Raw genomic sequence first — 57,671 nt, 5'->3', positions numbered from 1 at the left:
TATTTGATTTCAGTCTCGGCAATCCGATGCTGGAGCCCCCCGCCGCCGTCATGGACAAGCTTGAAGAAGTGGTCCGCCAGCGCCAGGAAGGCAAGCACCGCTACATGAACAACGCCGGCCACGCCCAGGTTCGCGCCCGGCTGGCCGAAGCCGCCGCCAAGGAAACCGGTCTCCCGTTTGAAAGCCGGCATGTGATCATGACCGTCGGCGCGGCCGGCGGCCTGAACGTAACCATGAAGGCGCTGCTTAACCCCGGAGATGAAGTCATCGTATTCGCCCCTTATTTTGTGGAATACGACTTCTATATCGACAATCACGGCGGCGTGCCCGTTGTTGTGGAAACAAAACCGGATACGTTCGATCTCGACGTGGAGGCGCTCCGGGCCAAGCTTTCGCCCCGCACCAAAGCGGTCATCCTGAACTCGCCGAACAACCCGACCGGCGCCATCTACAGCAAGGAAACGCTCAACCGGGTGGCAGCGCTGCTTAAGGAAAAGGAAGACGAATACAAGTCGGCCATCTACGTCATTTCCGATGAACCGTATGCCAAAATCGTCTACGACGGCTACGAAGTGCCGAATGTGCTCGGCATTTTCCCCAACGCGATGGTGGTCAACTCCGTAAGCAAATCGCTTTCGCTGCCCGGCGAGCGGATCGGCTACATCCTCGTCAACCCGCAGGCGCAGGAAGCGGACCTGTTAACCCAGGCCTTGTCCTTCTGCAACCGCATCCTCGGCTTTGTCAACGCCCCAGCGCTGTTCCAGCAGGTGCTGGCGGACACCATCGGGGAAACGGTGGATGTGGAGGAATACAAAATCCGGCGCGACCGGATGTACGAGATTCTCCGGGATACGGGCTTTGAATGCTTTTTCCCGCACGGCGCTTTCTATTTGTTCCCCAAATCGCCGATTCCGGACGACGCGGAGTTCGCCCGTCTGGCGCTTGCGCAAAACATCATCGTCGTGCCCGGCAGCGGCTTTGGCGCACCCGGCTATTTCCGGCTTTCGTACTGCACCGCCCTGGAAACGATCGAAAATTCGCGGCCCGCATTTGAACGGCTGATGGCCGGTCTTCAGGGCTAGCGGCAGCCTTCCCACCGCTCCCCGTGCGCCTGCGTTCGCTTGCCTGCGGCCATCTCCTTCGGCCGTCTTCAGCGGGTGAGCCGCATGAATTCTTTGCGCTGAAAGCCGAACGACTCGTAAAGCCCGTGGGCGTCTTCGGTGGAAAGGGATATTTTGGGTACCGGCTTCAGCTCGGGATGCTCCAGAATGCAGGAAATCAGCCATTTCCCAAGCCCCTTTCCCCGGTGGGCGGGGGCGATGACGACGTCGGACACCCACGCGAACAGCGATTTATCCGTGATGACCCGGGCAAAGCCGATCATATTCACATTTTCATAGACGCCGAAGCAAACCGAATTGGCGATCGCCGTCGCCGTCGCGCTTCTCGGGCGGTCCGCCGCCCAGTAGGTTTCGGCAAGCAGCGCGCACACCACCTCGATGTCGATGCGGCGGATATCCGTGCTGATGGTATACGAATCCCGGTTCCATTCCATGGCCTCATCTCCTCGTGTGTTTCGTGTTCGTGTTTCGTGTTCCGCTCCCGGGAGCTCTTTACAGTTTACCTTATTTTGGGCAAAAAAAGGGCCACCTCTCTGCTTTACACGGGAAGCGTGCCTCTGAATCCGAAGCCATCGCTTTGTCCGTCCGCAATAAAAAAACCGTCCCCTTCCGGGAACGGTTTTTTTGTGTTTATGGGTCTGTCCTTCGATCGTGAGGCGGGCGACTGCCGGGACACGTTTATTGATGCAGCGCTTCAAGCAGTTTATAAACGGCGGCCGCCGTTTCGGCGCGGGTGACGGCGCCGTTCGGCCGGAAGGAGCCATCGCCGTAGCCGCTCAGAACGCCGGCGGCGATCAAGCGGTCCGCAAACGGAAGCGCCCAGTGGCCTTCCAGGTCGCCCAGCGCAAGAGGCGTATAACCGAAGACGGCGAAGGCGGCGTCCAAATGATTGACTTCCACCGTCACGGTGCCGGGTGCCGTGACGGTTCCGCCGATGTAAAGCCATTTCGCCCGGTCTTTGCTGTAATAATAGACGGCGGGCCGGCTTCCGCTATTCTCCAGCGCCTCCCGTTCGTACTGGAAACGGAGCGTTACCGGACGCTCAAACGTAGGGCCGGTTCCCGCGGCAAGCTCCGCCGCCGGGCTGATCCGCTGCCGGCCCGCGAAGGAAGTCGTTTCCCCGTCGGCGAGAACGGTCACCCTGAGCTCGTTATCCGCGTTCCAGACACCAGCGGGAATTTCAATCCCGACCACACCGGGGATCTCTTTGCTCACGGCCGAACCGGCCGGAACTCCGATAACGGCCGGTTGTCCGTCCGGGCCGCCCGCTTCTCCGCTCCCGTCATCGCTCCCGCTGTCGCTTCCGCCACCGGTGCCGCCCCCTGGCGTACCTGCGCCGGGTCCCGGCACGGGGTAGTAGCCGCCGCCGGACACAACCTGGACCGTCCGGGTCGCTTCCGCCGCCCGGTTTCCGGCCAGGTCGCTGACGTTGTAGCGCAGTGTGTATGTCCCCGGCGTCGAGGCATCCACCGAGCCGGTTACGGCTACATCGCCCGCAACGCCGACATTGTCGGAAGCGTCGGCTCCCGGATCAAGATAAACCGAGCCTGCCGTCAGGGTAACCGTCTCCGTCCCTTTTAGCGTGATCACGGGAGGCGTCCGGTCGATGCGGACCGGCACAAGAAGCTCCGATTGCCGCACCAGGTTATCGGTTGCCCGGAAACGGAGAACATGCTCCCCTTCCGCGCTGATGCTCCGCTTGTCGCGGGCCGTATAAGGGGCATAGCCCTCTTCTCCGCCGGCGGACGCTTCCAGTGCGACTTCGGTAATCGGGTCCGTATAAACCGCGGTATAAACGCTCACGGTAACGGTCTGATTGGTCCATTGACCGGCTGTGTAAGGCATGCCGTCAGCCGTCGCCAGTTCGCTGTGCAGCTTGACCGGCGTAATGCCCTCCAGCCCTTTTACCGTGACGGTGAACTCCTTCGAGGCGCTTGCGCCTCCCCGGGTAATGGTTGCCGTCAGCTGGACGGGCGTATCCAGAACCGGATACCGGAGCAGCAGCCGCCCGTCTGCGCCGAGCAGCGCCGGATTGGAGCTTTCCCATCGGATGGACGCTCCATGCTCTCCTGCGGCCGGAAGGTTCAGGTCGCCGGTTACGGCGCTCGTGTCTCCCAGGGTCAGAGCCGCCTTGGTATCGTCCACCGCCTGCTGATCGCTGTACGGAGCAACACGGACAAAGATCGGGTTGGAGTAGAACCAAAGGTCGTTATAATTGCGGGCATTGATTTGATCAAACCGCGTTTCGTTGTCTGCGGTCGTGTTTTTGACGTCCGGAAGAGGTTCGCCGTTTGCCGTCTCTCCGGGCACATCTGTGCCCAGATTGGTTCCCCGGAGGCGGAAATACTGATTCCGCTCGGCCGATCCCAATTTGTAAGTCATCACATAATAGCCTTCGGCGTCTTCCGTCCAGTCGGCGCTTGTGAACCGCTTCAGCACTTTGGCCGACTCGTTCGTGCTCTTCGTATAGGCCGCGGTTCCCGGCTGGGCCGGCCCGGTTATGTCGCCCGAAATCAGGTCGATGTGATCGACCTGCACGGGATCGCCGTTCCGGTTCGTTTCCGGGCTTTTGAACCGGATCGTCAGTTCCAGCCCGTCTCCTTCGGTCACCTGCAGGTCGCCGCCCATCTCTTCCGCTTGTCCGGCGCCGGCAATGCGGAAATCCAGTGCGTTGATCAGGTCGCCGTAAACGGAAAACGATTTGCCGGAACGCATGCCTTCGACAACCGCCTTCATGTCGGCCCCTTCGACCCAGGTGTGGTTTTTGGCGTAATCGCCCGGCCAGTAGCCGCTGGAATAGTTCCGGTCTTTGCTGATGTGGAAGTGAAAATCGGAGTTGGCAAAATTCCAGAACCGCCGCCCTTCGCCAAGCAGCGCGTCCCAAACGCCGCCAAGCTTGGCGACCATGACGTCCGTGCCGCCGTACACCTCGGGTACTTCCGCGCGGTCCGGCGCCATCTGGTTGCCGGGCATGCCTTCAAAGCCGAAGGCAATCTCCGGCGCGATATTGTTGAAATCGCGGATATCCTCGATTTTGAATTCGGAGCTTGTTCCTTTTTTGCGGGAGGGATGATTGATGATCATGTAGCTGTCGGGGTAGTTTTCTTTCAGCCAGGCCACCGCTGTGCGGGCGTCCTTCTTGGTGGAATAGGCCCGCGCGGCGGCTCCTCCCCATTCCGACACTTCCGCCGGATCGTAGAAGCTTTCGCTGCGGTTGGTGAACAGATATTCAAACGCGCGGATCGCCTTCAATTCTTCTTCCATACCCGGCTCATCCGGCAGGATGCCCACCCCGACATGGTCGTAAGCCGGCATGTCCCACTCAAACCCGGCGGTTATGATTTTATTCGGATACTTGGCCGCCAGCAGCTCTTGAATCCGGGGCAGCTGGTACAGTTCCATGCCCTTGGATAGCGGAACCGGCCCGCCCGGAAGGGGATTCCCCTCGTCATCCCGGCCCTCCATGCGCAGATGATCCGAGATGGCCAGCCAATCGAGACCGTTCTCGTCGAAGGCGTGCTCCAGCACGTTCGCCAGCGATTCCTGCGCATCGTCCGATTGATAGGTATGGGTGTGATATTCCCCCGTCATCCACCGGCCCGCCGTTTGCGGGGCCGGCTGCCCGTCCTCGGGCGCCGCCTGCGCAAACGGGGCGGGAAGGGATGCGGCCAGCAAACTTACGGTTAAAGCGATTGGAGAAAGCTTGTTCCATGCCGTTTTCTTCATGTTGACCCTGCCTCCACCCTGTACGAGATACGCTGCTCATCCCAGTAACATAGCAGCCGAGGATTAAAAGGGTGTAAGGAGAAGATGAAGATTTTGTTGAGACGGCCGGCTTAGGCGAAGCAATCAATCGATCTGCGTACTGCTCCGCCCGTTCCAGAAGCATTCCCGGCCGAAGCCGCTTATCCGTAGGAACGCGTGCCTGTGATGCGCCTGCTCACTTTTTGTCCCAGCCGGATCGTCGGCTGCTCCACGAAGCGGTAAAAGACAACCGCCGCGAGGACGGACATAAGCGGCACAGCCGCCAGGATGGCGCGAAGCGGCACATAGGCCTGCAGCAGATAAACAAAGGTTAGAAGAACCAGCGAATGCACCAGGTACAGGCTGTAGGAAATCGAGCCCAGCCGGACAAATGCTCGTCTGGACAGAACGCCGGCCACTTTGCGCGACGCGAGCGCCTGAAGGAGAAAAATCGCCACGCCCGCACCGATGCTGATATCGATGATTCCCCCGCTTAATTCCCGCACAAGGCCCGACTCCGCATACCGCAGCCGCCCCACCGCCGAAAACGTCCACTGCACCGTGTAAAGAAGCACGGCGGACGCCAGCAGCAGCAAGCGGGCGAGCATCGGCAGCCGCCGCATAAACGCGCAGCAGGCTTCCCTGTGTTTGGCCAAAAGCGCTCCGGCCAGAAAAAACGGCACGAAGTACAAGGTGGAGCCGACGGAATACAGCCATTCCGCCCCGGTCACCCGGACCATGACATCGCTGGCGATCCACCCCGCCCAAAAGACCGAAAACCCGCCGAGAAGCGTTGTTTTCCAGCTCAGCCTTTTGACCAGAACCATCAGCAGCGGAAAAAACAGCGAAATCCGCATCTCGTAAATCAGGCTCCAGGTGACCGTGTTCAGGCGGTGCGTATCGTAGCCGGTCATGAACAAATAGGAAACCAGATGCTCCCAGGTCGGCGGTCCCGCCCACATCCCCCGGAACCAGTCGCTGAAGAAATGCCCGTCCGTCCGCGCGACGGAGTAGAACAGCAGAACGGACAAGACTATGGAGGCGATATACGGGAGATAGATGCGGATAAACCTTTTGAGCAAATAGGGAAAATACGAAAACGGCCGGTCCTGCAAAAACGGCAGTGCCAGCACAAAGCCGCTCAGAACAAAAAACAGCATAACCGCTTCATGCCCCGCAAAAAAAAGATGCAGCGGCGAGTGCACGATGTTCGAGGTGAGCGAGCTGCTTTCGACGAGATACGATTTGGTCAGGTAAAAATACGGGATCACCAAAAAACAGTGATGCAGCACCACGGAAAAAGCGGCGATGCCCCGTACCGAATCCAGCACTTCGATTCTGCCCGAAGGGTTCATTGGCGCACGTCCTCCTTTTCCGAAGATCGTCGTTTGAGCAATATGCTCTATGAGGTTTTGGGGTACAGCTGGTCTTGCGTCCGGTGCACTGCTTATGGCCCCCATTATAGAGAATCTTTTCATCCGGCACAACCCGAAATATAAAGGAAGCCGCCTTCCGGCAGCTTCCTTTCCGTGTATGTACGCTCCGGTCACGGCTCCAAATCCTGAGCCAGCCGGATCATGTCGAGGCACGGAATTCCGTTCTCGACGATCTCTTCGTCATAGTGGCGGACAAAAAAATCGCGGTCCACCCCGGTGATGCGAAAGCCGCATTTTTGGTACAAGGCCAGCTGCCCGACGCCCGAATTGCCCGTTCCGATCTCCACCGTGCGATAGCCCTGCCGCCTGGCATTTTCCACGGCGTGCCGCACCATTTGCTTGCCCAGTCCCGCGCCCTGCCGGTTCTCCCGGACCGCCAGATTGACCAGCTCCGCCGTTTTGGGCCTCGTCGGCAGCAGCACATAAACGGCAGCGGCCGCCCCATCCTCCTCCGCCACCCAGCATTCGCCCCGCTTCAAATAATCCGCAACCATTTCCCTGGCCGGGTCCGCGAGCAGCAGCAGATCAAACGGCGCCTCTTCTTCCCGGCCCAGTTTGCGTATGTTCATCTTGATCTCCTTTTGGCAATAGAATTATAAAAGGTCCTCTAATTATAAAATCGCATCCCCGATGGAGGCTTCCAAAAGTCGGATATTCTTGTCCAGCGTGCAAGTATCCGCTGTTGCAGTCAACCCGACGAACGACCAGCGATCGGTAAACGGTCCCAATTTTTCTTTGATGGTAGGGGTGTTTTCGGGTTGCAGCTCCAAAAGGACCTCCACGATCCAGCAGCCCTCTATTTTCCAGTAGGGTTTTGCGCTTTCGAGTTGGAACGGAACGTTCCGACCGGAGAGCAAGGCGGCCAGAAGCGTTTTGGTTTCTTTTTTCCGATCCGCCTTTTATGTAAAATGAGCCGGTCAACCCTTTCGAGTCCGGAGCCAGCGTAACGAATGAAACCTCAAGGGTCTGTCCACTTATAGACGCGGAAAAAGGAGATGCGTGCAGCGATCCGTACTTCCACCGCCAGTCCTTTGCCACTTTGTCCAAAATCTCGCCTGCCTCCGCGCAAGTGACAGGCGACCGGAGGAGGTTCACCTGCAGGGTACTGATAAAGCCCGATTCCCCTTCCGTTCCTCGCCGTTCGTGTGCGACCATGTTCCCCGATACGATAGCTGGCGTCATTCCGGCCAAAAGAGCTTTTGCCTCCGCTTTGGATTGGTCTTTTTCCGTGTAAAATGATAAATACCGCAATATGATCAGGTTAACTCCCTCTCCTTTAGCCGCCTTATTTCCACTTTTCAAGCCTCGCCAGATCCTCCGCCGTAGCGTAGCCGAAAATCAGATAATCCCGTTTGTGCCGGACGAACGGAATGCCGTTGTTGCGCAGCACGGCCAGAAAGGCCTCTTCAATATCCTCCGTTTGCGGCGGCACCAGCCGTCCGGCGGGGCGCGCATACCGGGGCTTTACCCGGATCCACTCCACCTCGAAAAAGGGCGGCGGCCCATCGGCGGTATCGCCGAAGCTCCAATCCCCGTGATACCAGACATCGTCCTCAAACGTCGAAGGTTGCATTTCGGCAGACAATATGCTTTTCATCTGGTACGGAGGTAGAAAAGGCAGCTCGCGGAGAACCACCTGCCGAAGCTTTTCCCATTTGGTGTCGTTCATGACGGAGGTCAACCCGCGGACCTCGATCTCCGAAAGCACCCGCTTCCGATGGCTTTGCTTTGTCACGACTCCCTCTTTCCCCCTCTCTGGCCGGTTTGCCGATAAAAGCATTCGCTTTGCTTCGCTTCTCCCAGTTTAGCAAAAGACGCTTGGGCTGTCCCTGATCCTTGGCCAGTACCCCATCCATGAAGATTGATCGCTTCGAGTGGCTCCAGTTTGCTTCGCTCATCATTCCTTCTGCATGTGTTTCTTGCTGAGAAGGCGAGCGATGGGGAAAAGGGAGCTTGGAGCCGGTCCAACGTACGATAACCAGGGAAGGGCGAGGCAAATAGGTGCAAAAGGTTACTTATTTCCAATGCCTATCGGTGTCTATCGCGAAATAAGAACATATGCGCACTTATTTCTTCATAAAATGGCGATATCCAGAGAGAATGAAAGAAATAATTGCCTTTATGCACCTATTTGTTCGAATATAGCGGATGATAGGAGAATTAGTTGCTTTTTTGCACCTCCTGCCCAGCTTTACAAGCGGAAAGCCCCCTGGACATTGGAAATACGAGTCATGCCCTTTTACCGATAAACAGCCGCCACCTCGTCCCTTCTTTTCATAAGTCCACTATCACACGGGCACTGGTTGAACCAAACAAAAAAACCTCCCGGCAAGGAGGTTTTTCTTATATCCGGCCGGCCGAAGTCCGCCGGCTCTAGCCCCGCTTACGCCGGGTTGGAGACAAGCGCCCGCAGCTTCAGCTCCAGCTCCACGCCCTCGCCACTTTCCGTCTCGCCCGTTACTACCCAATTGGCCGCCAGGCGGTTTTTGATCCGCTCCGCCAGCTCCGGGCTTACCTTGAGGCCGCTTATCACGCCTTCCCCAACCGTGAAATCCTCGCCGGAGACGAGTCCGGTCGCTTTCTCCAGCCAGATTTTCAATCCGTTCCGGGTATTGAAGGTCATCCGGTAGCCGCTCAGGCCGCGCACCAAATCTTCCCCATGCTCTTCCGCATACGAGAAAAAGTCCGCGTACTCATAATGCTCTTCCTCCGCTTTCGCAAACGGGGCAAGGTCCTTGTCCCGAACGGCCCGCGCCAGTTCTTCTTCGGAGACGCCCCGCCTCCGGGCATGCTCCAGCAGGATGGCCGTATGCTGCGACAGCTTCGGCAGCGCCGCCGGTTCCATCGTTGAATTCGTCAAGGTTTCCGCTCTCCTTTTTGTCTGAAGATTCTCCTTCCATTATAGCAGGAGAAGGCGCTCTTGTCGGGTTAGCCCGCCTTCACCACCTGCGTGCCCGCCAGAAGGTCGTACAGGGCCTGCTTGCGTTTTGTTAGGAAGGGGGTTGCGATATAGGCGATCATCCGCGCATAAATCAGCCCGCCGATGACCCAGTACAGCGGCGGCGATTCCGCTTCGCCAAGCGAAACCAGCCGGTAAACAAGGAAATGGGACAGCTCCCACGGAATGAACTTCAGGACGGTCCGGCCCGCAAGCCGCCAAACGGACAGAGGCGCTCCATCCGTTCCGACCACGCGAAGCCGCGTCTTCCGCTTTCCGAACGATTGGCCGCCAAGCGCGGAATCGCTTAGAATAAAATAAACCGAAACGGGGAGCGTCACCATGACAAACCCCGCCGCCTGCGCAACCAGCAGGGAGCCTTGAAAAAGCTGCTGCAAAGACGGAAACAAAAACAGGTTCACGACCGCCACGAGAGCCAGATAAGCCAGGATGATCAGGTAGTCCCATAGGAACGCCTGCATCCGCAACCAAAACGAAGCATTCCTCACCGGGTTCCCCTCCTGTTTAGCGGCGTCCGCCGCTCACCCGTTTCTTCAGCGCATGCAGGTCATCTTCCAGCGACACCATTTTTTGCTGAACCGCCGCGATCGCCTCGCGGATCGCTTCATTATAAACAAACGGACCGAGCTCCTTCATCATAAAATCCACCAGCAGCTCCGCCGCCAAATCGGTCAGCTCCTCCGAGCGCTCGTCATAGAAATACGCCTGCACGCGGCGGATCAATTCCTGCTTGTCTTCCTTCGGCAGCTTAACCTTCAGCATTCGCATCCCCTCCGGCATCCGTTTTCTCATGCCCGAACCGTTCGCCGATCATCCGGGCCGCCTCATCCGCCCATTCAACGTAAGCCTTATAAATTTTCTCCCCGAACAATAACGTCAGGTAAATATAAAAATGGTCCTCGTCCTCGCCCAGCACCCGTTCCAGATTATCCTTCATCTCGTCCAGCGTGCCGAGGTTTTCTGCATGGCGGGCGCGAAACTCTTCGATCCGCCGCAGGTTGTCCTCCTGGGAAACAAGGCCGCCGAAAAACAGCTTCAGCAAAATCTCGTATTTGGTGTATTCCGCCTGCCCGGGAATCCGCAGCCAATCCCTTAGCGTGTCCCTTCCCGCGTCCGTGATCGCGTAAACGTATTTTTCCGGCCCTTTGGAGTCCTCCCCGGTGCGTTTGCTCACGAGGCCGTCCTGCTCCAGCCGGCTCAGCGTCGGGTAAATCTGGCCGTAACCCGCCGGCCAGAACCGGCTGATCATCAGGTCGATCTTCTTTTTGATGTCGTAGCCGCTCAGCTCCTCGTGATTCAGCAAACCCAAAAGAATAAAAACGGTCGTGTTCTGCTTCGGCATAATATGACCTCTCCTCGTTACAGTAAAGGTATCGCAAAACGGTTCCCTCACGCAAGCAAGAAGGAGAAGCCGGGCGCGGTCAGCCGGTCTTTTTCCCCGAGAAGCCGAGGTGAATGACACTCTTGGGGCAAACGTCCTCGCACGTTCCGCACAAAATGCACTCGGACTCGGTCATCTCGGCCTTTTCCGCCATCTTCCGCACGTCCAGGCTCATGGGACAAACCCGGTTGCATTTGGCGCAGCCGATGCAGGCGTCCGGTTCGGCTTGCAGGCGAAGCGCCGGGTAATTCAGCTTCTCGCGGACCTTGCTTCCGATCACCATAAACGGAGCCATCCAGCAAAGCGAATGGCAAAAGGAACGCCGGCCAAAAAACAGCGAAACCAGCACGATGAGCAGCACAACGCCAAAGTAGACGATGTAGCCGGAAGGAGCGGAAACCGAAATGCCGTAGTCCGTGTAATAGACCGCGTTTACCTGCTTCAGCCCGCCCGCGCCGATGAAGCCGGCAAGGATGGCGCCCAGCCACGGCACCCAAATGCCGTATTTGATCCAGCGCTGCTTCCGGCCGGCGGATTTCCCGACAATCGCGGCGCAGGCCTCCTGCAAGCCGCCCGCCGGACACACCCAGGCGCAAAAAGCGCGCCCGAAAACCAGCGAAGCCAGAAAAAGCCCCGCAAACAGCAGGAGGCTGCCTGTGGCGACGCCCTCGAAGCTGCCCTGGACGATCAGGTAAGGGGAAAAGTAGTTCAGGGTAATCGGAAAAAGCAGCGTGGAAAAAAGCAAAATCGTTTTTCGTGCCGTTTGCCGTTTCATGCAGATCACAACCGTTCTGATTATTATATCAAAATGATATAGAACGATTATAGGAAAGGCCAAGCCATGCTGTCAATAAAAAGAAAAGCCGCCGCAGATTCTTTCCTTTAAATGGGGAGAATGAGGGGGTATTCCGTTTATCTCGGCAATCCCGTCGGGTCGCGATCTTCTTCACGTTCTGTTTGGCTAACGTCATCAGCGCCCCCGTCGTTCTTTTGCCGAAAATGATCACGTCGGCAGTTCCTTTGCAAGATTGCGCCTCTTCTGCCCTCATCCGCCTTTTCGAGTCGCATTCCGTCAGCCAGGAATCGTGCGTACATAAAAAAGCAGCCTCCGGTAAAAACACAGCGGAGGCGCTTGGTTTATTAACGTTAGGTTCGAATCTCCTACAGCTCCCGGTTAAAAAATTGCGCCATGCCCTGAATCGCTTCCTCGTCCCTTTGGTAGTACGTGTATCTTCCTATGCGCCTTGTCCGGATGAGGCCCGCCCGCTGCAAAATGGCCAGGTATTCGGAAGCGGTGGGCTGCGTCAGGTTCAGCTTCTCGGCGATTTCGCTGACGCAAACGCCGGTTTCCTTCCGGTCTGCGCCCTCCGGCGAGGCAAAATGAAGCTCGGGGTCCTTGAGCCATTGCAAAATCCGGATTCTCGCCCTGTTGGACAAAGCCTTGAACACCTCCAGGGGGTCAAGCCGCTTTGGCGCGTCAGACGGGTCCGAAAAACCCGCAGGACGAAACTGGATAACGGTCACGGTTGCTTCCTCCTTTGGTTTATTGCCTTTGCCGGAATTCCCGCCGGCGGGCGCTTGCGTTACAGCACGGCTCCCGCCGAAATTTGCTCGGCGATCCGCACCCCCGCGTTCTCCGGTTCCCGGGAGGGAGTGATCGGCGGGGCGCCGCCGTTTTGCAGCAGCTCCCAAACCCGGTAACGGGCGATGGCAAAGTCCGCCGTGGCCAGGACATCGCCGACGCGGCGCGGGCGGGGCAGCTTGACCTCCACCACCTCCCGGATGCGTCCGGGATTGGCCGTCATTACGACGACCCGGTCCGCCAGGCAGACCGCTTCGTCAATGCTGTGCGTAACAAAAACGATCGTTTTTCGGGTCTCCTCCCAGATGCGGAGCAGCTCATCCTGCAGCACCTCCCGGGTCTGCGCATCGACCGCGGCGAAGGGCTCATCCATCAGCAGCACCTCAGGGTCGTAGGCAAGCGCCCGGGCGATGGCGACCCGCTGCTTCATGCCGCCGGACAGCTCGTAGGGATACCGGTCCTCAAATCCCTCCAGGCCCACCATCCGGATGAAGCGGTCGCTGATCTCTTTTCGCCCGTTCTTCGCCACTCCTTTGATCTCCAGCCCGAATTCCACGTTCCGCCTGACACTGCGCCACGGAAACAGCGCATACCCCTGCATGACGATGCCCCGGTCCAGCGCCGGCTTCGTAATCCACCGCCCGTCGATCGAAAGCTCGCCCGAGGTAGGAGCCGACAGCCCGGCGATCAGATCCAGCAGCGTCGATTTGCCGCAGCCGCTCGGCCCCACAATGGTCAGAAACTCTCCTTTCCGGACCGTCAGGTTCACATCCCGCAGTGCGGCGAAATCCTTCGTTTGCCCGCTTGCGCCGCGTTTGACGCGGTAGCTCCGGTCCACATTCCGGATTACGATTTTGTCTTCCTCCGCCGCCATCGGCAAGCCGCCTCCTTTGTCTGGTTCCTCTTTTCGGATTAAAGGTTACTGTTCAAACTGCGCGGTCACCAGATCGCTGACTTCGACCTGATCCTTCTTGAGCGTCCCGCCCTCCACGAGATCGTCGATCCACGGCTGAAGAAGCTCCGTCGGCAGCTTGTCGTCCGTAAAAAAGTAGTGCGTCGCGTTGACAGGCTGCCCGATGTAATCCGCCGTCAGCTGGATTGATTCCTCCGTATTCACGTTGATCCATTCCTGCGCCTTTTTTATTGCGTTCACAAAGCGTTGAACCGCCTCCGGGTTGTTCTCGATGAAATCGTCGGTGAAGTAGTAGGTGGACACGCCCGCGGCCGGACCGAGGCCGGTGTCGCGGGAATCCGCCAGCAGCGTCAGACCGGATTCGTCCGCCAGCTTGTAGAAGGGCGGGTGAATGCCCGCGACATCCAGACTCCCCTGCTCAACCGCCTGAATCGCGGCGGTATCCGTATCGAAGGTCACGTATTCGATCTCCTTCGGATCAAACCCGCTGCTGATCAGAATCTGGTTCCAGATAAAGCTGTTGCAGCTCGGGACCGTGGCGTTGACGGTAATTTTTCCGCCTTTTTTCTTCTCGAACAGCTCCTCCAGACTGCCCGCTCCCTGCTTGGTTCCGGTATAGTAGCGCATATGCCGGAATTTCGGATCGACGCTTTCCGGCGGGTCCACTTCTCCGAAGGTAACGGCCTTGATCTTTGCCCCGCCCGCCACGTAAGTGGCCAGCGCGTTCGGCAAAGCGCCGCCGATGTCGTTCGTCCCGTTCAGGATGGACGGCAGCCGCTGGGCCGCCGCCAGCTCTCCGGTGTAGACGATGTTCAGCCCTTCCTCGGCAAAAAAGCCCTTCTTCTCGGCCACGACCCATGGCGTCGAAGAGCAGTTTTTCTTCGTGTCGGTTTTCAGTGTGATCACGTCTTTGCCCGCCACCGCCGCCGAATCCGCCGCTTTCAGATCCTTGAACCCGATAGCGCCCGCAATGCCGTCGTCCGTTCTGGCGTAATACGCTCCGATTCCGATGCCGACCGCCGCCACCGCCGCTGCCGATCCGAGCACGATAACCTTCGTTTTTTTCTGAAGTGCCATGGTTTCTTTCCTCCCCTAATGAACTTGCTTTTTTGCCGCCCGCGATCCGGGACGCCCTGTTATGAAATGGAGACCGCCTCTTTCCAGACAAGAAACCGCCGTTTGATCCGGCTGAACACCTGGTTGATGACAATGGCTAGCAGCGTGATGTACAGCACGACGCCGTACAAGAGCGGCAGGTCGTACCTCGCCGTGGCGTTGATGTAATACCACCCGAGGCCGCTGCCTGCCCCGATCACCTCGGAAGCGATGATCATGAAAAAAGAAATCTGCGCCGCAATCTCGATTCCCGTAAAAAGATGCGGTAGCGTATAAGGCAGGATCACCTTGGCAAAAAGCTCCTTGCGGGTCGCCCCCATGGACCGGGCCGCACGCAGAAGCTGCGGGTCGACGCTTCGCGCTCCGGCGATGGTGTTGAACAGCAGCGGCCATTGCGCCGCCCAGAAAATGACGGCCACCTTCTCCGCCGTGCCGATGCCGAAAAAGATCATGAAGATGGGAATAATGGCAAACGGATTGAGCTTTTCGCACATCCGCAGAAACGGTAGCAGTACCTTTTCAAACGGCCGGAAAAAGGTACCGAGCAAATAGCCGAGCGGAACGGCAACCGCGAGCGACAAAGCGAAGCCCATCGCCACCCGGATCAGGCTCACGCCGGTTTGCTCCAGCAGCACGTCCGCCGTTGCCGCCCGGTACAGGGAAGCCAGCACCTCGGTTGGCGGCGAAAGCACGCCCTCGGCAACGGCGCCGGCGCCATACTCCCACAGAAGAAAAAACAACAGCAGCGGAATTCCGCCGATCCCCGTCTTCTTGACGGTTTCCCAAAGCCGGCTCATGGTCCAGCGTTCCCCTTTCGTATCAATTGACGCAAACGGCACCTATACTAGGCCGCGCTTGCGCCCGCCTCCGCCTCTCTTTCCGGCTCCTCCTTCCAGTCGACCAGAGCCTCCTCCAGCCACTCCAGCGCATAGTTCAGCGCCAGACCGACGCCCGCGACCAGGATTGCGCCAAGGTAAATCCGCGGGATGAAGCCCATGCTCTGCGCGTTGTGAATGAGCCAGCCCATGCCGGAATCCGCGCCCATCGTCTCGGCGCCGATCAGCATGAAGAAGCTCATGGTCAGCCCGGTGCGGATGCCGGTCATGATTGCGGGAAACGCACCCGGCAGCACCACCTTGAAAAAAACCTCCACGCGGCTTGCGTTCATCGCCCGGGCGCAGCGGATCAGGAGCGGATCGACGTTCTGGATGCCGGTGATGGAGGTAAACAACACGGGCCAGAAGGTCGACCAGAAAATGACCGTGTAAATCCCACCTTCTCCCACCCCTACGAGAATGACAAAGATCGGAAACAGGATAAACGGCGGAATTTGCGACAGGAAGACGAGCAGCGGCCGGATGAAGCGGGAGACTGCCGGAAACGCCCCCGCCAGGATAAACCCGACCGGCAGCGCAAGCGCCGCCGCAAAGAAAAACCCGACGAAGACCCGCTTCAGGCTGATGGAGATGTAGAGCAGAATTTTGATCAGCCCGAGGTCGAGGCCGACCTCCACGACCCGGGAAAACGGCGGCACGAATACGGGATTGGCCAGGCCGAGCCGGGGCGCAAGCTCCCATATCAAGAGCAGCGCAAAAATCAGATAGAAGCTCACCAGCTTGCTATGGACGGCGAGAAGCGTTTTGCGGAACGCGCTCATACCGGCTGCTCTTCCTTGAGCGCCGAATGATCGATGTAGCGGAACGGGTCCTCGTCATACCAGCTTTCGCGGTACGGCAGCTTGGCGTGGTTGCCCAGATTGCGGTTGAACGCGGAATTGCGCATGATCCGCGCTACGCGCGACGCCACCTCGAATACGCCCTGGTAGCCCAAATAATCGTTGCTCTGCCCGAACAGGGGGAAGATGCTGAACCCCTGCTTGGAGGCGGAGCCGTTTCCGCCCAGATGCCCGACATACAGGTCCGGCTGCAGCCGGCGCAGCAGGTTGGCCTGCTCGAACAGTTGGCCCGCTCCGATGTTGAACACCGTATCGCCCGTGCCGGGGACGTCCTGCAGGAATTCGTCCAGGAGCAGTTCCCCGTATTTGTCGAAGTGATAGCCCCGCAGGCCGATCACTTCCATGCCGAGGTTGTACAGCAGCTCCGCCGTCGTCAGAATGCGGATCTCCCCGCCGGTAAGAAACACACGCTTGCCGGCCAGCTGTTCCCGGTAAGGGGCCAGCGCTTTGTCCAGCTCCCTCGTTTCCGCCTCGATGAAGCGCTCCGCCCTCTCTTCGATGCCGAAGAAGGCGGCGATGTCGCGGATCCATTTGTTCGTATTGGTGATCCCGATCGGAATCGTACGCAGCACGTACGGCACGCCGTACCGGGCTTTCAGATGCTCCACGAAATAATCGTCGTGCGTGGCGCAAATGCTCACATTAAGCGTAGCCTCGAACGAATAGGTGAAGTCGTCCGGGTGCGCGAAGCAAGGGAGCACCCGCACCTCCAGGTCGAGGGCGTTCAGAATGCGGATCAGCTCGACCTCGTCGATCCGGCTCATCGAGCCGACGTTCAGCAGGTTGACCGTCCGCCCGATCCGGGCCTGCCGCTTTGCTTCGCGAACCGGATCTTCCTCCAAAATCCGCTTTGTTTTTGCTTTGTCCTCTCCGACCAGGTTGCGCAAAATGCCGTGATACACGGCGTCATACGCCGTCGCCTGGATTTTCGTGCGGAAGCCCTCGCAGTGGATCGGAACGATGCGCGCGTTCACCTGTCGCTGCAGGTCCTCCAGCACGCTGTCGATGTCATCCCCGATAAGGGCCGGCACGCACGCGTTCATAACGATGATCGCCTCGGGCCGGAATTCCTCCTCCGCCTTCAGAACCGCTTGGCGCAGCTTCTTTTCGCCGCCCTGGATGACGTCCGCTTCGTCCAGGTTGGTGTTGATCCAGCGCAAGCCGCGCGAAGAGCTGCTGCGGAGCTGCTGGAACACCTTGTTGATCCCCGCCGTTTGCAGCATGTTGGCCCCGCAGCCGACCGGGCTGTGCACGACGACCACCGAATCCCGGATGGAGGCGACCATGCCGAGGCTCAAGCTGAGCTGGCAGCCCTGCGTTTGGGAAAAGGTCCGTTTGGTGTTGAACAGACAGCCGCCCTTCTTGGATTCTCCGGACAGGTCGCAGCAGGAACCGCCATAGGCTCCGCACGCCGCGAGCCGGTCCTCCCGGATCGGGGCCGCCTTGTTATCGAGTAAATCCATTGTATCCATCCTCTCCTTTCGCCTTTAGCGGTGGCTGACCAGCAGACTGAACGCGTCCTCCGCCAGCGTGAGCGCCCCGCGATAGCCGGCATAAGCCCGATTCAGCACAACGCGGTTGGTGATCGGGTAGCTGACGGCGAGAAGCGGCGCTTTCAGCTGCTCCGCCGTGTCGCGGTCCATGACGCTGCCGACGATGACGCCGGGGTTAAACCCCTCGTAATAGCGCTGCCCGCCGCTCGGCGCCCAATGCCGGTTGATGTGCTTGACGACGTTCGACGCGTCGGTGTCAAACACGACCTCCGGCGTCACGCCGGAGCGGAAGCCGGCGAAGGTCGCCCGCACCCGGTCCTCCTGCTCGGGATGGAGCGGGTCGGTCACAATCGCCAGTTCCGGCAGCCAGCCGAGGTCGTCGGCCAGAAAGCGCGCCAGCGCCTGCGCATAGTTGGCGTCGCCCACCACCGTGGCGTACCGCTGAAAGTCCAGGTCGTTGTAGGAGTCGGACAGCTTTTGCAGGAAGTCGTAGTAATAAAGGCGTTCCTGCCGGATGACCGTTTCCGCCGCCTCCGGCGGAAGGCCCGCCGCCTCGGCGACGTCGCGCAGGAAGGCGCTCGTCGCGTGATCCCCGATCGGCAGGGGAATCGTTACGGCCGGAACCCCGTGAACCTCCTCAAAGGTTTGCGCCGCCTCTTGGCCGTACACCTCGGATACGACGATGTTCACCGAAGCCGCCGCCGCGTTCCGCAGGTTGTCGATCGTCTCGCCGGTGCCGAAAAAGGTGTTCACCGTCACGCCTAGCTTCTCGACCAGCGCCTTCAGGGCATCCAGATTGCCCTTCCAGAACACATCCTGGAGCGGCACGATGCCGAACAAATTGACCGTCCGCGCGTCCTTGACCGGAGCCGGTTCGACAAAATCGCGGAACAGCGCCTGAAGGACAAAGTCATACCCCCGGTAGGAGTTGCCTTTGAAGCTGGTCGTCTCGGCGCCGATCACGGGATGATCGCCGCCCTTGAACCGGCTGACCACCTGGCGGACATCGTCCCCGATCATCTCGACCATGCAGCCGGTGACCACGAAATACAGGTCGCCGTCCATGATCTGGATCGTGTTCTCGATCTGCTCGGCCAGCCGTTCTTCTCCGCCGAACACGATGTCCCGCTCCGCCACATTCGAGCTGGGCAGCGTTTGGCCGCCGCAATAGCTGCCGCCATGATAGCCGGAGGCGCCGCTCAGCGCGCCGGCCAGGTTGCCGCCGCAGCCGGGCGAGCTGTGCAAAATCGGGATCGCCCGCGGCAGGGCCTGCACCGTGCCGATGGCGCCTCCCAGCGCACAGGTGAACCGGGGCCGTTCAATCACTTTGCTCATGCGTGTGCTCCTTCCTTATTCGCGGATGCCCGCTTAAACCAGCGCGTTCTCCTGAAACAGCACCGTGGACAAATACCGCTCGCCGGTATCCGGCAGCAGCACCACGATGTTCTTGCCCGCGTTCTCCGGCCGCCGGGCGAGCTGGACGGCGGCAAAGACCGCCGCGCCCGAGGAAATGCCGACCACCAGCCCCTCGTGCCGGGCCAGCTCCCTCGACGCTTCAAACGCCTCCTCATTTTTTACCTTGTAGATTTCGTCGATCACGTCCCGGTTCAGGATGCCGGGCACGAACCCCGGCCCGATGCCCTGGATTTTGTGCGGGCCGGGGGTGCCGCCGGACAGCACCGGCGAATCAAACGGCTCCACGGCGACAATTCGCACCTCCGGGTTGCGCGCCTTCAGCACTTCGCCGACGCCCGTCACCGTTCCGCCCGTGCCGACGCCGCTGACGAAGAGGTCCACCCTGCCGTCCGCATCCCGCCAGATTTCCTCCGCCGTTGTTTTGCGGTGAATGGCCGGATTGGCCGGGTTGTTGAACTGCTGCGGGATGAAGGCGCCTTTGATTTCCGCCGCCAGCTCCTCCGCCCGCCGGACGGCGCCTTTCATCCCCTCCGCGCCATTGGTGAGCACCAGCTCCGCTCCGAGCGCCTCCAGCAGGCTGCGGCGTTCCACGCTCATCGTGTCCGGCATGGTCAGGATCAGCTTATAGCCCCGAGCCGCCGCCACAAGCGCGAGGGCGATGCCCGTGTTGCCGCTGGTCGGCTCGATGATGACCGAATCCGGCTTCAGCAGCCCTTGCTCCTCCGCCTCCCGGATCATCGCATAGCCGATCCGGTCCTTGACGCTGCCGCCGGGATTGAAATATTCCAGCTTGGCGATCACGGACGCCTTCAGCCCTTTGGCCTCCCGCAGCCCGTTCAGCTCCAGCAGCGGCGTATTGCCGATCAAGTCCGTCAAACGTTTGGCGATTCTCCCCACTTCGGTTCACCCTTTCCTTTCATTTGGCTGTGCGGCATGCCTGTTTGTGCCTCTTACAGATTGCCGACCGCTTGCGTCGGCACGATCCCGCTTTCCAGCTCCACAAGCAGCTTCCCCCACCGGGAGGCCCATTCCCGCAGCTCTCCGACCTCCATCGGAGCGGGAACCTTGGAAACCTCATGCTCGCTGATCTTGCGCGCCAGCTCCTTGTAGATCCGGGCCTGCTCGGAATCCGGCGCCGCTTCGATCGTCGTTTTGCCCTGCAGCTCGCTTTGCGTAACCGTCACGGAACGCGGCACGTATTCCACCACCTGCGTGTCGGTCTTTTGCACGAAATCGTCGATGATGGACTTCGCGTAAGGCGCGCTGATCGAGTTGGCGATGACGCCGCCGAGCAGCGCCCCTCCCGCTTTGGAATACTTGTGAATGCCTTTGAAAAGGTTGTTTGCCGCATAAACGGCCATGAAATCCGCCGACGATACCGTGAACACATGCTCCGCGATTCCTTCGCGGACCGGGATGGCAAAGCCGCCGCAGACGACGTCGCCCAGCACGTCATAAATGACGAAGTCCAGGTCCAGCTCCTCAAACACCTTTTGCTGCTTGAACAGCTCGACGGCGGTGATGATGCCCCGTCCGGCGCAGCCGACGCCCGGAGCCGGCCCGCCCGCCTCCACGCAGTAGATCCCGTTGAACCCCTCGAAAATCACGTCGTGCGCCTTGATCCGGGTCTGCTCGCGCAGGGAATCCAGCACCGTCGGAATGTATTCGCCGCCGCGCAGCGTGTTGGTCGAGTCGCTTTTGGGATCGCAGCCGAACTGCATCACCTTGTAGCCCGCAACCGACAAGGCGGCGCTGATGTTTGAGGTTGTCGTCGACTTGCCGATCCCCCCTTTTCCATAAATCGCGATTTGCTTCGGCTTCTTCGCCATGAGAATCACTCCTGTTTACTGGGATTTCGCGCCCCGGTCCGCCCGGATTTGGTTTAAATACCGCACCAGTCTCCGCAGCCCGTTCTCAATTGTGTCGCGCGTCTCGAACGCTTTGACGCCGTGGGCCGCCAAGGCCTTCTCCGCGCCCGGGCCGATGCGGGCCACCAGGGCGATGCTGCAATCGGACAACCCGGCGGCGGACCGGACCAGCGCGCCGTCCTCATGTGCCCCGCCTCCGCAAGGGCGGTCCGGCACGCCCCGTTCCTCCACGAATCCGTACGTGCCGTCGTCCTCGATGCGGTAGATCAGAAACCCTTCGCTTCTTCCAAAATGCTGGTTGATGTGCACCCCGTCCAGGCTGGCAACCGCAACCTTGAATGCCATGGCGCTCTCTCCTTCCGTTGACCGGCACGGCCCGGTCTTCTCCGCTCTTTGCCGGCCTGCCTCCGTTAGCTTTTCGATTCCGTTTTCGTAAGGTCGGGCGGCAGGGTTTACAAGCAGGGGTCTCATCCGTGCGAAAAAGTCTCCGTTAGCGGCTCGTCGTAGAGGCGGGACGCCAAGTCCACGCCCGAGCCGGGAATCCCGCAGGCATCCGCCCGGCACTGCCGGCAGTGCCGGAACACCGGCAAATAGACTTCCGCCGCTTCCCTTGCTTCCGCCAGCTGGAAGCAATCCGGCGGCTCCAGATGCGCCATCTCATGCTGCGGGATCAGCGGAATCAGGTTGATCAGCGATGCGCCCGCCTGCGCGGTTTGCCGCGCGATTTCGCCTGCATGGCCGCCGTTTACCGCGGGAATCAGCACGGTGTTGATCTTCACGGCAAGCCCCAGCCGATGCGCCTTCCGGATGCCGGCCAGCTGCGCCGCGATCAGCGTCTCCGCCGCATCGAGACCGCGCAGGACGTGCCCGTTCAGCACGATGGCCGAGCAAATCCGCTCCTGAATGGCCGGATCAACCGCGTTGACCGTGACCGTCACGGTGCGGACGCCGGCGCTTGCGATGCGTTCGGCATACCGTTCCAGCAGTAGCCCGTTGGTGCTCAAGCAATTGATCAGGTGCGGATACCGCCGGTGAATTTCCTCGAACGCCGCCAAAGCGTGCGGTGTCGCCAGCGTATCGCCCGGCCCTGCAATCCCGGCGACGGTGAGCTCCGGGCAAAGCTCCAGCGCCCGGCCGACGAGCCGGGCCGCTTCTTCCGGACGGAGGATGCCGCCGGCAACGCCCGGCCTCGTCTCCGTGCGGTTGAAGCTGCGCTTGCAAAACTTGCACCGGATGTTGCAGGACGGGCTGACCGGCAGATGGACGCGCCCGAAGCGGACATGCGCTTCTCCGCTGAAACAGGGATGCCGGCGGACCAGATGCCCGTATCGCTCTTCCGGCGCGCTGCTTTCGCTGGCTTTCATGCGGCACTTCCTTTCGCCATCGGTATTGTGAGAGAAATCACTTTTGATTGCGGATTTTAATCCATTAATTCCGATCGGATTTAGCAACATGTTAATCACACAAGCCAATGCCGTCAATACGGTTTGTTTCTATAAATTGGGCATATTAGTGAACGAATGGAACTTTCTGTTATTTTGAACAGATGCCTGGGCTTCAGCCATTCGTTGCCCGGTCTCGTTCTCCTTCGCCGTTTTCTCCCGTTCCGTGCGGCGCAAGTTTCGTCCCCTCCCGCCAAAACCGCCCGGCCGCGCCAAAAAAAGCAAAACGCATCCCGCCCAAACCATCTGCCGATGATAGGGGCGAAACGCGTTTCGCGATGTTTCCGCTTGATGCGGATTGTTTCATTTTGAAAAGAATGGCTGCCTGCAGGCTTGCCCGCCTGCCCGAAATTTTTAATCGGTCTCTGTGACAAAGTTTCTTATTGGTGCTCCCGCCAGAGACATTCCGTCCATTCCAGCCTGCTGAATACCGCCTCAAACGTGGAATCCTCCGGGCTGCAGGCATATACGCCAAACCGAACGGCATCCGTGCTGTTAAAAAGGTGAAACATCCGCATCTGCTTGTAAACCGCGCCGTCCAGGGACACCTCGACGAGAAAATCGCTTTCCCTGCGGCTCAGCCGATAGTAAAGCTTTTTGATGTCCGCCGGGATGTCGGTGGTAGCCCAGTCGGAATACCCGTGGTTCGTAACCACGCTCCCCAAACGCTGATAGGCCTCGTTCTCATATTCGCTCGACGCCTTGAACCAATGTTCGCTGTTCTGGTAGAGGATTATGCCGCATTGGTCAAACCTGCGTTTGCTGTTGAATTCCGTTTTGACCGCAACTGTAAAATACTGCTCCGCCGTTTCCATCACCAAAGCCGGCGCCGTGTCGTTCTGAAAGCCGTAATAGGTGCGCTGCCACAGATCGGTCTTCGGTTCCGTACGCATCGTAACCCTGTGGGCTTCGACGGCCGCTGTCTTCGGCTTTCGTATCCAGCTCCATTGCCGGAAGTCTGTCTTCATCTTGATTCCTCCCAGGACCAAATGAATCCACTTTTACCTTATCATAAACCGTCTACCCGGATAAACCACCACAGGCGTTTCGGTAGCGTCCGGTCGGCAGGCTTCGGAAGCGTTTTGTGCCAATGCTCCTTTTCGTGTACAATAGGCAGGAACATACGTTTCTATCGGAGGTATCTGCATTATGCCGGTTGTCCCCCATCAAGTGATCCAGCCCAAAATTTTGTATTACGGCACGCCCGTCATCTTGTTAACGACATTAAACGAAGACGGCACAACCAACATCAGTCCCTTGTCTTCCTCATGGGCGCTTGGAAACAGTTTGGTTCTCGGTGTCGGACTGGGCGGAAAGGCCATTGAAAATCTGTCCCTCCATCCGGAATGCGTCGTCAATGTTCCCGGTCCCGACCTTTGGGCGCAGGTCGAAGCGCTGGCTCCGCTCACCGGAAAAGACCCGGTCCCGGATTATAAACTGCAATTGTCCTTCCGCCATGAAAAAGATAAGTTCGCCGCCGCAGAGCTGACTCCGCTTCAATCCGAACAGGTCCGGCCGGACCGGGTAGCGGAGTGTCCGCTGCAAATCGAATGCGTCGTCCGGCACACCCGCGTCCCGGAGTATAATCCGGCCTTTGCTATCGTAGAGGCCGAAGCCGTGCGCGTCCATGCGCACCGAAGCATCGTGCTGAACGAGCACCATATTGATCCGGCGGCATGGAGTCCGCTCATTTATAACTTCCGGCATTACTTCGGGCTTGGCCGGGAATTAGGCAAAAGCTTTCGGGCGTAACCCGACGGCACCGGCACGAGAGCCGGATCGTTTAAATGTTCTCTTTTTTCCAGCGCAAAAAAAGGCTGTCGGGAAAGTAAGTGCTCGATAGCCCTTTTTTGTGCAAATTTTTTTCACGTTACCCGCTATAGAACAACCCTTTTTTCTTGACCACTTCCGGAGACTTCTTTTCGAATGTCAATTGGAGGGCGAAATCCAAGCCAATTTGGCCTGCCGCTGAATTCGGGGACGCGTGCCCCCTCAGGAACCGTTGTTTGCAAAAGAACGATAAGGCGGACGTCTATCGGCAAAAGGTGGCGGGCGCGGGGCGGCTAGCGCAGGACGGCGGGCGTGAGAATTCCCAACCATCAGTGGGCTCTGCGCTTGCAGGGGGGCAGGGGGCCAGGGGAAGCAGGAAGTGCAAAAAAACAACTATTTCAGCTGTTTTTTCTATTTTTCGTAAAATTGATGCATAAAAGCAATTATTCCTCTAGTTTTCTCCGAATTCCGCTTGTTTAGTCAGAAATAAGTGCGTCTGGGGAATAATTTCGCGATTGGAAAAAGAATTATCGGAAATAGGTGCCGCTGTGCATCTATTTGCCTTCTTTTCCTTGGCCATCGTTGGCTTGTGCCCGCCGCTTGCAGCTTTCGCCAAGAAAACAGAGACAGCAGGAAAGGGGCGAGTCAAACGGGGGGCGGATCACGGCAGCCGTACAAAACATAAATTCGATGTCGGCCCACCAGAATCCCCGAGAGAACCGGAATACTCCCCGCCCCCGTATTTCCACTTTACAACGATGAAAAGCCGGAAGAAACCTACGCTCACCAAAATGAGCCGGATTTCTGAAAATTTGACGCTGCCCCTTTCGGGATAGCCTCTTGCTTCCGTTATCGTCACGTAAACTTTGCGATGAGCCCGCTCAACGTTGTCTGCGCCAGCCGCTGCTCCATCGCCGCTTGCGCCTCATTCATTTCCGTCTGGAGCGCCTGTTCAATGTTCCGGCCCACAAGACAAAGGACGTTCGGGTTTTCGTGAAACCGGAACAGACGGTTTTCCTCCGCCACGTTCACCGCCCGGTAAACCTCAAGCAGTGTGATTTCTTCCGGAGCTTTCCGCAGGGAGGCGCCTCCCACTCCCGGGCGGACGTTTACCAGGCCCGCTTTTTTCAGCATCCCCATCATCCGGCGGATAATGACCGGATTGGTGTTGACGCTGCCGGCGATAAAATCCCCCGTGCACTCTTCCGGGCTGACTGCAATCAGAGAAAGAATGTGAACCGCGATTGAGAAACGGGAACTAATTTGCTTCATAAAATACCACCACCGTTGTAACGATTGTAGTTACCTCGATGCGCGTTGTCAATAGATCATCCGCTTACCGCCGTCCCCGGAAGGTCCGGCGCAAATCCCCGACCCACTGACCGGGAATCTCCCAAGGGATAAAGTGCCCGCCTTCTTCGTGAGCGGTGACATTGACGAGATTGTACCAGGCGGCGCGCTCGCTTTTGAGAAAATGCTCCACGCGGTTTTCGGTCGTAACGCCCGGCGGATTTTCGTAGCCGACCAAGGTGAGGCCGGCCGGAGCTTCCACAACAGGCCAACGGTCATGGGAAGGCGTCCATGGATACCGGTTGGCATTGGCATAAAAACGAACCGCCGTTTCGATGGCGTTGTTCGCCCAGTAAATGGTGGCGTGTGTAAGTAGCTCGTCTTTGGAGAAAACATTTTCCACGTTACCCTTGTTGTCGCTCCAATTCGCCCAGCGCTCCAAAATCCAGGCGAGCAGACCCACCGGCGAGTCGCTCAGTCCGTAAGCAAGCGTGGCCGGGTCCAGCACATGCACGGCGAGGTGCGATGCAAAACGCCGGTCCATTTTTACGATTCCCGCACGAATGTCGTCCGGGACGTTCTGGGGTATCGGCTGGCCGCCGGAGAGATCCCAGGCGCGGTCTCCGGTGAACAGGCTCAGTTTTTGGCCGGAGCCGATATGAATGGCATAAAGCGCATCCGCGTATTTATGGCCCAATTGCCCGGTGACGAGCGCTCCGACATCACAGCCGGCCGCCGCGTATTTCTTGTATCCGAGCACGTCGGTCATTAGGGTATGCCAGAGATCGGCCGTTTTCCAAAAGTTCATATCCGGCTGATCGGGAAGCGGCGTCGAGAAGCTAAACCCCGGCAGCGAAGGCACAATGACATCAAAGGCGTCGGCCGGATCGCCGCCGAAGGCGCCCGGATCGGCGAGCGGATCGATCACCCTGGACCAATGCCAGAACGTCCAGGGCCAGCCGTGCGACAGAATCAGCGGAATCGGCTTGGGCCCGACACCCGGCTTCCGCATGAAATGGACAGGAACTCCCGCCACCTCGACCTTGTAATGCTCGTAGGCGTTGATCGCCTTTTCGGCTTTCCGCCAATCATACTTGTGAAGCCAATAGGCGGCGAGTTCCTCCAGATAGCTGCGGTTGACACCGTAAAACCAGTCCTCATTGCCGGTGCCGCCAGGCCAGCGGACCGCCTCCAGCCGGCGCTTCAGGTCGGCAAGCAGCTCGTCGGTTACATGGATGGGACGGGGGCAAAGCTTGAAAGGGACATCGGTTTCCATACGCTTTCCTTCCTCCTGTCGGATTCGACATGCGCGGTTAAAAGCACATTCGGGATCGGTACTCCCTTAGAGACCGTGCGGGAGCGCCTAGGAACGGCTTCCCAATTCGGCCAGCCGTCTCAAGGCGGGGACGGCGGCGGCCAAGGCTCCTTTTTCCTCCGGCGTGAGCTCCTCCGCGTACTTAGAAAGCTGCGCGATGCGGTCCAGTCTCCGCGAATCGATCACCTGCACCCCCGCGGCGGTAATGTGCACGAGCACCACCCGGCCGTCGCCCGGATCGGGCTTCCGCTCAACGAGGCCGTCCCGTTCAAGCCGGGAAACCAGCTGCGTGATCGCCGGCTGCGTCACCTGCTCATTCGCGGTCAGCTCGGTCAGCCGCATCGGGCTTTTGCGGGACAAGGTATGCAGCACGGAGAGCGTCGTAAAACTCAGTTTTTCGACCGCCGGCAGCCGAATGATGATCCTCGTCAAGTCCTCCAGCGCAAGCGCAAACGCTTCTACATTCAACTTGTTTGATTCGTTTTTAGGTTCCATGCTTCATTTATATCATACACTTATATAAATTTCTAATGTAAATTCGAACACGAAGCTCGTCAAAGAGACAGTCATTTCGTCCGGCGGCAATTTGCACTTCCTTTTGTAGGTACCCTGCCTGACGCACGTCCCTCCTTTTATCATTTGAATATCCAATTCAAACGCACCTTTTAACCGTATAGATGAATGACTGTGACATATGAGAGTTTGCGACTTTAATGTTCTAATGTAGATTAGTAAAATTATGTGGGACAAAAAATATTGGTGTAACAAAAAGGTATATCGGGAGGTAGTTTTTTGATAAATCGGGAAGAAATATTTACTTATGTAAAGGAAAAGTTTTGCACCGAGCCGGACTACCCTTGGTTCAAGTATCCTGAGTATGCAGTATTAAGACACAGCAAGAATGGCAAGTGGTATGGCGTGATTATGAATGTGCCGAGAATCAAATTAGGTTTACCAGGGGAAGGAAGGGTCGATGTCCTGAACTTGAAGTGCGGCCCGGAATTAAATAGTTTATTAAGGAATCAACAAGGAGTTTTGCCCGCCTACCATATGAATAAGGAACATTGGATTACCATTGTTTTGGATAGTCCTTTTCCTAAAGCGGAAATCTACGATTTAATGAATTTGAGCTACAACTTAACAAAATAAAATATAAGCTTTTCACAAAAGCTCAGTTGAAGATATCTTCGATGCCAAATAAGCCCGCTTGTTTAACGGCAATCCATTTGATCGTTTGGATGACTCCCTGGGAAAAACCCTCGCGGGAATAAATCTTGTGGGCCAGTTCAATCCTTTCGTTGTCGGCCGTTGTGAACGTCACACTGTGTTCTCCAATTATGTTGCCTGCTCTCACACTATGGATCGTGACTGAACGGTCGATTCCTGATTCCCTGATAACCTTTGCCATTTCGCTTGCGGTGCCGCTCGGTTTGTCTCTTTTCAGCTTGTGATGGGATTCGACGATATCGATGTCGGCGGTTCCGCCGAATTCCAGAGCGGCCTGTTTCACTAATTTGAGGAATTTATATACGCCAATACTGAAATTGGGGCATACCACAACGGGAATGGAGGATGCAAGCATAGAAAGCTTTTGCAGCTCGTTTTCATTAAAACCCGTCGTTGCAATGATAAGCGGTTTATTGGCAAGACGGTAGGCGTCGTAATTCTTCATCAGTGCTTCGGCATTGGAGCAGTCCACATACAAATCACATTTCTCTATGGTCTCGGGAATCTGGTCTTGAATGAGAAGGCCGGTGGGACCGGCATCAAGCAGTGCGCCCATGTCTTTTCCCACGAAGGAGTTGGTTTTTCGGGCGATAACCGCACCGATTGCGATGTCCCTTTGCTCCTTTAACAGTTTTATAATCTCCGTTCCAAGCTTCCCTGTTCCGCCGACAATTCCGACTCTGATCATGACGCCCCTCCAGCTAGTTATGGAATGTAATCGAACCCTCTTCCCTTCATTAAAACCTTGCGGTGTCCCTAAGTAAAGGAAAACTCTCCCCCCGCTTAATGGTCACCATTTCTTCACAAACCACCGCATTTTGCCGATATTAATTTATTGCATAAAAAACTTAAAAACAGACACGATGATCTCGAACCGGGGAGCACACAGCATGACACCACAAATCGTTCACTACAACGGCTGGATCATCGGGCTATCGTTCGTTATCGCCGTTTTTGCTTCTTACTCCGCCCTTGTAGCGGCAAGCAAGATTTATCGTGCGGAAGGAAGGATTCGGGCGTTCTGGCTGGCGGCGGGGTCTTTTGCCATGGGCAGCGGCATCTGGGCGATGCACTTTGTCGGCATGCTGGCCATGCATACGAATTTCCATATCGTTTACAACCCTTGGCTTACCGTTCTATCCGGGTTTGCAAGTATTTTTTCCTCTTTTGTCGCCTTCCGCGCCGCATTGCGGGAGGAGGTCCGCTTTAAGGAAACCGTACAAGGCGGGTTCTGCATGGGGACCGGCATCGTTGCGATGCACTACATCGGAATGGCCGCCATGGAAACCCATGCAGTCGTTTCTTACTCCCCTTATTGGGTGGCGCTCTCCATTCTTGTTGCCTTTGCCGCCTCATACGCAGCCCTTTACTTGTTCCGTCACTTTCGGTTCAAAGCCGATTTCAGCATGTGGAAGCTGATCAGCTCAATTGTCATGGGCGTTGCCGTTTCCGGGATGCATTATGCCGGCATGGCCGCGTCGCGGTTTCAGATCCCCGCCTCCCAGGTGCAGGACGTACATGCGGAATCCGCTCCTCTTCTCCTGATCGGCGTTGCCGCAGCCGCGCTGCTGATCGTCGCAACCTTGATCGGCGCCATTTTCTTCGACCGACATGTGCTGGAACGGATGGCTTACCACGATGCCTTGACCTCCCTGCCCAACCGCAACGGGCTGAAGCGTTACTTTTTGCAGCATTTTTCGCGCGGCCAGCACGGGGCGGTTTTTTTTATCGACCTGGACCGCTTCAAAACCGTAAATGATACGCTGGGGCACGATATCGGGGACCTGCTTCTTCATCAGGTGGCGGCCCGGTTATTCGATGCGATTCGGACGGAGGAAAAAGCAGAGCTGTTCCGGTTGGGCGGCGATGAATTCCTGCTGGCTTATGCCGAGGCCTCTTTGCCCAAAACGGAGGCGCTTGCGGAGCGTCTGCTGAAAACGTTCAAACAGCCTTTTTACGTAAACGAAAATGTATTGTACATGACGGCCAGCATCGGAATCAGCCTGTCACCCGACCACGGAACGGAAAAATCGTCTTTGATGAAGACATCCGATACCGCCTTATACCAGGCAAAAGCGCTGGGGAAAAATCGCTACTGTTTCTATGAGGAAGCCATGCAGCGGGATCAGTTCCGTCGTCTGTCGCTGGAGCGCGATCTTCGGAAAGCCCACGCGGAGCATCAATTTTTCCTGGTTTACCAGCCCAAGTGGGATTCCGTGGCCGACCGTTTGTCCGGCTTGGAAGCCCTTCTCCGATGGAAGCATCCCGAGCTGGGCGTCATCTCTCCGGCGGAATTCATCCCGATTGCGGAGGAATCCGGCCTGATCATTCCGATGACGGAGTGGGTTATCGACGAAGCGTGCCGGCAAAACAAAGCCTGGCGGGAGTCGGGCATCGCCGCCGTGCCGGTTTCGGTTAACCTGTCGATGCGTTTGTTTGAGAACGGGCAGTTGGCGGAGACCCTGCGGGCCGCCTTGACCCGGTCCGGTCTGGCCGGCGCCTGCCTCGAGATTGAAATCACGGAATCGATCGCCATGACCACTTCCAGTGATGTGATCGGCCAGCTTCGGCAAATCCGGGCGCTGGGGATTCGTGTCTCGCTGGACGACTTCGGAACCGGGTATTCCTCTCTGGGAATTTTGGACGAGCTGCCTATCAATACGCTGAAAATCGATCAAATTTTTATCCGAAAAAGCGGCATCCGGACAAAACGCGCCATTATCAGCAATATTATCGCCATTGCCCGGAATTTGGAGCTGGAGGTGGTCGCCGAAGGGGTGGAAACCAGGGAGCAAGTCGAGTTTCTCCAGGCCCGCGGCTGCCGCCTCGTGCAAGGCTACTACTACAGCAAACCGATGCCTGCCGGAGATATCGCCGGATGGCTGCTTCAACGTGCGGGGGCCGGGACAGCCGGGTAAGGTTTGTGAGCAGCAGGTTATTGCTAAACTCACATATGATAAAAGGATTACTATAAAGATTCAGTATAAGTTGCCATCCGCCAAATAGCAGAAAGAACAAACAGCAGCCGTTTCCTAACGGACTGCTGTTTCTTTAAACTATCATTTTAACGGGCTGCAGGCCGTTCGTCTTTCCTTATCCCGTTTTGGCCGCCTTCAGCTTGGTCAATTCGGCTTGAACCTCCTCCTGCTCGGCCCATTTCGCCCCTTCCTGCAAGTGTTAGGGGTAGAACGGCCCAACGTCTGCTATTAACCAGCCGTTGCCGTATCCCTCTTGTCCGTTGTTGTATCGCTCTCCGCCGCCGTCGTGCCGGTCTTCTCCGTTTTCGGACCGTGCCCGCGGTGATCGCCTTTGCCTGAGTGGGTCGCATTTACGATCCCGGAGGCTTTATCGGCCAGGTCGGCCGCTTTTGCATCGTATTGCGCCTGCGTCAGTTTTCCATCGGTCAATTGCTGGTCAAGCTTCGAACGCAGTTGCTGGGTTACGAGATCGGTGACCTTTTGCAGGTCCACGCCTTTCTCACCCGCCAGAGCCGAGAGCGATTTCCCGGCTTTCAGCTCCGTCCGGATTTCGTCCTTCGTCACGCCGAGCAGCGCCGCAAAGGCGTCCATATCGAGCTTTCCCCGATTCCCGTGGTGACCGCCCCGGCTGGCGGTGCTTTGCTCGGCCGATGGCGATGCAGCGGCAGCCGCGGTCGTGCTGGAGGCGGCGTAGACGTGTCCGCCGAGCAGGGCGCCTCCTCCCAACGTAACGGCCAGGGCCAGGGCGCTTGCGGCGAGCATCTTTTTGTTGCTTTTCATTGGAATTCCTCCTCGTATTTAAAAAAGATAGGGGTTTGCGGAACGGCATTTATCCCAACCGGGATCTTCTTTCCAAGCTTGGCGACGCAGCGTAACCGGGCGGCCTCACTCCCTTTCGCGGGCCGAGATCGCTCTCTTCCCTTGATGCTTGCAGTTTAATCCGCCAACCTTTAGCGAAACTGAAACCGCCCGGGAATCGAAAGGGCAAAAAAAGACCCCGGCCTAAAGCCAGAGTCTAATCAACTAGAGTTTTCTCAAATTATGGAGCCCATTTGCATGTACCGCGTCCGTCAGACGGCGGGACCAAACCAGGTTTCCAGCACCCGGCCGATCTCGGCGGGATACACCGGTTTGCTGATAAAATCCTGCATGCCCGCTTCGCGGCAGGCTTCCCGGTCTTTCTCGCCGGCAAATGCCGTAACGGCTGCAATAACGGGTTTATTCGGAGCCGGAAGCTCCAGGATCGCTCGCGCCGCTTCATATCCGTTCAGCTCCGGCATCTGAATATCCATCAAAATGAGATCAAATTCCTCGGCTTGGGCGGCCCGTACCGCTTCCGCCCCATTTTCGGCCAGCACGGCCCGGCACCCGAATTTCCCCAACACGCGTGCCAGCAAGATCCGGTTGATCTCGTTGTCGTCCGCCACCAGGATACGCAGGGCTCCGTATGAAGCGGACGGGGTCCATCTTCCCGCCCTGGCTGGCTGCGCGCCCACCGGGGGCACCGCCGAAGGGTGTCCTTCGGCAGAGGCCTTCATCAGCGGGTGTTCCTCTTCTGCGGAATGGAAAGGGAGCGTAAAGAAAAAGACGGACCCTTTTCCCTCCAGACTCTCCGCGGATATGGTACCTCCCATCAACTCCACCAGGTTTTTGCAAATCGCCAGACCCAGCCCTGTACCGCCGTATTTCCGGTTGATCGAAGGATGGATCTGGGAAAAAGATTGAAACAGCCGGTCCATTTTGTCGGCCGGAATCCCGATGCCGGTATCCATCACCCGGAAAGTGAAGCTGCATCCTTTCGGATTTACGCCTTCCGGCTCTACTTCCACTTGTACCGTAACGGCACCTTTTTCCGTAAACTTGACCGCATTCCCGACCAGATTGACCAGCACCTGTCTGAGCCGTCCCTCATCCCCCATGATGATGTCCGGAACATGCCCGGAAACGGCATCCGCCAGCCTGATTCCTTTCTCGGCGGCACGCGGACCGAACAGCTCAAGAACGCTGCCGACAACTTCGCGAACGGACAGGGGCTCGTTCTCCAGCTCCATTTTGCCTGCTTCCAGCTTGCTGAAATCCAGAATTTCGTTCAAAATCCGCAGCAGCGTCTCGCTGCTTGCCAGGATGGTTTCCACGTAGCTGCGCTGCTCCTGATCGAGGGAAGTGGTGGCAAGCAGATCCGTCATTCCCATGATCCCGTTCATCGGGGTGCGGATTTCATGGCTCATAATGGCGATAAACTCCGACTTTGCCTGATCCGCCCGCTCCGCGGACTCCTTGGCCCGGAGAATTTCGCGCTCGCCCGTTATGTCCCGGAAAACCACAACCGCTCCCTTAAACCGGTCGTTATCGACAAGCGGAGTGATCTGGTATTCGGCAAGCAGGCTGGAGCCGTCTTTGCGCCACAGAACCGCTTCGCTCTGGCGGTATACGCTGCCGGTGCGGATGGCCTGCATCACTTCCGTTTCCGTTTTGGCGTACATCGTATTTTCCGGCGTGAACAAGCCTAAAAGCTCCTGATAGGAGCTTCCGATCAGTTCCTTCGGGTTGCAGTTTAGAATATCCGCCCCGGAAGGATTGACGAACATAATCCGCCCATCGGTATCCAGCCCGATGATCCCTTCCGATACGGCGTTCAGAATCAGCGTGTACTCGCCGCTCAGCTTCTCGATTTGCTCCATGTACCGGGTCCGCTCGGTGATGTCTTGGGAGATCCCGTAAACGCCCACGACCTCGCCGTCCACCACGATCGGGATGTTGGTCGAGATGATTTCGACCGGGTGCCCGTCCTTGTGAATGATCGTCAGATCGTAGCTTTGCGGCTCCCCTTGCGCAGCCAGATTGAAGTTGTGCAGGGTCTTCCCCAAATCATTCTCATGCACGATGGGAGCCCAATCCATGCCGATCAATTCTTCCAGCGTATAGCCGGTCAGCTTCTCCAGATTAGGGTTCGCCGTCTCATATTCGCCAGTCAGCTTCATGGAATAAACGGCGTTGGGATTATGATCGAACAGCGACTGATAGCGCTGGCGGCTTTCCTGAAGCAGGCGGTCGGCCTCCCGCCGGGCGGTAATGTCGCGGGAAACGGAGATCAGCCCTTCCACCCGGCCCGTCTCGTCCAGTATCAGCCGGCTTGCCGTTTCCACCCAGACGTAGCCCCCGTCTTTACGGAGAAGCCGGCAGATCAATTTCTCGTCCATTCCCTGGCTTCTGCGAACGAGAAATTCCCGCACGTTGTCCCCATCCTCGGGATGGACCAGTTCAAAAGCGCCGCGGCCGATCATCTCTTCCGGCTGATAGCCCAACAAGGCAATGCACGCGGGTGAGGCATAAACAATCGTCAACGGCTCGTCCATGATATGACGGCTGATCATGTCCTCCGACGCTTCCGCAATGAGGCGAAACCGGGCTTCGCTTTCCCGGAGCCGTTCTTGCTCCCCGTAAAGCTCGGTCCGGTCCTGGCACACGCCGGCGATCCGGACCGGCCTGCCGTCCAAGTCCTTGTGGATCTCCCAAGCCGTGTAAATCGTCCGAAGGCTGCCGTCCGGCAGCTCCACGCGATAAAGGATGGAACCGTCCTCCGGGTTGGCCCGCAAGTTGGAAAAACAGAGGCCCGTTTTCTCTTTGTCCTCTTCATAAATAAGCGCAAGAACGGCTTCCGCCGAGAAAGCAGCCGTTCCCGTGGGATCGCCGAAAAGCTTCCGGAGCTCTTCGGAATGGGTTAGTTCTCCCGCTCGGACGTCCCATTCCCACCAGCCGCTTTTCGCCAGCCTCCGGGCCATGCGCCCGCAAACGGCTTGTTTCCTTGCCTCGGACACATCTCGCCCAACGGTCATGATCAGACTGCCGCCGGTACCGTCCGGCACCGGGGTTTCACTGAATTCGATCCAAACCTCCCGCCCGTCTTTGTGGCGGACTTTGCGAACGGGAAGCGTTCCCGGCAAAGGCTCCCCTGCTTTTCCATCGACGTCGACAGGCTCGATCCCTTCGATGTCGGAGCGGTCTTTTCCGATCAATTCCTCTTTCGTATATCCTAAAATCTCACGGCAGGAGAAAGAGACGTCCACCACGCCCCCATCCGTCCCGTAAAAAACGACTAATTCTTTGCAGCTTCTCAGCCATGCCTCGGCCCAACCGATGCTCCGTTCTCCGGCGTTCAGACTCATGTTCCGCTCCGTCCCCCCTTTTCGTTCCACATGTTCGTCTCGGTGACCCATTTATTTTAGCAGAATGAATCGATAGTCCCAATGGAGAATACTTGGGTGAACAGATAAAAGTTTATAAAGCTCGCTTGCCTGTGAAACTTGCGCAAACCGCCCGGTTAATCAAGAAAAAGCCCCCGTTCATGCTCCGGAGACTTTTGATGTGAGGGTAACCATAGTTATTTACCCCGCTAGTTTGCTTTTGCCACCTGTTCCGCGCAACTTTTTATCGTCCGATCGGATCCAACCCGGAATGCGGATTGGTACGTGCTAAAAGGATGGAAGGCGGGCCCTTGAAATAAGGTATCCGCCCTCCTATAAGCACACCGGCGCTGCATCACCGTGCCGCTGCCGCCTTCTCCCCCTGCTGAAGCTGGTACATCTGATAGTACCGGCCGCCGCGGCGCATGAGCGTATCATGATTGCCCCGCTCCACGATTCGCCCGCGGTCCAGCACGAGGATCTGGTCGGCGTTTTTGATCGTCGACAGCCGGTGCGCGATGATGAACGTCGTGCGCCCCTTCTTCACAACCTCGAGCGCGCTCTGGATGACGGCCTCTGTCTCCGTATCGATGTTGGAGGTTGCTTCGTCGAGAATCAGAATCGCCGGGTCGAAGGCAAGCGCCCGCGCGAACGAGATCAGCTGCCGCTGTCCGGCCGACAGCGTGCTGCCCTTCTCGATCACCGGCTCATCGAGCCCGTGCCGCAAGCCGGCAAGCAGCCGGCCGCCGCCCACGTCGGCCAGCGCCCGCTCGATCTGCTCCCGCGTCACCTTCGGATCGTTCAAGGAGACGTTCGAGGCAATCGTGCCGGTGAACAGAAACGGGTCCTGCAGCACGATGCCCATATGCCGGCGCATCGTCTGGCGGGGCATGTCGCGCACGTCGATGCCGTCGATCGTCACGCGCCCGCTGCCGACATCATAGAAGCGGAACAGCAGATTGATGATCGAGCTTTTGCCCGACCCCGTATGGCCGACAAGCGCAACGGTCTCGCCCTTCTTCGCCTCGAACGAGATGCCCTTCAGCACATCCTCGCCTTCCTTGTAGGCGAACCAAACGTCCTCGAAGGTTACGTCGCCGCGGTAGCGCGGAATTTCTTCATCCGACACATCCTCGCCCTTCTCATCGAGCACGACAAACACCCGCTCCGCGGAGACAAGCGCCGTCTCCAGATTCGGCAGCTGGTTGACGATGCCGACGATCGGATTAAACAGCCGGTTCAAATAGTCAACGAACGCGTACAGCACCCCCAGCGTGACAAACCCCTCCGGCCCGGCAAGCGAGCCTGCGCCGAAGTACCAGATCATGGCGACGAACACCCCGTTCCGGAGAATGTTCACCAGGTTGTGCCCCGTCAGCGAGTTCAGGATCAGCAGCTTCCTTTTATAAAGATAATTCTTTGCGTTGTAAGCCTCAAATTCTTCCTCCATCTTGCGCTCCTTGCGGAACGCGCGGATGACGGACATGCCCTGGATCGACTCGTTGATCCGGCCGTTGATTTCGCTCAGCGTTCCGCGTATCACGCGGTTGTAACGCTTTGCGAACTTGCCGTACACCCACACCCACAGCACCAGCAAAGGCAGGATAAAAAGACAGATGGCCGCCAGCTTGACGTCCAGCAGGAACAGCGCCGCAAAGATGCCCGCCATGTTAATCAACCCGGTAAAAAAGTTTGCCAGCACCGTCACGTACAGCTCCCGGATCGACTCGGTATCGTTCGTAATCCGGGAAACGACCTTGCCTGCCGGCAGGTTGTCAAAGAACCGGACCGGCAGCCGGTTCATCTGCCTGAACACATCGTTCCGCATCCGGCGGATAATCCGGTTGGCCGACGCCTGCAAATAATAACGCTGCCCGTATGAGAAAAGGGCCGACAAGATGATAAGGCCGACATAAAAAAAGCAAAGCCGGATGAGTCCGCCGAGCTCGGGGTGAAAGAAACGGTACAATTCGTCGCGGCTCAGCTTGACCCCGCCGTAAACGGCCGTCTCTTCCCCGCGTGTGACGACGATGGGCTCGAGCTCGCGCACCGAGCCGTCGGCGCCGGCGCTCGTTGCCGCCGCCAGCCGCTTGCGTTCCGCCGCGCCGCCGACTTCGCGAACGCCGTCGAGCTCCATCGCTTCCGGCACAAAATAGTAGTCGCGGCCCACCTGCACGATGCGCACTTCGCCGCCCTTTGCTTCGCCCTCGGCGAACCGGTCGCTCCGCTTGTAGGCTTCGCCCCGGAAAGCAACCGCAAACCGGTCGTCCGCTGACGGCTCCCCGGCCCGATGCCAGGACCGCTCGATGCCGCTGATATGCTCATCGATCAGGTGCTTGGCGATCAGCGGTCCCGCCAGATCCGTGCCGACCGCCACGGCCAGCATCAAGAGCGCGGCGATGAGCTGCGCCTTTGCCTGCAGCGCGTAGCGGAACAGCCGCTTGATCGTCGCGCTTTTGTTGGCGGCGCCTTTGTCAATATCCAGATCGTATAACTCCTGATCCTTCTCTTGGCTCATGTCTGCTCACCGTCCCCGGTTCCGCCAGCCTGCTCCATTTGCTGGCGTTCATACTGCTGCTTATACCATCCGCCAAGCTTCATCAGCTCGTCATGCGTGCCGCGCTCCGCGATCCGTCCGTCCTCCAGGACAAGGATCATATCCGCGTGCTGCACGGCCGACAAGCGATGCGTTGCGATCAGCGTGGTTTTGCCCGCGCGTTCCGTGCGGATGTTGCCGACGATTTCGGCTTCCGTCCGCGCATCAACCGCCGACATCGCATCGTCGAGCATCAGAATCTCCGGATCGGCGATCATGGCCCGCGCAATGGAAACCCGCTGCTTCTGTCCGCCGGACAGCGCCACTCCCTTTTCGCCGACCAGCGTTTGCAGCCCGTCCGGCAGGAAGTCGAGGTCTTTCCGGAAGGCCGAAGCGGAAATGGCCTGCTCCAGCTCCCCGGGACCCGAATCGTCGCGGCCGAATTTAATGTTTTCTTTCCACCGACCGCGAGAACAAAAACTGCTCCTGCGGCACGTAGCCGTACCAGCCCTTCAGCTGATCCATGTCCAGCTTCTCAATCGGCACGCCCGCAATGGAGATCGTTCCTTTTCCCGGCGGATATTCGCGCAGCAGCTGCCGGATCAGCGTCGTCTTGCCGCTTCCGGTCCGTCCGACGATGCCCAGCGTCTGCCCGTGCTCCAGCTCAAACGACAGGTCGGTCAGATTATCCGCCTGCGCGGAAGGATACTTGAAGGTAACACGGTCGAACACGATCCGGCCCGGCCCTTCCGCGAGAACCGCTTCTTCCTTCGCGGGGTCCGGCACATCCGGTTTATGGCCCAGCGTTTCGCGCACGCGATCGATCGAGGCGTTGCCCCGCTGCATGATGTTGATCATCTCGCCGATCGCGAACATCGGCCAAATCAGCATGCCAAGGTACACGTTGAACGAGACGAGCGCTCCGATTGTCAGCTCGCTGTGGTAAACGAGATAAGCGCCGTAGCCCAGGCCAAGCAGGTAGCTGGTTCCGACGAAGATTTTTATGGTCGGCTCAAAAAAAGCGTCGATTTTGACGACGGCAATGTTTTTGTTCAAAACGTCTTCCGTTACGTCCGCAAAATTTTTCTCGGCCGAACGCTCCTGCACATAAGCGCGAATGACCCGAGTGCCGGAGATCGTCTCGAGCACGCCGTCATTCATGGCGCCGAACGCATCCTGCGCGTCCGTAAACCGTTTGTGAATCCACTTGCCGTACAGGCTGACCAGAATGGCCATAAGCGGCAGCGGCAGCACCGCCACCAGCGTCAGCTTCCACGAGACGAACACGGTCATCGTGACGAGTAGCGTCAGCATCCACAGCGTCGAATCAATGAACGTCAGGATGCCGAAGCCGGCGGTCGTGCTGATCGCCTGCAAGTCATTGGTAGCCCGGGCCATCAGGTCGCCGGTCCGGTTGCGCTCGTAGAAAGGCGGGGTCATTTTCAAAAAATGCCGCATCAGCTGCGAACGCATGAGCCGCTCGACGACAAACGAACCGCCGAACAGCTGGTACATCCAGATAAAACTAATGATGTAGACCGTAAGGGTAATGCCGGCCAATTGGGCCAGAGTGACCGTCAGCGAGTCCCAACTCAGCTTGCCGAGGTGAATCGCGTCAATCGTCTTGCCGACCATCATCGGCGGAAGCACTTCAATCATGCCGCAGACAACAAGCAGAAAGATAGCCGTGATGTACCGTTTTTTCTCCTGTTTAAAGAACCAGCCCAGCTTGCCCAGAACCGCTAACATGGGGAACTCCCTCTCCTCTCTCTGCCCGGAAAAACAAAAGCCCGCCGCCATGGACGGTGAGCTGAATGACCCGATCTTATAATGAACAAACAGCAAAGCCAGAATAGCATACCGGTTGCCCGATTCCAATCCCTGTGAACAGGAGAATTTGATTTCAATTGTTTTGGGTCGAAGCTCGGTCCGTTTCCAGAGGGCATTTCATAAGTTCGGCCGCCCCGTCGAATGCGAGGATATCGGGACGTCGCCGATGCTGGCATTATTCTGTAATTAACCCTAATTTCTTTAAGCGAGATTGAATTCCACCTATTTTTCTTTTATGGATTTCTGCAATCAGTTCTACTTCCATCCCCATATTGAATTCTTGAACAAGTTGATTATCTTCAAATGAGTCCCATTTACTATAGCTGTTTGCTAGTTGGGCATCGTTGCTTCTGAATGAGTTGCCCTGCTTGTGCTTTGTGATCGCAGGTACAGCATGAGTTGATGCACTCCTGTTTTCAGACCCCTTAGTTTCCACGATCTCTTTTTTTGCTTTGGTGTACTTTGTCATTTGCTTATGCATCTTGATAAAGCCCGCAAAGGAGTTCGGAGATTTCGTTAAGCAAAAGGGTGGAATAGTCAGTTTAAGATCATGTTGAAGTATGATACTAGTCGTTTCTCTCCACTCCAACGAAAGTATTTCTCTTATATGCCGATATGCACTCCACGTTAGTGGTTTATCACTTATGTACTGTATTAAACTCTCAGTTTTAAATTTGTCGATATCCGCATAAATGTAATCATTGAGACTCAAGGAATTCTCGATGATCAAGTAACCATACCCAGACTTTAAACAAAACTCCTGCAGGGCTTTCCATTTCATTATATTGCGGTAATTCCCCATATGATTATGGCTTTTAATCTCAACTACTACACCGCGACCGTCTTGCAGCATGACAAAAAAATCGGGATAATATATATAATTCTTGTCTCCTAATGCATATGGAATTTTTAAAGGTTGCTGTACATACTTTGCTATAACATCCAGTTGCTCTAGGTACATACAGAATCGATATTCTAATTGAGATTCGTATTCTACTTCAACCTTGTTCTTTTCACTGTAAAAGCTTCCGGAGTCCCCTTCACCATCATGGTTTACTTGCCGTTTAGGGTGTATTCGTAACCACTCCTCATCATCAATCGTCTTCGTATGAGCAGGCCAAGCTACGTCTGCAAAAAGACGATTGAATATTCGTTGTTGATTTTTATCATATCTTTGCACATCCTTAAAGTTACTTCGAATAGCTTTGATTATTCGCAACGACGATTTCCGTTTTTCTTCCGCTTGATTTCTTGAAAAGCACAGGTGTGTAATTAAATGAGTTATTCTGTAAGCTGGTATTTCAGAGAGACGTAGGGCTATTGTTGCTATGTTACATTCATCGGAGGGATCGCCCGGCTTCACCCATGCTCTAAATAAACTAAGAATGGGCATACAAGAATGGTCAGTGTTCACTAAACGCAGTTGCTGATTTGCTGAAGCTTTCATTCGTCGAACGACTTTCTCCTCTATTTGACGAACTCGCTCTCTGGAAAGATTAAAAATATCCCCCGTCTCTTGTAACGTACGCCACTTCTTATCAAAAACCCCAAAACGATAGGCAACCACAGTGAAATCCCGGTCGGTTTTGGTAACCGCATGCAAGGCTTTCTCCAATCGTTCATAAAAAATCTCTGATATAGTATCTATTTCTTCATATGGCATGATAGATATCCCTTTCTGATGCAAATCATGGAATTCGCACACATTGACGTTTTAAACTATTAAAACCTTTAAAATGATACAAACCAATACAAGTGTATATCAGTATTATTTTAACATATTTTCAGTATACTTGATGAAACAAACAACTATCCAACCGCCAACCTAAGTCCTCAACAAAGCAACCTGAATGTCCTAGTGTAGATTCTATAGTAGACTGTTTTTGATTTCTGTAGAATAATCATTCGTCCATTAAATACTAAAAAAAGTCCCGATTTAATCCATCGGGACTTTATTCCAACCTATCCTTTACGCTTACTCCACCGTAACACTCTTCGCCAAATTCCGTGGTTTATCCACGTCATTGCCGCGCGCCAGCGAGGCGTAGTACGCCAGCAGCTGGAGCGGAACAACCGACAGCGCGGGCGTCAGGATGCCGAGCGTGCGGGGGATGCTGAACAGGCGGTTTACCTGGCTGCTGAAGTCGGTTTGGCCTTCGGCGGCGAAGCCGATGACGTTGGCGCCGCGGGCGGCGACTTCCTGAATGTTGCTGACCGTTTTCTCCAGCAGCTCTTCCTGCGTCGCCAGCGCAATGACCGGAACGTTGTCTTCGATCAGGGCCAGCGTGCCGTGCTTCAGCTCGCCGGAAGCGTAAGCTTCCGAGTGGATGTAGGAGATTTCCTTCAGCTTCAGCGAGCCTTCCAGCGCGACGGCATAGTCGAGGCCGCGGCCGATGAAGAACAGGTCGTCATGCGCGGCCACTTGCTCCGCCAGTTCCTTGACGTCGGCGGCGCGTTCCAGCAGCAGCTCGACCTGCGCCGGCAGCTCTTTCATCGCAGCGATCGTCTCGGCGATCGTTTCCGTCTGCTGCGTTTCCCGCACCTGCGACAGGTACAGGCCGAGCAGGTAAAACGCGATCAGCTGCGTCGTATAGGCTTTGGTCGAGGCCACCGCGATTTCCGGGCCGGCCCACGTCGTAATCACGCTGTCCGCTTCGCGGGCAACCGAGCTGCCGACCACGTTCGTGATCGCCAGCACGCGCGCGCCGCAGCGTTTTGCTTCGCGCAGCGCCGCCAGCGTATCCGCCGTTTCCCCGGATTGGGAAACAACGATGACCAGCGTTTCCGGCGTGATGATCGGCGAGCGGTACCGGTATTCCGAGGCGACGTCCGTTTCCACCGGAATGCGGGCGAGCCGTTCGATTACATTTTTCCCGACCAGGCCCGCATGATACGCCGTTCCGCAAGCAACAATGTGAATGTTGCGGATGCCCTTGATTTCTTCCGCCGTCAGCTTCACTTCGTCCAGCACCACGCGCTTGCCGTCTTCGCTGATCCGGCTGCCCATTGTGTCGCGGTAGGCTTTCGGCTGCTCAAAAATTTCTTTTAGCATAAAGTGGTCAAATCCGGCTTTTTCCGCCGTCACCAGGTCCCAATCGACATGGAATAATTCCCGGGAAATAAAATTCCCCTCCAGCGTCAACAGTTCGACACCATCCCGTGTCAAAACCGCCATCTCGCCGTCGTTCAGAATGTATACGTCGCGCGTATAGTTCAGAATCGCCGGAATATCCGATCCGATGAAGTTTTCGCCTTGACCGACGCCGATGATCAGCGGGCTTGCGTTGCGCACCGCAACCAGTTTATCCGGCTCGTGCTCGGTCAATACGCCCAACGCGTACGCTCCGCGCATCAGCTTGACGGCTTTTTGCACCGCTTCGACCAGGCTGCCCTTGTATTCGCGCGCGATCAGATGGGAGATGACCTCCGTGTCCGTTTCGGAGAGGAACGTATGGCCTTCCGCTTTCAGCTCGTCGCGCAGTGCGGCGTAGTTTTCAATAATGCCGTTGTGGACGACGGAGAACTTCAGCGAGTTGTCCGTATGCGGGTGCGAGTTCACATCCGAAGGCTTGCCGTGCGTTGCCCAACGGGTATGACCGATACCGATCGTGCCTTCCAGCGGGGATTGCGTCAGCTGGGACTCCAGCACCGCCAGTCGGCCTTTGGATTTCTTCACTTCGAGACCGTTCTTCGTGAACACGGCCACGCCGGCGGAATCGTATCCGCGATATTCAAGCTTTTTCAAGCCTTCGATCAAAACATCCTGAGAATTCCGGTTCCCAATATAGCCAACAATACCGCACATAGTGGTTCCTCCTGTATGAGCGCCCTTCGGCGCATGTCAAAGATAGGCCCTCTCTTCGGCCTTCGTGTTTGGGTAATCCCATAAAAAATAAACCGGGTGAAACGATCCGCGAAAAATCCGGTCCCGCCGACCGCCTCTCGTGTAAAAAGGCAATACCAAACGAAGCTGCAATCAGCAGCAAACAAACGGAGACAGCAATCGCTTCTCCAAAAGAACCGGCAAAAAGGTCCATCCGTCAAAAGACAATAGGAAAACAAAGGCTGCGTCTCGCGCAAATGCCCTTGGTCAGGTTCTTCTTTTTGCTGCCTGTTGGAATCTTGTACGCCCGGTCACCCGCGACGCTTTGCCCTCCAACTTGCGGTGCGCAGCGCACCGGAAGGTCCCCGCCGAAAAATCCGAACACCTTCACCTCGTCAACTTGAACGTGTTTCGCCCCGGAATCGCCTGGCTCCCTGCATCCCGCAAGGGTCCGGCTCATATCCGTCGAAACGGTCCGCTCCGTCCAAGTTCTGGCGCTTATGGTTCTGTACCCCGGTCCACCTTTCCGTCTCAAAGTGCTTTCCTCATCCTATTCAGGCCGGCCCGTAAGCGGAACGGCAAACCGGCAGGACGAAGATCTTATCTACTATAACACAAAAAACACCCCGTTAAAACAATTTCCTTCGGCTCCAAAAAACGCGTTAACGAAGGGGTCCCGCGCCGCGATGAAAGTCCAACTCCCCCCCAACCTTGCCACGCTCCGACAAAAAGAGCCGCCCGGCCATTGCGATTCCCAATCGCAATAACCGGTACGACTCCTGACAACAGTACGGTTCTCAGCCCAGCTCGGCGCGGATAACATCGGCAATCGCGTTGACGTCCGCTTCCGTTTGCGCTTTGTCCGGGCCCTCCGCCATCACGCGGATCAAGGCTTCCGTGCCGGAGGGGCGAACGAGCACCCGGCCGTTTTCGCCCAGACGGTCCTCCACCTCGCGGATAGCTTTTGCAATGGCTTCGTTGCCGTCCAGCCTCGACTTGTCGGTCACCCGTACGTTTACCAGCGCTTGCGGGAATTTCTGCATTTTGCCGGTCAGCGCGCTGAGCTTTTTCTCGCCGGAACGGACCAACGTGTCCAAAAGCTGCAGAGCGGTCAGCATGCCGTCTCCGGTCGTGTTGTAGTCCAGGAAAATTACATGGCCGGACTGCTCGCCGCCCAGGTTGTAGCCGCCTTTGCGCATCTCTTCCATCACGTAGCGGTCGCCGACGGCCGTCTTTGCCGTTTGCAGCCCCAACTCCCGGGCCGCTTTGAAAAAGCCCAGGTTTGCCATTACCGTAGTAACAACCGTGCCGCCGATCAGCCGTCCGTGCCGGTTCATATCGTCGGCGCAGATGGTCAGGATGTAGTCGCCGTCGACTTCCTGCCCGTTCTCGTCAATGGCGATCAGCCGGTCCGCGTCGCCGTCGAACGACAAGCCCAGATCGGCGCCGTGCTTGCGCACCTCCGCCGCCAGATGCTCCGGATGCGTCGAGCCGCAGCCTTCATTGATGTTGCAGCCGTCCGGCTCCGCCCCGATGGCGATGACCTCCGCTCCCAGCTCGCGGAACAAACGGGGGGCCAGCTCGTATGCCGCGCCGTTGGCGCAGTCGAGGACGATTTTCCAGCCGTCGAATGCGCTGGAAACCGTTGTTTTGAGGTACTCCATGTATTGAAATTTTGCTTCTTCATTCTCCGTTACGCTTCCCAGATTCGCGCCGACCGGACGGGGCAGCTCGTCAGCCTCCGCGTCCATCAGGCGCTCGATTTCCAGCTCGGTCTCGTCGGACAGCTTGAAGCCGTCCCGGCCGAAAAACTTGATGCCGTTATCGGCGACCGGGTTATGCGAAGCCGAGATCATGACGCCCGCGTCCGCTCCCAGCGTCCGGGTTAAATAAGCGACCCCCGGGGTCGAAACGACGCCCAGACGCACGACGTTCGCTCCGATCGACAGCAGGCCCGCCACAAGCGAAGCCTCCAGCATGTGACCGGAAATGCGCGTATCGCGCCCGATCACGACAAGCGGCCGGTGCGCCCCCTGCGCCAAAACATAACCGCCGCAGCGTCCGACCTTATAAGCCAGCTCCGCGGTCAACTCCTGATTGGCGACTCCGCGGACGCCGTCGGTTCCGAAATATTTTCCCATTCTGTGGTGACCCCTCTCTCTTCTGTACCTTTGTATCTGTATCCTGTAATCCATTCGTTTCAAATGCAGCCCAGGCCGACTATTCGCCCGTCTCGTCTCCCTCATCGGTTCGCGCCGGCGCGCTCGGCGAAACGGGCACCACCGCCGGGGTATCCGACGGCGACGGGCTCGGCGTCGCCGAACCTTCCGGCTCCTCGCTTCCGGCCGGGCTAGGGCTTGGGCTCGCGGAAGGGCTGGCGCTCGCCGCCGGCGGCAGAACCGAAGGCGTCGCTTCCGGCGACGGATTCACACCGCCCACCGCATCCGAGCCGACCGCCCGGACGATTTCCACCGTCGCGGTCAAATTCGGCGTCCTGTTCTTGACGAACATCGGCAGATTGACGATAACGGGAAGCTGATGGCGTCCCGGCCCCAGGTTGCTGAGGTCCACAATCGCCTCTACATCCTCCGCCCGCAGCTGATTCAGAACGGCCGGCGCCCCTTCCAGCGACACGCTCACCCGCTGCGATTCCGGTGTCAGGTTATACACGTACCCGGCGGATTGCCCCGTCAGCGTAACGGAAATGTCGGGGATGTTCTTCTCGGCGGAGGGAACGACCTCCACGGTCACCGCCACCTTTTCGGGCGCGACCTGCGTCACGCCTTCCTTGAGCGGAACGTCCAGTTCGATTTTGCGGGTTTCCTTGTAGCCGGACAAATCAAGCTCCAGCCCGTCATAGAAATCCATCCCGTTCAGCATATTCTGCGGGCCGTACACCGTCACCGTTTCCGGGTCCTGCGTAAAGGAAGCGATCGAATAGCCGGGCTCCGGCTCCCCGATCAGATCCACCTGGAGCGGCATCTGCTTGAACGGACTTGTGATGGGAATCTCCACGTCCACTACCTGCGGGCTGATCGATGCGCCCTCCATCGGGCGCCCGTTCCAGTCGTATGCCGTCAGCTTGACCTGCTTGGTCACAGTGCCTTCCGCTCCGGCCACGCTGACCTCCGCACGCGCGGATTCTACCTGGTCGACCATGCTTTCCGGCACCGAAACGCTGACCCGGTTCGGTTTGACGATCGGCTGCGCCGCCTTGTAGCCCTGTGACGGCGTGCCGACCGCCGTAATTTCGACCGGCACCTGCTTGTGCTCGATTTTCTCCAGGGTGATGTCCGCTTTGGCCGGAATCACCGTCGTTTCCACGTTGTCGGGAAGCCCGAACACGCGCAGCGGTACGCTATGCGTGCCTTCGGTCAGGTTGGTGAGGTCCGCCTCCACCCGTACGTTCGACACACTGACCCGGCGGAAAAGCGACGATTTCCACGTCAGCTCTACGGTCACCTCCTGCGGATTCATGTTCATAACCGCATAGAGGCCTTCGTTGTACACCGGCACCACCGCGACATTGCGGATGGTATCGTCCATGATCTGGTTGGCCGCCCGCGCGTTCGGCTCGTTGGAGTCCAGCCGGACCACCAGCCAAAGCAAAAAAGCGATGAGCACGGCGACCCCTTTGACCACATTATTGTTGCGCAAGTATTTATCCACGTTTGAACCACTCCTTCCACTTCAGGAGAGGCTTGTTTTCGACCGTTTTGCGCTTGGGCCGAAGCTCCTCGTACAGCTTGGAGATCAGCGATTCCTCCTTGATGTCGCGCACCACCAGGCCGTTGATGGCCAGGGATACCTGCCCCGTTTCCTCCGAGACAATCACCGAAATGGCGTCCGACATTTCGCTCACGCCGATTCCGGCCCGATGGCGGGTCCCCAGCTCTTTGCTGATAAAAGGGTTCTCGGACAGCGGCAGGTAGCACGCGCCCGCCACGATTTCATTCTGGCGGACGATGACCGCTCCGTCATGCAGCGGCGTATTGGGGATGAAGATGTTGATCAGGATTTCCGAGCTCAGCTCGGCTCCCATGCGGATCCCCGATTCAATGTATTCATTCAGGCCCGTCTCCCGTTCAAACACAACCAGGGCGCCGATCTTGCGTTTGCTGAGGTAATTGACCGCCTTCATGAGATCATTGATCCGCGCGGAGACCAGATGGTCCTCCTCCGAGCTTGTCCGGCTGAACAGCCTGCCCCGGCCAAGCTGCTCGAGCGCCCGCCGCAGCTCCGGCTGAAAAATGATGATCAGCGCGATCACCCCGATGTTGAACATCTGGTTCATCAGCCATTGGAGCGTGTTCAGCTCCAGCCAGATGCTCGCGGCCCAGGAAATCACCACGATGAGAATGCCTTTGAGCAGTTGAATCGCCCGTGTGCCGCGAAGCAGAATCAGCAGCTGGTATATGATGTAGCTGACAATTAGTATATCAACGATATTCCGAAGCGTGTCCCACGTGAACAGCGCAATGTTCATTCTGTCGTTCCCCCATGGGCAGCCCGCAGCCCGGCCGCGTGCCGTCCCGATCCTTGTCTCTATGGAGATATGATACCATATTTTCAGCAAAAAACCTCCCCTGTCCGCAACGGGGAGGTTAGGAAAGTGATTTAGTGGGCCGCGGAAGCTTGAAACAATTCGCGTACCTGGTAGACCAGCCATTCGGCCGCCTGGTTGATTTCGTATATTTTACCGGAAACGCTCGCCGACGAGGCGGTATGCAGGCTTCCGTCCACAATCACCAGATTGCCGTCCAGCTCGCCGTCGATCTGCACATCTCCGCCGCGCACCATCAGGTTGCCTTGCACCTTATGGCCGGCAGGGAGGTAAACGGTGTCTTCCTCGATCACCAGCTGGTCGAGGTTGCTGCCCTTGACCGTCAGCTCGGGGTCCTGATTCCACATGGACAGGAAACTGCCCAGCATGACAAAAAGAAACACCGACGCCACCGACAAGGCCGGATGCTGCTTGATCCATTGGTACCAGGGTCTGCGTTTCGCCGCAGGGGCGGGCAGAGCGCCCATGATCCGGTCGGTCAGTCCTTCCGGAACCGCCGTAACCGGGCCGGAACGGATCAGCGCCTCGGTGAATTCCATTTCGCGAAAAACCGCGTTGCATTCCGGGCATGCCAGCAAGTGTTCCTTCAACCGGCGGGATTCGGAGCCGTCCAAGTCGCCGTCAAAGTATTCGTGCATGTACTGGAGGGCTTCCTCGCACTTCATCCGACAGCCTCTCCTTTCTTAAGGTCTCTTCGTTTAGATACGGCGTGCGAAGCATTATGTTTCAAAAAAATTTGCCTCCGAATTCGGACTGCAATTTTTTGCGCAAAAACTCCCGGCCGCGGTGAACCCTCGTCTTCACCGTGGTGACCGGCATGTCCAGCACGTCCCCGATTTCCTGCAGCGACATGTCCTGCAGATAGCGGAGAACGACGACGGACTTGTATTTTTCCGGAAGCGTTCCGATCGCTTTCCGGATCTGCTCCTGGGTTTCGGTCAGCATGACCTCCTGCTCCGGCGTTTCCTGGTCGCTCGGCAGCAAAGAATACCAGTCCGCCCCTTCCCCTTCCGGCATTTCCGCGTCCAGCGAGTAACTGGGCTTGCGCTTGCGCAGACGGTCGATGCACAGATTGGTGGCGATCCGGTATATCCAGGTGGAAAATTTCTGGTTTTCGTCGTAGCGCTCCAGATTGACGTACAAGCGCAGGAACGTTTCCTGCACGATATCCTCCGCTTCCTGCCTCGACCCCAGCATGCGGTAGCCTAGGTGGAACATCTTGTCCTTGTACAAATCCACCAGCCCGGCGAAGGCGCTCCGGTCTCCGTTACGAGCCTGTCTGACAAGCCGGGCTTCCATGTCCTTCACTGGCAATCCTCCGGTGCTCAAGTTTCTCTCCCCATTATAAATTGACATCCGGCCAAAAAGAAAGCCGGGCGGCAGCCAACCGACGCGCCCGACTCCGATGCATGCATTGCTTATCCGGTCTCTCCGTCCGCCGGGGGCATCAGCCCGTATTGCGCAGGCCCGCGGCTATTCCGTTGATCGTGAGCAAAACTTCCCGCAACAGCTCCGCGTCGTCCCCTTCGGTCTCGCGAATGGCCCGCAGCTCCTTCAGCAGCTCCACCTGCAAATAGCTAAGCGGATCTACGTAGGGGTTGCGCAGCCGGATCGATTCCTGCAAAATCGGCACGTTGTCGAGAATTTCCTTCTGACCGGTAATCTGCAAAATCAGCGACGAGGTCAGCCGGTATTCGTCCTGAATCAATTGGAAAATCCGTTCCGCCATCTGGCCGTCACGAACCATTTTACCATATTCTTTGGCAATTAACAGATCGGCTTTTGCGAGCGCCATCTGAACATTGTCGATCGCCTGGCGGAAGAACGACCAGCGGGCGTACATCTGCTGCAGAATGCGCATGTTGGCCGGTTTCTCCTGATAGAAGGACTGCAGCCCGGTGCCGGCGGCGTACCAAGCCGGGAGCAAATAACGCGTCTGCGTCCAGGCAAACACCCAGGGAATCGCGCGCAGGTCCTCGAATTTGTCGCTGTTTTTCCGCTTGGAGGGACGGGACCCGATGTTCAGCTCCCCGATCTCCGGCAGCGGCGTGGATTCCTTGAAGAAGGCCATAAAGTCCGGATCGCGGAAAATAAGATCCTGATATTTCGTCTGCGCGGTCTCCGAAATTTGGCGCATGACGGCTTCCCATTTGTGCACCTGGATGTCGCTTTGCGGATGACGCGCGCCCGAAGCCGCGGTAATCAGCGCCCAGGTCGCCTGCTCCAGGCTCCGGTAGGCGATCCCCTTCACGGCGTAGCGCTGCGACAGCACCTCGCCTTGCTCGGTAATCTTGATCCCCGCTCCGATCGTGTGCGGCGGCTGCGCCAGAATGCTCCGGTTCAGCGGCATGCCGCCCCGGCCAAGCGCCCCGCCCCGGCCGTGGAAAAACTTCAGCGCCACGCCGTGCTTCGCGCCGATTTCGGTCAGCCGGTCCATGGCGACCTTCAGCTCCCAGTTGGCGGTCAGAACGCCGCCGTCCTTGTTGCTGTCCGAATAGCCCAGCATGATCTCCTGGACCTGTCCCAGGCTTTCCAGGCTGCTCCGGTAGGCTGGGATGTTGAACAGCGTATCCATGATCTCCGGCGCCGCATGCAGGTCGTCGATGGTTTCGAACAGCGGGACGGGCTGGAGCGTGCACACGACATTGCCCTCCGCATCCCGCCGGTAGAGGCCAAACTCCTTGCAGAACACCATAACCTCAAGAATATCGCTCGTGTCGTTGGCCATGCTGATCAGGTAGCTAGTGATGCAGCCGGTCCCGAACTCGCGCTGCGCCTTCATAACGGTCTTGAAGACGTTCAGGCATTCCCGGGTCGATTCCGTATACGGGATGTACGGAGAAGTGAGCGGCCGCGGTTCCTCCAGCAGGCGGGACAGCAGCTCCACCTTTTCCTTCTCGTCCATGCCCGAATAGTTCTCCGCAACGCCCATGATGGCGAGCACTTCCGTCATGGCGGCTTCGTGCTCTTTGCTGTGCTGGCGAATGTCCAGCGTCGACAGATGGAAGCCGAACAGCTCCGCCTGGCGGATCAGGTTCTTGGTGTGCATGTCGGCGATAAAATCGGCGTAATGCCCGCGAAGGCTGGCGTCAATAACCTTCAGGTCGTCCAGGAACGCTTCGACGGATTCGTACTTCACGCCGTCCTCCGGACAATCGCGAAGCTGGGTATTATGCAGCTTTTCCAGCATATAAATGATCTTCACCCGGTACGGCTCCGATTCGTTCCGCCAGGGCTCTTCATGATACAGACGGACCGTTTCGCGGTCGCGTTCCACCGAGGCCAGCAGCTCGGGGCTAATTTTGACAATATGCGAGTTAAAGCTCATATGCTGCAGCAGATCGCGCAGCACGGTGATGTATTTGTCCAGCACCATCTCGCGGTGCAGCTCCAGGCTGTTCCAGGTAATGTCCGCGGTGACGGACGGGTTGCCGTCCCGGTCTCCGCCGATCCAGCTGCCGAAGCGAAGATACTTCGGAACGTGCCAGCTTCCGTTCGGGTAATATTTGTCCAGGCACCGCTCCAGCTCGGCATATACCTCCGGGAGCACCTCGAACAGCGTTTCGTCGAAATAATAAAGGCCGTTGCGCACTTCGTCCAATACCGTAGGCTTGCGGTCCCGCAGCTCGTCGGTCTGCCAGAGCGTCAGCACCTCGCCCATCAGTTTATCCCGCAGCTGCTCCCGTTCGCGGAAGGTCAGCATCGGGTTGTCATACTGCAGCACGTACTGGGAAATTCGTTGGTGAATGTCGAGCACGACCCGGCGCATCGCTTCCGTCGGGTGAGCGGTCATGACCAGCTCCAGGGAGATGTTGTTCAGGATGGAGACGATCTCCTCCTGTTCGGTTCCCTGCTGCTTCAACTCTTTGATGATACTTTCGATCGAACCCGGTTGAATGGATTCTCCCGCAGTGCGGTCGTAATCCCGTTTGCGGCGGATCCGGTGATTTTGCTCGGCGATGTTCACAAGCTGAAAATAGATGGCGAACGCCCGGATGACCCGGTGACGGATGTCCGGCGACAGCGAAACAATGGTGTCCTTGAATTCCTTGTACAGGTCAGGGTTGTATCCGGCCCGCAGCGATTTGCTCATTTCCCTGATTTGCTCGACAACGGTCAGCAGTTCTTTTCCGCCTTGGTGCAAAAGGACGTCCCCCAATATGTTCCCCAGGAACCGAACGTCTCTCCGCAGCAGGTTGTTGGTTGCGCTTTTGGTTAGCATATTCAACTCGGACATCTTCTCACCCAATCCCATACTCTTTTCGGGCATGCCAAAAATGCCTGCCCGTGTTGCATATTTGACTTATTTTATCACAAAGACGAGGTTAGAAAAAACATTTCTTTTTTGCCAGCACAAAGATATTCTTTATCAATGGAACGCGGGAAAGGCAGAAGATGTTGAAAAGACAGCGAATATTCTCTTCCCGCAACAAATGAAACAAGGCCCTGCTAAGTTAACCCTTTTTTGGAATCTATCGAGATTGTGGTATAATATGGATGAATTTTATAGTAAAGGAGGAACCGCCACCACGAATTATTACATGAGTGCCTATTGTACGTATGAGCTCGAGGTTTCCGCCGGGCGCTCCCCGGTTAATGGCTACATCCGAAGCTACGATTAAGCGAAATCTTGTTATTTTATTCCCCTATAAAGGAGATGTATGGATTGAACCCGAAGAAAGTATTTACAGCCGCACTGCTTTCCTTATCGTTCCTGGCAGTTTCCGTTCCCGTCGCCCATGCGCAGCAAGCCCAAGCCATTGTCATCAAAAGCCCGCAAAAATATGTTGCAAGAGATGTTTACTATCACAAAACGCATAACATCCCTTCGACATACTTCTATACGGACAGTGAAGGGTATTACGGAACGCTGTATCGGACGGGCGTCCGAAACGCCGAGTACCTGGAGGACTATGTGGTCGCCACTTATGAAGGTTATGCGACGTACGATATTGGCCACGGAATGTAACCGGTTATGCCCCCTTTCACCGTCAAGGTGCAGGGGGCTTTTCTTTTTCATTAAAACTCAAGGCTTTCTATCGACGACAGCACGTTTGACCTTCCTGATGATGGCCGAATCGAAACCGGTCGAAACGCTCATTCATTTAGGAGAAGGTCGCGGGAACGCGGGATGTGTGCCCGGCCGCGCCGGCCTTCACCTATTTACTCATTGGAAAACAGAAAAGCCCGTCCGCAAGTGAATTGGCGCCCCACAGGTGTTCCAGATGGGGTACTCAATATACTGCTTCTTCAAATCCTAAAATGTGACATTCTGAATAAATAACATAAAACCACATAGTAAATTTTTCCTGAGTCTGATAAACTATTTTTGTCATTTACTATCAGCATTGGAGGAATATTTGGTGGCGTTTTTGATTATTTTCACTTTTGTAGGGATGATCGTTTTTGCTGTAATGGGACTTGTAGCGGCATTCAAAAAGAATGGTAAAGCGAAGCGAAACTTTATCTTTACAGGAATATCCTTTGTCTTAATGATTGTCTTTATAGCCAACAACACAAATACAGAAGAACTCGATACGGCAGCTGATAAACCAAACACCGCAGCAGCAGTTGCAGCTGCAAACAATACTGCAGAGAATGATAACGCCGCGGATGACGCAGCCGCACAAGAAAAGGCTGAAGCCGAGGAAGAAGCTAAGGCCAAGGCCGAGGCAGAAGCGAAAGCAGCAGCGGAAGAAAAAGCAAAAGCCGAGGAAGAAGCCGAGGCAAAAGAGAAAAGTGTCCCTCGAGAGTATAAAGCGGCATTAATTAAAGCGGAAACATATGCGGAAGTTATGAGTATGTCCAAGGCAGGCATTTATGTTCAATTGACTTCTGAATATGGAGAGGGCTTCCCTCCGGAAGCCGCTCAATATGCTGTGGATAATATTGTATTTGATTGGAATGAAAATGCACTGAAAAAGGCACGCATGTATGCAGAAACGATGAGTATGTCAGATTCGGCTATTTACGAACAATTGATTTCCGAATACGGGGAAAAATTCACTGCGGAAGAAGCGCAATACGCGATAGATCATTTAGAATAGGATAAAAAATTCAAGTAAAAGCCCGCCGGCCCATTAAGGTTGACGGGTTTTTGCATCTTTATTAAATCCCTATGACTGTCATCAGGGCGTGCCCAATCCAGGAATTCAGTCGCGGTATCGGCTTGACCCGCACCGATGAGGGAGTTCGACGGCTGGTCTCGGGAAAGCCGGACAAAGGACGTTGAAACAGAGCCAAGGTTTGTAGCAGTGGACAATTATCGAAAATAAACAAAGAAAAACCCTGATGTAATCAGGGTTTCAAGGTTCGTTATGTATGGAGCGGGTGATGGGAATCGAACCCACGCTATCAGCTTGGAAGGCTGAAGTTCTACCATTGAACTACACCCGCATGCAGTAACTGAAGAAGATGGTCGGGACGACACGATTTGAACATGCGACCCCCTGCTCCCAAAGCAGGTGCTCTACCAAGCTGAGCTACGTCCCGATGTCAGCAACAGCTCTGTCCTAATGAAGATGGCGTGCCCAGAGAGATTCGAACTCCCGACCTTTTGATTCGTAGTCAAACGCTCTATCCAGCTGAGCTATGGGCACAAAATAATTGGAGCGGACGAAGGGATTCGAACCCTCGACCCTCGCCTTGGCAAGGCGATGCTCTACCACTGAGCCACGTCCGCGTCTTTGCCGCCGTCTTGCTTCACACCGAAGCGTTTTTAGCGACAAGAGATATATTATCATGATTCCTTTTTAAACGCAAGGGGTTTTGCGAACTTTTTTTTCTTGTCTTCATTTCCACCCGTAAAGATGGCTAAACCGGCCGCCAATAACAGCATCCCCGTAGTCACGAAAATCCAGTTAATGCTCAAAAAGTAGCCAAGCACGCCCCCGAGCAGCGGACCGAACATCGCCCCGAGCTGATTGGCGCTGGTGGTCATCCCGAAGGAGCGGCCGCGGAACTCTTCGTCCGTCCTCCTCACCATCAGGGTATTGATATTGGGAACAATGCCGGCCACAAACAAGCCGTAGGCAAACTGCACGACGGTAAAAAGCCACAGCTCGCCGACAAAAAACTGAAGGCTGATGATCACTCCGCCCAGCGCAAAGCACAGCGACAGGATGCGGTTAAAACCGCGGCGTTCCCCTTCCCGCCCCCAATACGGAGACGCAAGGATGCCTGCGATCCCGATCAGCGCCAGCACAAAGCCGGACGATAGCTCCGCCCCTTCGAGCCTTCCTTGCAGATTCGCAATGTGCAGGGTCATAAGCGGCTGGATCATATTGACCGCCAGCTGAAAAACCAGGAGAAGCAGCAGCAGACGCGCCAGAGCGGGACTCCTCAGCACAACCCGGATATCCTCCCGTACGCTGGAGCGCTTCGCTTGTTCCGCCGGCTTGCTTTTTCCTTCGCGTACCCAGAGAATGACCGCAACGGATGCCAGGAAGATGAGGACGCCCGCGACCACAAAAGACGCCCGCATGCCAAACGCCTCCGCCAGGAGACCGCCGAAAAGAGGGCCGATGATGCCGCCCGTCATGGTGCCCGCCTGCATCATGCCGAGGCTCCACCCCATCTTCTCTTCCGGCGCCGTAGACGCTACAATGGCCATTGAGGCAGGCACAAAGCCCCCTACAAAGCCGTGAAGCAGCCGGACGACCACAAGCTCGTACGGGTTCCTTACAAAGGCGATAAGGGCATAAATGACGGCCAGGCAGAGACCCGCACGCATGACCATTCGTTTCTTGCCGTATTTGTCCGCCATGGAGCCCCACAAAGGCGCCATGATCGCCCCCATAAAAAAGGCCGAAGAATGCACGATGCCCGCCCACAGATTGACGGAGGAAGAATCGACACCCAGCTCAAGCAGAAAAAGCGGCAAAAAAGGTACCGCCATCGTATAACTGGCGCTGCACAGCAGCACGCCGGCCCACAAAATCCACAAGTTCCGTTTCCACGCTTCCACTCGGTTCACATCCAATGAAGTATATTGTGGATCGAAAAACGATAAAAGACTGAAGGCGCCCTAAAAAGGGAGCGCCCTCAGTCTGCGGCGTTATCCGATTCCAATACTTGCTGTCGTTAATAGTTTACCAAATGAAAACAAAGCCGTCCAACACGGGGCCCGTTATTCGGGAAGAATCCGGTTGATTTCGGGCGGTTTTCCGTTCCGGTAGTGCTCCAGATTGCGAACGAATAGGTCAACCAGCCGGTCGTTGTAAAATTCGGTATCGCCGGACATATGAGGAGTCAAAATAACATTTTCCAGCTCCCAAAGCGGGCTGTCTTGAGGCAGCGGCTCCTGCTCAAAAACGTCGAGACACGCCCCCGCGATTCCACCGTTTTGCAGAGCGTCCACAAGCGCGGCGGTGTCCGTTGTCCCGCCCCGGCCGATATTCGCGTAGATTGCCGAAGGCTTCATAGCCTGGAACTGACCCTTTCCCATGCAATGAGCCGTCTCTTCGCTTAGAGGAAGCGTCATGACCACGTAGTCGCTTTGCTCCAGCACACCATTCAGTTCCTCCATGGAAAACATGTAGTCGACATACTTGGATGGCCGGTGGGATTTTCGAACCCCCAACACCTTCATTCGGAAGGCTTTCGCTAGACGTGCGACTTCCTCGCCGATCGCTCCCACGCCGATGACCGCCATTGTTTTCTCATGCAGCTCGGGGATGGCGGAATACGGCTTCCACTTCTTTGCTGATTGATTGCGGATCGCGTGGTGGATGTTCCGCGTCATCGTCAAAAGCATGGCAAAAACATTTTCCGATATGGGGTACGTATGCACTCCGCTCGCGTTGGTGAGCACGATTCCCCGTTCCTGGAGCGCATCGAGAGGCAGACGATCATACCCCGCGCTTTGAATTTGAATCCATCTCAGCTGCTTTGCCGCGCCCTCGCCGGCAGCAAAAGACTCGACTTCTTTTCGCCAGCCCAGTATAATCTCCGCCTCGCTTAAGTGCGGCAGCCAGTCCTCTTTCGCCTTCCCGGCAACGATTTCAAAGTCGGGAGCCGCTTGCCGGATGCGATCCAGCTGAGGCGGCGTTAACGGAAGCGTTGCTACGATTTTTCCCACAACCATTCGCTCCTCTCGGGGACTCAAACCATTATGGTCTATTATCGCATAAGAAGGACGTTGAATCCTAATTCCTGTCTTTTATTCCGCTTCCCCTTTGCACGGATTCCCGATTCTTGCGATCTTGGTTGCGGTAGAAAACTGAGCAGGGTGCCGGCATCGAGAGAACCCCCATCTTTCGGCGCAGACAGAATAAAACCCCCTTTGCCGCAGCAAAGGGGGTTGCTTGTTGGGATGGTGCGCGTAGAGGGACTTGAACCCCCACGGTTGCCCGCCAGATCCTAAGTCTGGTGCGTCTGCCAATTCCGCCATACGCGCTTGGTTGGGTTGTATCCTCAAATAATAAGAGGCCCCGGCTTATTCGCTCCAGCGCCCTACGTGATGCTCATGAACAGAAAAGAGTGAGCCATGTAGGACTCGAACCTACGACACCCTGATTAAAAGTCAGGTGCTCTACCAACTGAGCTAATGGCTCGCAAATGGCTGGGGATCTAGGATTCGAACCTAGGCATGACGGAGTCAAAGTCCGTTGCCTTACCGCTTGGCTAATCCCCAACAAAAACTGCTTATTTAGGATAACCGAACCCAGCAAAAGTATTCGTCATCCAAAGATAAAGAAAGTGGTGACCCGTAGGGGATTCGAACCCCTGTTACCTCCGTGAAAGGGAGGTGTCTTAACCCCTTGACCAACGGGCCATTAAAGAATGAAGCAAACTTACTAGCCCGCCTCATGCATTGGAAAAAATGGAGCTTCCAACCGGGATCGAACCGGTGACCTCATCCTTACCATGGATGCACTCTACCTACTGAGCTATGGAAGCAAGTGGCTCCCCGAACAGGACTCGAACCTGTGACAACTCGATTAACAG

Annotated in this window: 47 protein-coding genes, 9 tRNA genes and 1 pseudogene (1 of these 57 running past the window's edge); 7 read left to right on the top strand and 50 right to left on the bottom strand. The window is 56.8% G+C overall.

Features of this window, described 5'->3' with window-relative positions; translation table 11 throughout:
- Window positions 1–1,082 carry the 3' portion of a pyridoxal phosphate-dependent aminotransferase gene (locus AC6I6H_RS12805; protein ID WP_497954226.1) on the top strand. Its footprint begins 103 nt before the window's first position, so 1,082 of the gene's 1,185 nt are visible here — the last part of the coding sequence; its start codon lies beyond the left edge, outside the window; the stop codon is at window positions 1,080–1,082.
- A gap of 68 nt (window positions 1,083–1,150) precedes the next feature.
- On the opposite strand, the gene AC6I6H_RS12800 is transcribed toward AC6I6H_RS12805, so the two are convergent.
- From AC6I6H_RS12800 to AC6I6H_RS12690, 23 genes are all read right to left on the bottom strand, one after another.
- Window positions 1,151–1,555: a GNAT family N-acetyltransferase gene (locus tag AC6I6H_RS12800; RefSeq protein ID WP_497954225.1), complete on the bottom strand. Its 405-nt coding sequence runs from the start codon at window positions 1,553–1,555 to the stop codon at window positions 1,151–1,153.
- Window positions 1,556–1,799: 244 nt separating this feature from the next.
- Window positions 1,800–4,847 (bottom strand): immunoglobulin-like domain-containing protein, encoded by a 3,048-nt coding sequence (locus AC6I6H_RS12795; protein ID WP_497954224.1) that lies wholly within the window; start codon window positions 4,845–4,847, stop codon window positions 1,800–1,802.
- A gap of 179 nt (window positions 4,848–5,026) precedes the next feature.
- A complete protein-coding gene (locus AC6I6H_RS12790; RefSeq protein WP_497954223.1) occupies window positions 5,027–6,220 on the bottom strand; it encodes an acyltransferase family protein in 1,194 nt (397 codons plus the stop codon).
- Window positions 6,221–6,411: 191 nt separating this feature from the next.
- Entirely contained in the window at window positions 6,412–6,870 is a 459-nt protein-coding gene (locus tag AC6I6H_RS12785) for a GNAT family N-acetyltransferase (RefSeq protein WP_497954222.1), read from the bottom strand.
- A gap of 42 nt (window positions 6,871–6,912) precedes the next feature.
- Window positions 6,913–7,071, bottom strand: coding sequence for a hypothetical protein (locus AC6I6H_RS12780; protein WP_497954221.1), 159 nt, complete (start codon window positions 7,069–7,071; stop codon window positions 6,913–6,915).
- A gap of 515 nt (window positions 7,072–7,586) precedes the next feature.
- Window positions 7,587–8,036 (bottom strand): DUF6678 family protein, encoded by a 450-nt coding sequence (locus tag AC6I6H_RS12775; protein WP_497954220.1) that lies wholly within the window; start codon window positions 8,034–8,036, stop codon window positions 7,587–7,589.
- A gap of 648 nt (window positions 8,037–8,684) precedes the next feature.
- Window positions 8,685–9,161, bottom strand: coding sequence for a hypothetical protein (locus AC6I6H_RS12770; protein WP_497954218.1), 477 nt, complete (start codon window positions 9,159–9,161; stop codon window positions 8,685–8,687).
- A gap of 68 nt (window positions 9,162–9,229) precedes the next feature.
- Window positions 9,230–9,748, bottom strand: coding sequence for an RDD family protein (locus AC6I6H_RS12765; RefSeq protein WP_497954216.1), 519 nt, complete (start codon window positions 9,746–9,748; stop codon window positions 9,230–9,232).
- A gap of 16 nt (window positions 9,749–9,764) precedes the next feature.
- On the bottom strand, window positions 9,765–10,022 hold the full coding sequence (locus AC6I6H_RS12760; protein WP_497954215.1) for a DUF2164 domain-containing protein: 258 nt from the start codon (window positions 10,020–10,022) through the stop codon (window positions 9,765–9,767).
- Entirely contained in the window at window positions 10,009–10,602 is a 594-nt protein-coding gene (locus AC6I6H_RS12755; protein WP_497954214.1) for a PadR family transcriptional regulator, read from the bottom strand. The genes AC6I6H_RS12760 and AC6I6H_RS12755 overlap by 14 nt, the downstream gene beginning before the upstream one ends.
- A 79-nt stretch (window positions 10,603–10,681) precedes the next feature.
- The gene (locus tag AC6I6H_RS12750; protein WP_497954213.1) at window positions 10,682–11,416 is read right to left on the bottom strand and encodes a 4Fe-4S binding protein; all 735 of its coding nucleotides are present in this window, start codon (window positions 11,414–11,416) and stop codon (window positions 10,682–10,684) included.
- Between the two features lie 386 nt (window positions 11,417–11,802).
- Window positions 11,803–12,156, bottom strand: coding sequence for an ArsR/SmtB family transcription factor (locus tag AC6I6H_RS12745; protein WP_497954265.1), 354 nt, complete (start codon window positions 12,154–12,156; stop codon window positions 11,803–11,805).
- A gap of 68 nt (window positions 12,157–12,224) precedes the next feature.
- Window positions 12,225–13,097 carry an ABC transporter ATP-binding protein gene (locus tag AC6I6H_RS12740; RefSeq protein ID WP_497954212.1) on the bottom strand — a complete coding sequence of 291 codons (873 nt, stop codon included), beginning with the start codon at window positions 13,095–13,097 and terminating at the stop codon, window positions 12,225–12,227.
- A 45-nt stretch (window positions 13,098–13,142) separates the two neighbouring features.
- The gene (locus AC6I6H_RS12735) at window positions 13,143–14,213 is read right to left on the bottom strand and encodes an ABC transporter substrate-binding protein (protein ID WP_497954211.1); all 1,071 of its coding nucleotides are present in this window, start codon (window positions 14,211–14,213) and stop codon (window positions 13,143–13,145) included.
- A 59-nt stretch (window positions 14,214–14,272) separates the two neighbouring features.
- Window positions 14,273–15,049, bottom strand: coding sequence for an ABC transporter permease (locus tag AC6I6H_RS12730; protein WP_497954210.1), 777 nt, complete (start codon window positions 15,047–15,049; stop codon window positions 14,273–14,275).
- Between the two features lie 47 nt (window positions 15,050–15,096).
- The gene (locus AC6I6H_RS12725; RefSeq protein WP_497954208.1) at window positions 15,097–15,909 is read right to left on the bottom strand and encodes an ABC transporter permease; all 813 of its coding nucleotides are present in this window, start codon (window positions 15,907–15,909) and stop codon (window positions 15,097–15,099) included.
- The gene (locus tag AC6I6H_RS12720) at window positions 15,906–17,450 is read right to left on the bottom strand and encodes a nitrogenase component 1 (RefSeq protein WP_497954207.1); all 1,545 of its coding nucleotides are present in this window, start codon (window positions 17,448–17,450) and stop codon (window positions 15,906–15,908) included. Before AC6I6H_RS12720 ends, AC6I6H_RS12725 begins: the two co-directional genes overlap by 4 nt.
- Before the next feature lie 24 nt (window positions 17,451–17,474).
- Entirely contained in the window at window positions 17,475–18,815 is a 1,341-nt protein-coding gene (locus tag AC6I6H_RS12715; RefSeq protein WP_497954206.1) for a nitrogenase component 1, read from the bottom strand.
- Between the two features lie 33 nt (window positions 18,816–18,848).
- Window positions 18,849–19,793, bottom strand: a complete 945-nt coding sequence (gene cysK / locus AC6I6H_RS12710) for a cysteine synthase A (RefSeq protein WP_497954205.1) — start codon at window positions 19,791–19,793, stop codon at window positions 18,849–18,851.
- Between the two features lie 53 nt (window positions 19,794–19,846).
- The gene (gene nifH, locus AC6I6H_RS12705) at window positions 19,847–20,725 is read right to left on the bottom strand and encodes a nitrogenase iron protein (RefSeq protein ID WP_497954204.1); all 879 of its coding nucleotides are present in this window, start codon (window positions 20,723–20,725) and stop codon (window positions 19,847–19,849) included.
- Window positions 20,726–20,740: 15 nt separating this feature from the next.
- Window positions 20,741–21,109, bottom strand: a complete 369-nt coding sequence (locus tag AC6I6H_RS12700) for a NifB/NifX family molybdenum-iron cluster-binding protein (RefSeq protein ID WP_497954203.1) — start codon at window positions 21,107–21,109, stop codon at window positions 20,741–20,743.
- Between the two features lie 122 nt (window positions 21,110–21,231).
- The gene (locus AC6I6H_RS12695; RefSeq protein ID WP_497954202.1) at window positions 21,232–22,128 is read right to left on the bottom strand and encodes a radical SAM protein; all 897 of its coding nucleotides are present in this window, start codon (window positions 22,126–22,128) and stop codon (window positions 21,232–21,234) included.
- A 458-nt stretch (window positions 22,129–22,586) separates the two neighbouring features.
- Window positions 22,587–23,174, bottom strand: coding sequence for a DUF1349 domain-containing protein (locus tag AC6I6H_RS12690; protein WP_497954201.1), 588 nt, complete (start codon window positions 23,172–23,174; stop codon window positions 22,587–22,589).
- 181 nt (window positions 23,175–23,355) lie between these two features.
- Here AC6I6H_RS12690 and AC6I6H_RS12685 point away from each other — a divergent pair, with 181 nt between their 5' ends.
- On the top strand, window positions 23,356–23,958 hold the full coding sequence (locus tag AC6I6H_RS12685; protein ID WP_497954200.1) for a flavin reductase family protein: 603 nt from the start codon (window positions 23,356–23,358) through the stop codon (window positions 23,956–23,958).
- 533 nt (window positions 23,959–24,491) lie between these two features.
- On the top strand, window positions 24,492–24,812 hold the full coding sequence (locus AC6I6H_RS12680) for a hypothetical protein (protein ID WP_497954199.1): 321 nt from the start codon (window positions 24,492–24,494) through the stop codon (window positions 24,810–24,812).
- Between the two features lie 19 nt (window positions 24,813–24,831).
- Here the strand turns inward: AC6I6H_RS12680 and AC6I6H_RS12675 are convergent, their stop codons facing one another.
- The 3 genes from AC6I6H_RS12675 to AC6I6H_RS12665 all read right to left on the bottom strand — a co-directional run bounded on the left by AC6I6H_RS12675 (window position 24,832) and on the right by AC6I6H_RS12665 (window position 27,076).
- Window positions 24,832–25,248, bottom strand: a complete 417-nt coding sequence (locus AC6I6H_RS12675; protein ID WP_497954198.1) for an Rrf2 family transcriptional regulator — start codon at window positions 25,246–25,248, stop codon at window positions 24,832–24,834.
- A gap of 64 nt (window positions 25,249–25,312) precedes the next feature.
- Complete coding sequence (locus tag AC6I6H_RS12670; protein ID WP_497954197.1) at window positions 25,313–26,542, bottom strand: epoxide hydrolase family protein; 1,230 nt, start codon at window positions 26,540–26,542, stop codon at window positions 25,313–25,315.
- Window positions 26,543–26,629: 87 nt separating this feature from the next.
- The gene (locus AC6I6H_RS12665; protein WP_497954196.1) at window positions 26,630–27,076 is read right to left on the bottom strand and encodes a MarR family winged helix-turn-helix transcriptional regulator; all 447 of its coding nucleotides are present in this window, start codon (window positions 27,074–27,076) and stop codon (window positions 26,630–26,632) included.
- A 297-nt stretch (window positions 27,077–27,373) separates the two neighbouring features.
- Between AC6I6H_RS12665 and AC6I6H_RS12660 the strand changes: the two genes are divergently transcribed.
- Window positions 27,374–27,730 carry an MmcQ/YjbR family DNA-binding protein gene (locus AC6I6H_RS12660; RefSeq protein WP_497954195.1) on the top strand — a complete coding sequence of 119 codons (357 nt, stop codon included), beginning with the start codon at window positions 27,374–27,376 and terminating at the stop codon, window positions 27,728–27,730.
- Window positions 27,731–27,752: 22 nt separating this feature from the next.
- On the opposite strand, the gene dapB is transcribed toward AC6I6H_RS12660, so the two are convergent.
- Complete coding sequence (dapB, locus tag AC6I6H_RS12655) at window positions 27,753–28,496, bottom strand: 4-hydroxy-tetrahydrodipicolinate reductase (protein WP_497954194.1); 744 nt, start codon at window positions 28,494–28,496, stop codon at window positions 27,753–27,755.
- A gap of 202 nt (window positions 28,497–28,698) precedes the next feature.
- Here dapB and AC6I6H_RS12650 point away from each other — a divergent pair, with 202 nt between their 5' ends.
- Window positions 28,699–30,726: a putative bifunctional diguanylate cyclase/phosphodiesterase gene (locus tag AC6I6H_RS12650; RefSeq protein ID WP_497954192.1), complete on the top strand. Its 2,028-nt coding sequence runs from the start codon at window positions 28,699–28,701 to the stop codon at window positions 30,724–30,726.
- Window positions 30,727–31,014: 288 nt separating this feature from the next.
- Here AC6I6H_RS12650 and AC6I6H_RS12645 read toward each other — a convergent pair whose 3' ends face one another.
- The 12 genes and pseudogenes from AC6I6H_RS12645 to ppc form a co-directional block, all read right to left on the bottom strand.
- Window positions 31,015–31,566, bottom strand: a complete 552-nt coding sequence (locus tag AC6I6H_RS12645; RefSeq protein ID WP_497954191.1) for a hypothetical protein — start codon at window positions 31,564–31,566, stop codon at window positions 31,015–31,017.
- Between the two features lie 290 nt (window positions 31,567–31,856).
- Entirely contained in the window at window positions 31,857–34,952 is a 3,096-nt protein-coding gene (locus tag AC6I6H_RS12640; protein ID WP_497954190.1) for a PAS domain S-box protein, read from the bottom strand.
- Window positions 34,953–35,325: 373 nt separating this feature from the next.
- A complete protein-coding gene (locus tag AC6I6H_RS12635) occupies window positions 35,326–37,488 on the bottom strand; it encodes an ABC transporter ATP-binding protein (RefSeq protein WP_497954189.1) in 2,163 nt (720 codons plus the stop codon).
- A pseudogene (locus AC6I6H_RS12630) lies at window positions 37,485–39,255 on the bottom strand (ABC transporter ATP-binding protein). The gene AC6I6H_RS12635 and the pseudogene AC6I6H_RS12630 overlap by 4 nt, the downstream one beginning before the upstream one ends.
- Window positions 39,256–39,511: 256 nt before the next feature.
- Window positions 39,512–40,999 (bottom strand): Tn7 transposase TnsA N-terminal domain-containing protein, encoded by a 1,488-nt coding sequence (locus AC6I6H_RS12625; protein ID WP_497954188.1) that lies wholly within the window; start codon window positions 40,997–40,999, stop codon window positions 39,512–39,514.
- 312 nt (window positions 41,000–41,311) lie between these two features.
- Complete coding sequence (gene glmS, locus AC6I6H_RS12620) at window positions 41,312–43,141, bottom strand: glutamine--fructose-6-phosphate transaminase (isomerizing) (RefSeq protein ID WP_497954187.1); 1,830 nt, start codon at window positions 43,139–43,141, stop codon at window positions 41,312–41,314.
- A gap of 815 nt (window positions 43,142–43,956) precedes the next feature.
- Window positions 43,957–45,300, bottom strand: a complete 1,344-nt coding sequence (gene glmM / locus AC6I6H_RS12615; RefSeq protein ID WP_497954186.1) for a phosphoglucosamine mutase — start codon at window positions 45,298–45,300, stop codon at window positions 43,957–43,959.
- 79 nt (window positions 45,301–45,379) lie between these two features.
- On the bottom strand, window positions 45,380–46,828 hold the full coding sequence (locus tag AC6I6H_RS12610) for a CdaR family protein (protein WP_497954184.1): 1,449 nt from the start codon (window positions 46,826–46,828) through the stop codon (window positions 45,380–45,382).
- Window positions 46,821–47,645, bottom strand: a complete 825-nt coding sequence (cdaA, locus tag AC6I6H_RS12605) for a diadenylate cyclase CdaA (protein ID WP_497954183.1) — start codon at window positions 47,643–47,645, stop codon at window positions 46,821–46,823. The genes AC6I6H_RS12610 and cdaA overlap by 8 nt, the downstream gene beginning before the upstream one ends.
- Window positions 47,646–47,776: 131 nt before the next feature.
- Window positions 47,777–48,388: a zf-HC2 domain-containing protein gene (locus tag AC6I6H_RS12600; protein WP_497954182.1), complete on the bottom strand. Its 612-nt coding sequence runs from the start codon at window positions 48,386–48,388 to the stop codon at window positions 47,777–47,779.
- Between the two features lie 61 nt (window positions 48,389–48,449).
- On the bottom strand, window positions 48,450–49,022 hold the full coding sequence (gene sigW, locus AC6I6H_RS12595) for an RNA polymerase sigma factor SigW (RefSeq protein WP_497954264.1): 573 nt from the start codon (window positions 49,020–49,022) through the stop codon (window positions 48,450–48,452).
- Window positions 49,023–49,170: 148 nt separating this feature from the next.
- Window positions 49,171–51,960: a phosphoenolpyruvate carboxylase gene (gene ppc / locus AC6I6H_RS12590; protein ID WP_497954181.1), complete on the bottom strand. Its 2,790-nt coding sequence runs from the start codon at window positions 51,958–51,960 to the stop codon at window positions 49,171–49,173.
- A gap of 429 nt (window positions 51,961–52,389) precedes the next feature.
- Here ppc and AC6I6H_RS12585 point away from each other — a divergent pair, with 429 nt between their 5' ends.
- Both AC6I6H_RS12585 and AC6I6H_RS12580 read left to right on the top strand, forming a co-directional pair.
- Window positions 52,390–52,692 carry a hypothetical protein gene (locus tag AC6I6H_RS12585; RefSeq protein WP_497954180.1) on the top strand — a complete coding sequence of 101 codons (303 nt, stop codon included), beginning with the start codon at window positions 52,390–52,392 and terminating at the stop codon, window positions 52,690–52,692.
- A gap of 394 nt (window positions 52,693–53,086) precedes the next feature.
- Entirely contained in the window at window positions 53,087–53,770 is a 684-nt protein-coding gene (locus AC6I6H_RS12580) for an Ltp family lipoprotein (RefSeq protein ID WP_497954179.1), read from the top strand.
- Between the two features lie 275 nt (window positions 53,771–54,045).
- On the opposite strand, the gene AC6I6H_RS12575 is transcribed toward AC6I6H_RS12580, so the two are convergent.
- The 11 genes from AC6I6H_RS12575 to AC6I6H_RS12525 form a co-directional block, all read right to left on the bottom strand.
- Window positions 54,046–54,119: transfer RNA gene (locus AC6I6H_RS12575), tRNA-Gly, on the bottom strand.
- A gap of 19 nt (window positions 54,120–54,138) precedes the next feature.
- Window positions 54,139–54,215, bottom strand: a tRNA-Pro gene (locus tag AC6I6H_RS12570).
- A 30-nt stretch (window positions 54,216–54,245) separates the two neighbouring features.
- Window positions 54,246–54,322: transfer RNA gene (locus AC6I6H_RS12565), tRNA-Arg, on the bottom strand.
- An 8-nt stretch (window positions 54,323–54,330) separates the two neighbouring features.
- A tRNA-Gly gene (locus AC6I6H_RS12560) sits at window positions 54,331–54,405 on the bottom strand.
- 57 nt (window positions 54,406–54,462) lie between these two features.
- Window positions 54,463–55,689, bottom strand: a complete 1,227-nt coding sequence (locus AC6I6H_RS12555; RefSeq protein ID WP_497954178.1) for an MFS transporter — start codon at window positions 55,687–55,689, stop codon at window positions 54,463–54,465.
- 162 nt (window positions 55,690–55,851) lie between these two features.
- Complete coding sequence (locus tag AC6I6H_RS12550) at window positions 55,852–56,808, bottom strand: D-2-hydroxyacid dehydrogenase (protein WP_497954177.1); 957 nt, start codon at window positions 56,806–56,808, stop codon at window positions 55,852–55,854.
- A gap of 229 nt (window positions 56,809–57,037) precedes the next feature.
- Window positions 57,038–57,120 (bottom strand) — tRNA-Leu (locus AC6I6H_RS12545).
- A gap of 84 nt (window positions 57,121–57,204) precedes the next feature.
- A tRNA-Lys gene (locus AC6I6H_RS12540) sits at window positions 57,205–57,277 on the bottom strand.
- A gap of 5 nt (window positions 57,278–57,282) precedes the next feature.
- Window positions 57,283–57,357, bottom strand: a tRNA-Gln gene (locus tag AC6I6H_RS12535).
- Window positions 57,358–57,423: 66 nt separating this feature from the next.
- Window positions 57,424–57,498 (bottom strand) — tRNA-Glu (locus AC6I6H_RS12530).
- Window positions 57,499–57,547: 49 nt separating this feature from the next.
- Window positions 57,548–57,623: transfer RNA gene (locus AC6I6H_RS12525), tRNA-Thr, on the bottom strand.
- Between the last annotated feature and the right edge of the window lie 48 nt (window positions 57,624–57,671).

It is taken from the genome of Gorillibacterium sp. sgz306347 (assembly GCF_059735245.1).
Note: the sequence above shows the minus strand (reverse complement) of the source record. Positions and strands in the feature narration are given on the sequence as shown.

What these genes read in the sequence shown, in the direction of transcription:
- AC6I6H_RS12645 (WP_497954191.1), bottom strand. Translation starts at nt 31,566, where the DNA reads ATGAAAAGCAACAAAAAGATGCTCGCCGCAAGCGCCCTGGCCCTGGCC.
- AC6I6H_RS12700 (WP_497954203.1), bottom strand. Translation starts at nt 21,109, where the DNA reads ATGGCATTCAAGGTTGCGGTTGCCAGCCTGGACGGGGTGCACATCAAC.
- AC6I6H_RS12795 (WP_497954224.1), bottom strand. Translation starts at nt 4,847, where the DNA reads ATGAAGAAAACGGCATGGAACAAGCTTTCTCCAATCGCTTTAACCGTA.
- AC6I6H_RS12640 (WP_497954190.1), bottom strand. Translation starts at nt 34,952, where the DNA reads ATGAGTCTGAACGCCGGAGAACGGAGCATCGGTTGGGCCGAGGCATGG.
- dapB (WP_497954194.1), bottom strand. Translation starts at nt 28,496, where the DNA reads ATGATCAGAGTCGGAATTGTCGGCGGAACAGGGAAGCTTGGAACGGAG.
- ppc (WP_497954181.1), bottom strand. Translation starts at nt 51,960, where the DNA reads ATGTCCGAGTTGAATATGCTAACCAAAAGCGCAACCAACAACCTGCTG.
- AC6I6H_RS12675 (WP_497954198.1), bottom strand. Translation starts at nt 25,248, where the DNA reads ATGAAGCAAATTAGTTCCCGTTTCTCAATCGCGGTTCACATTCTTTCT.
- AC6I6H_RS12740 (WP_497954212.1), bottom strand. Translation starts at nt 13,097, where the DNA reads ATGGCGGCGGAGGAAGACAAAATCGTAATCCGGAATGTGGACCGGAGC.
- AC6I6H_RS12685 (WP_497954200.1), top strand. Translation starts at nt 23,356, where the DNA reads ATGCCGGTTGTCCCCCATCAAGTGATCCAGCCCAAAATTTTGTATTAC.
- AC6I6H_RS12600 (WP_497954182.1), bottom strand. Translation starts at nt 48,388, where the DNA reads ATGAAGTGCGAGGAAGCCCTCCAGTACATGCACGAATACTTTGACGGC.
- AC6I6H_RS12670 (WP_497954197.1), bottom strand. Translation starts at nt 26,542, where the DNA reads ATGGAAACCGATGTCCCTTTCAAGCTTTGCCCCCGTCCCATCCATGTA.
- glmS (WP_497954187.1), bottom strand. Translation starts at nt 43,141, where the DNA reads ATGTGCGGTATTGTTGGCTATATTGGGAACCGGAATTCTCAGGATGTT.
- AC6I6H_RS12790 (WP_497954223.1), bottom strand. Translation starts at nt 6,220, where the DNA reads ATGAACCCTTCGGGCAGAATCGAAGTGCTGGATTCGGTACGGGGCATC.
- AC6I6H_RS12635 (WP_497954189.1), bottom strand. Translation starts at nt 37,488, where the DNA reads ATGAGCCAAGAGAAGGATCAGGAGTTATACGATCTGGATATTGACAAA.
- AC6I6H_RS12760 (WP_497954215.1), bottom strand. Translation starts at nt 10,022, where the DNA reads ATGCTGAAGGTTAAGCTGCCGAAGGAAGACAAGCAGGAATTGATCCGC.
- AC6I6H_RS12550 (WP_497954177.1), bottom strand. Translation starts at nt 56,808, where the DNA reads ATGGTTGTGGGAAAAATCGTAGCAACGCTTCCGTTAACGCCGCCTCAG.
- AC6I6H_RS12715 (WP_497954206.1), bottom strand. Translation starts at nt 18,815, where the DNA reads ATGAGCAAAGTGATTGAACGGCCCCGGTTCACCTGTGCGCTGGGAGGC.
- AC6I6H_RS12720 (WP_497954207.1), bottom strand. Translation starts at nt 17,450, where the DNA reads ATGGATTTACTCGATAACAAGGCGGCCCCGATCCGGGAGGACCGGCTC.
- AC6I6H_RS12735 (WP_497954211.1), bottom strand. Translation starts at nt 14,213, where the DNA reads ATGGCACTTCAGAAAAAAACGAAGGTTATCGTGCTCGGATCGGCAGCG.
- nifH (WP_497954204.1), bottom strand. Translation starts at nt 20,725, where the DNA reads ATGGCGAAGAAGCCGAAGCAAATCGCGATTTATGGAAAAGGGGGGATC.
- AC6I6H_RS12625 (WP_497954188.1), bottom strand. Translation starts at nt 40,999, where the DNA reads ATGCCATATGAAGAAATAGATACTATATCAGAGATTTTTTATGAACGA.
- AC6I6H_RS12695 (WP_497954202.1), bottom strand. Translation starts at nt 22,128, where the DNA reads ATGAAAGCCAGCGAAAGCAGCGCGCCGGAAGAGCGATACGGGCATCTG.
- AC6I6H_RS12725 (WP_497954208.1), bottom strand. Translation starts at nt 15,909, where the DNA reads ATGAGCGCGTTCCGCAAAACGCTTCTCGCCGTCCATAGCAAGCTGGTG.
- sigW (WP_497954264.1), bottom strand. Translation starts at nt 49,022, where the DNA reads ATGGAAGCCCGGCTTGTCAGACAGGCTCGTAACGGAGACCGGAGCGCC.
- AC6I6H_RS12785 (WP_497954222.1), bottom strand. Translation starts at nt 6,870, where the DNA reads ATGAACATACGCAAACTGGGCCGGGAAGAAGAGGCGCCGTTTGATCTG.
- AC6I6H_RS12730 (WP_497954210.1), bottom strand. Translation starts at nt 15,049, where the DNA reads ATGAGCCGGCTTTGGGAAACCGTCAAGAAGACGGGGATCGGCGGAATT.
- AC6I6H_RS12800 (WP_497954225.1), bottom strand. Translation starts at nt 1,555, where the DNA reads ATGGAATGGAACCGGGATTCGTATACCATCAGCACGGATATCCGCCGC.
- glmM (WP_497954186.1), bottom strand. Translation starts at nt 45,300, where the DNA reads ATGGGAAAATATTTCGGAACCGACGGCGTCCGCGGAGTCGCCAATCAG.
- AC6I6H_RS12690 (WP_497954201.1), bottom strand. Translation starts at nt 23,174, where the DNA reads ATGAAGACAGACTTCCGGCAATGGAGCTGGATACGAAAGCCGAAGACA.
- AC6I6H_RS12650 (WP_497954192.1), top strand. Translation starts at nt 28,699, where the DNA reads ATGACACCACAAATCGTTCACTACAACGGCTGGATCATCGGGCTATCG.
- AC6I6H_RS12665 (WP_497954196.1), bottom strand. Translation starts at nt 27,076, where the DNA reads ATGGAACCTAAAAACGAATCAAACAAGTTGAATGTAGAAGCGTTTGCG.
- AC6I6H_RS12750 (WP_497954213.1), bottom strand. Translation starts at nt 11,416, where the DNA reads ATGAAACGGCAAACGGCACGAAAAACGATTTTGCTTTTTTCCACGCTG.
- AC6I6H_RS12755 (WP_497954214.1), bottom strand. Translation starts at nt 10,602, where the DNA reads ATGCCGAAGCAGAACACGACCGTTTTTATTCTTTTGGGTTTGCTGAAT.
- cdaA (WP_497954183.1), bottom strand. Translation starts at nt 47,645, where the DNA reads ATGAACATTGCGCTGTTCACGTGGGACACGCTTCGGAATATCGTTGAT.